The 57,671-nt window shown below is 44.2% G+C and carries 53 protein-coding genes (1 of these 53 running past the window's edge); 21 read left to right on the top strand and 32 right to left on the bottom strand.

Going from position 1 to position 57,671, the window contains the following annotated elements:
- The 3 genes from ACO1R6_RS18045 to ACO1R6_RS18055 all read left to right on the top strand — a co-directional run.
- The coding region (locus ACO1R6_RS18045; protein ID WP_486266436.1) for a metallopeptidase TldD-related protein at nt 1-1,102 on the top strand (1,102 nt) is incomplete at its 5' end.
- A gap of 53 nt (nt 1,103-1,155) precedes the next feature.
- A complete protein-coding gene (locus ACO1R6_RS18050; protein WP_486266437.1) occupies nt 1,156-1,377 on the top strand; it encodes a hypothetical protein in 222 nt (73 codons plus the stop codon).
- Between the two features lie 179 nt (nt 1,378-1,556).
- Entirely contained in the window at nt 1,557-2,204 is a 648-nt protein-coding gene (locus ACO1R6_RS18055; protein ID WP_486266438.1) for a hypothetical protein, read from the top strand.
- A gap of 358 nt (nt 2,205-2,562) precedes the next feature.
- Here the strand turns inward: ACO1R6_RS18055 and ACO1R6_RS18060 are convergent, their stop codons facing one another.
- Nucleotides 2,563-3,009, bottom strand: coding sequence for a lipocalin family protein (locus ACO1R6_RS18060; protein ID WP_486266439.1), 447 nt, complete (start codon nt 3,007-3,009; stop codon nt 2,563-2,565).
- A 768-nt stretch (nt 3,010-3,777) separates the two neighbouring features.
- On the opposite strand from ACO1R6_RS18060, the gene ACO1R6_RS18065 reads away from it, so the two are divergent.
- A complete protein-coding gene (locus ACO1R6_RS18065) occupies nt 3,778-4,326 on the top strand; it encodes a hypothetical protein (protein ID WP_486266440.1) in 549 nt (182 codons plus the stop codon).
- A 193-nt stretch (nt 4,327-4,519) separates the two neighbouring features.
- Nucleotides 4,520-4,846 (top strand): thioredoxin, encoded by a 327-nt coding sequence (gene trxA / locus ACO1R6_RS18070; protein WP_486266441.1) that lies wholly within the window; start codon nt 4,520-4,522, stop codon nt 4,844-4,846.
- Nucleotides 4,847-4,944: 98 nt separating this feature from the next.
- Here the strand turns inward: trxA (ACO1R6_RS18070) and ACO1R6_RS18075 are convergent, their stop codons facing one another.
- The 5 genes from ACO1R6_RS18075 to ACO1R6_RS18095 all read right to left on the bottom strand — a co-directional run bounded on the left by ACO1R6_RS18075 (nt 4,945) and on the right by ACO1R6_RS18095 (nt 11,598).
- A complete protein-coding gene (locus ACO1R6_RS18075) occupies nt 4,945-6,873 on the bottom strand; it encodes a hypothetical protein (RefSeq protein WP_486266442.1) in 1,929 nt (642 codons plus the stop codon).
- Between the two features lie 417 nt (nt 6,874-7,290).
- The gene (locus ACO1R6_RS18080; protein ID WP_486266443.1) at nt 7,291-7,659 is read right to left on the bottom strand and encodes a hypothetical protein; all 369 of its coding nucleotides are present in this window, start codon (nt 7,657-7,659) and stop codon (nt 7,291-7,293) included.
- The gene (locus tag ACO1R6_RS18085; protein ID WP_486266444.1) at nt 7,646-8,152 is read right to left on the bottom strand and encodes a Panacea domain-containing protein; all 507 of its coding nucleotides are present in this window, start codon (nt 8,150-8,152) and stop codon (nt 7,646-7,648) included. The genes ACO1R6_RS18080 and ACO1R6_RS18085 overlap by 14 nt, the downstream gene beginning before the upstream one ends.
- 103 nt (nt 8,153-8,255) lie before the next feature.
- Entirely contained in the window at nt 8,256-9,239 is a 984-nt protein-coding gene (locus ACO1R6_RS18090) for an isoaspartyl peptidase/L-asparaginase family protein (RefSeq protein WP_486266507.1), read from the bottom strand.
- A gap of 145 nt (nt 9,240-9,384) precedes the next feature.
- A complete protein-coding gene (locus ACO1R6_RS18095; protein WP_486266446.1) occupies nt 9,385-11,598 on the bottom strand; it encodes a protein-disulfide reductase DsbD family protein in 2,214 nt (737 codons plus the stop codon).
- A 284-nt stretch (nt 11,599-11,882) separates the two neighbouring features.
- On the opposite strand from ACO1R6_RS18095, the gene ACO1R6_RS18100 reads away from it, so the two are divergent.
- On the top strand, nt 11,883-13,193 hold the full coding sequence (locus tag ACO1R6_RS18100; protein ID WP_486266447.1) for a hemolysin family protein: 1,311 nt from the start codon (nt 11,883-11,885) through the stop codon (nt 13,191-13,193).
- Between the two features lie 122 nt (nt 13,194-13,315).
- Here ACO1R6_RS18100 and ACO1R6_RS18105 read toward each other — a convergent pair whose 3' ends face one another.
- Nucleotides 13,316-14,086 (bottom strand): SDR family NAD(P)-dependent oxidoreductase, encoded by a 771-nt coding sequence (locus tag ACO1R6_RS18105; protein WP_486266448.1) that lies wholly within the window; start codon nt 14,084-14,086, stop codon nt 13,316-13,318.
- Nucleotides 14,087-14,316: 230 nt separating this feature from the next.
- On the bottom strand, nt 14,317-15,459 hold the full coding sequence (gene tcmP / locus ACO1R6_RS18110) for a three-Cys-motif partner protein TcmP (protein WP_486266450.1): 1,143 nt from the start codon (nt 15,457-15,459) through the stop codon (nt 14,317-14,319).
- 326 nt (nt 15,460-15,785) lie between these two features.
- Between tcmP and ACO1R6_RS18115 the strand changes: the two genes are divergently transcribed.
- Nucleotides 15,786-16,169, top strand: a complete 384-nt coding sequence (locus ACO1R6_RS18115; protein ID WP_486266451.1) for a methionine-R-sulfoxide reductase — start codon at nt 15,786-15,788, stop codon at nt 16,167-16,169.
- Nucleotides 16,170-16,284: 115 nt separating this feature from the next.
- Here the strand turns inward: ACO1R6_RS18115 and ACO1R6_RS18120 are convergent, their stop codons facing one another.
- Nucleotides 16,285-16,509, bottom strand: a complete 225-nt coding sequence (locus ACO1R6_RS18120) for a hypothetical protein (RefSeq protein WP_486266453.1) — start codon at nt 16,507-16,509, stop codon at nt 16,285-16,287.
- Between the two features lie 367 nt (nt 16,510-16,876).
- Between ACO1R6_RS18120 and hemN the strand changes: the two genes are divergently transcribed.
- Nucleotides 16,877-18,247: an oxygen-independent coproporphyrinogen III oxidase gene (gene hemN / locus ACO1R6_RS18125; protein ID WP_486266454.1), complete on the top strand. Its 1,371-nt coding sequence runs from the start codon at nt 16,877-16,879 to the stop codon at nt 18,245-18,247.
- Nucleotides 18,248-18,760: 513 nt separating this feature from the next.
- On the opposite strand, the gene hemA is transcribed toward hemN, so the two are convergent.
- The gene (gene hemA / locus ACO1R6_RS18130; protein WP_486266455.1) at nt 18,761-20,023 is read right to left on the bottom strand and encodes a glutamyl-tRNA reductase; all 1,263 of its coding nucleotides are present in this window, start codon (nt 20,021-20,023) and stop codon (nt 18,761-18,763) included.
- Between the two features lie 159 nt (nt 20,024-20,182).
- On the opposite strand from hemA, the gene ACO1R6_RS18135 reads away from it, so the two are divergent.
- Nucleotides 20,183-20,713 carry a CopD family protein gene (locus ACO1R6_RS18135; RefSeq protein WP_486266456.1) on the top strand — a complete coding sequence of 177 codons (531 nt, stop codon included), beginning with the start codon at nt 20,183-20,185 and terminating at the stop codon, nt 20,711-20,713.
- 20 nt (nt 20,714-20,733) lie between these two features.
- On the opposite strand, the gene ACO1R6_RS18140 is transcribed toward ACO1R6_RS18135, so the two are convergent.
- The 4 genes from ACO1R6_RS18140 to ACO1R6_RS18155 all read right to left on the bottom strand — a co-directional run bounded on the left by ACO1R6_RS18140 (nt 20,734) and on the right by ACO1R6_RS18155 (nt 25,278).
- On the bottom strand, nt 20,734-21,795 hold the full coding sequence (locus ACO1R6_RS18140; RefSeq protein ID WP_486266457.1) for a response regulator: 1,062 nt from the start codon (nt 21,793-21,795) through the stop codon (nt 20,734-20,736).
- Between the two features lie 3 nt (nt 21,796-21,798).
- Complete coding sequence (locus tag ACO1R6_RS18145) at nt 21,799-23,025, bottom strand: sensor histidine kinase (protein WP_486266458.1); 1,227 nt, start codon at nt 23,023-23,025, stop codon at nt 21,799-21,801.
- A gap of 245 nt (nt 23,026-23,270) precedes the next feature.
- Nucleotides 23,271-23,720: a response regulator gene (locus tag ACO1R6_RS18150; protein WP_486266459.1), complete on the bottom strand. Its 450-nt coding sequence runs from the start codon at nt 23,718-23,720 to the stop codon at nt 23,271-23,273.
- A 4-nt stretch (nt 23,721-23,724) separates the two neighbouring features.
- Complete coding sequence (locus ACO1R6_RS18155) at nt 23,725-25,278, bottom strand: sensor histidine kinase (protein ID WP_486266461.1); 1,554 nt, start codon at nt 25,276-25,278, stop codon at nt 23,725-23,727.
- Nucleotides 25,279-25,523: 245 nt separating this feature from the next.
- Between ACO1R6_RS18155 and ACO1R6_RS18160 the strand changes: the two genes are divergently transcribed.
- On the top strand, nt 25,524-26,321 hold the full coding sequence (locus ACO1R6_RS18160; protein WP_486266462.1) for a universal stress protein: 798 nt from the start codon (nt 25,524-25,526) through the stop codon (nt 26,319-26,321).
- An 80-nt stretch (nt 26,322-26,401) separates the two neighbouring features.
- Here the strand turns inward: ACO1R6_RS18160 and ACO1R6_RS18165 are convergent, their stop codons facing one another.
- The 10 genes from ACO1R6_RS18165 to cysQ form a co-directional block, all read right to left on the bottom strand.
- Nucleotides 26,402-26,599 (bottom strand): hypothetical protein, encoded by a 198-nt coding sequence (locus tag ACO1R6_RS18165; protein ID WP_486266464.1) that lies wholly within the window; start codon nt 26,597-26,599, stop codon nt 26,402-26,404.
- A gap of 267 nt (nt 26,600-26,866) precedes the next feature.
- Nucleotides 26,867-27,805, bottom strand: a complete 939-nt coding sequence (locus ACO1R6_RS18170; protein WP_486266465.1) for an NAD-dependent epimerase/dehydratase family protein — start codon at nt 27,803-27,805, stop codon at nt 26,867-26,869.
- A 3-nt stretch (nt 27,806-27,808) separates the two neighbouring features.
- Nucleotides 27,809-28,486: a phosphoadenylyl-sulfate reductase gene (locus ACO1R6_RS18175; RefSeq protein ID WP_486266466.1), complete on the bottom strand. Its 678-nt coding sequence runs from the start codon at nt 28,484-28,486 to the stop codon at nt 27,809-27,811.
- Nucleotides 28,487-28,583: 97 nt separating this feature from the next.
- Nucleotides 28,584-28,901 carry a rhodanese-like domain-containing protein gene (locus tag ACO1R6_RS18180; protein ID WP_486266467.1) on the bottom strand — a complete coding sequence of 106 codons (318 nt, stop codon included), beginning with the start codon at nt 28,899-28,901 and terminating at the stop codon, nt 28,584-28,586.
- A gap of 366 nt (nt 28,902-29,267) precedes the next feature.
- A complete protein-coding gene (locus tag ACO1R6_RS18185) occupies nt 29,268-29,822 on the bottom strand; it encodes a pyridoxamine 5'-phosphate oxidase family protein (protein ID WP_486266468.1) in 555 nt (184 codons plus the stop codon).
- Between the two features lie 117 nt (nt 29,823-29,939).
- The gene (locus ACO1R6_RS18190) at nt 29,940-30,770 is read right to left on the bottom strand and encodes a hypothetical protein (RefSeq protein WP_486266469.1); all 831 of its coding nucleotides are present in this window, start codon (nt 30,768-30,770) and stop codon (nt 29,940-29,942) included.
- A complete protein-coding gene (locus ACO1R6_RS18195) occupies nt 30,770-30,949 on the bottom strand; it encodes a hypothetical protein (RefSeq protein WP_486266471.1) in 180 nt (59 codons plus the stop codon). The genes ACO1R6_RS18190 and ACO1R6_RS18195 overlap by 1 nt, the downstream gene beginning before the upstream one ends.
- Nucleotides 30,949-32,034, bottom strand: a complete 1,086-nt coding sequence (locus ACO1R6_RS18200; RefSeq protein WP_486266472.1) for a toxic anion resistance protein — start codon at nt 32,032-32,034, stop codon at nt 30,949-30,951. The genes ACO1R6_RS18195 and ACO1R6_RS18200 overlap by 1 nt, the downstream gene beginning before the upstream one ends.
- A 2-nt stretch (nt 32,035-32,036) precedes the next feature.
- Nucleotides 32,037-32,480, bottom strand: coding sequence for a hypothetical protein (locus tag ACO1R6_RS18205; RefSeq protein ID WP_486266473.1), 444 nt, complete (start codon nt 32,478-32,480; stop codon nt 32,037-32,039).
- A 269-nt stretch (nt 32,481-32,749) separates the two neighbouring features.
- Nucleotides 32,750-33,511, bottom strand: a complete 762-nt coding sequence (gene cysQ, locus ACO1R6_RS18210; RefSeq protein WP_486266474.1) for a 3'(2'),5'-bisphosphate nucleotidase CysQ — start codon at nt 33,509-33,511, stop codon at nt 32,750-32,752.
- Nucleotides 33,512-33,654: 143 nt separating this feature from the next.
- On the opposite strand from cysQ, the gene cysC reads away from it, so the two are divergent.
- The 6 genes from cysC (at nt 33,655) to ACO1R6_RS18240 (ending at nt 43,208) form a co-directional block, all read left to right on the top strand.
- Entirely contained in the window at nt 33,655-34,260 is a 606-nt protein-coding gene (gene cysC, locus ACO1R6_RS18215) for an adenylyl-sulfate kinase (RefSeq protein WP_486266475.1), read from the top strand.
- Nucleotides 34,261-34,367: 107 nt separating this feature from the next.
- Nucleotides 34,368-35,276 carry a sulfate adenylyltransferase subunit CysD gene (gene cysD / locus ACO1R6_RS18220; RefSeq protein ID WP_486266476.1) on the top strand — a complete coding sequence of 303 codons (909 nt, stop codon included), beginning with the start codon at nt 34,368-34,370 and terminating at the stop codon, nt 35,274-35,276.
- A 68-nt stretch (nt 35,277-35,344) separates the two neighbouring features.
- On the top strand, nt 35,345-36,631 hold the full coding sequence (gene cysN, locus ACO1R6_RS18225) for a sulfate adenylyltransferase subunit CysN (RefSeq protein WP_486266508.1): 1,287 nt from the start codon (nt 35,345-35,347) through the stop codon (nt 36,629-36,631).
- Nucleotides 36,632-37,294: 663 nt separating this feature from the next.
- Nucleotides 37,295-37,717: a response regulator gene (locus tag ACO1R6_RS18230; protein WP_486266477.1), complete on the top strand. Its 423-nt coding sequence runs from the start codon at nt 37,295-37,297 to the stop codon at nt 37,715-37,717.
- A 374-nt stretch (nt 37,718-38,091) separates the two neighbouring features.
- Nucleotides 38,092-39,306, top strand: coding sequence for an exonuclease SbcCD subunit D C-terminal domain-containing protein (locus ACO1R6_RS18235; RefSeq protein ID WP_486266478.1), 1,215 nt, complete (start codon nt 38,092-38,094; stop codon nt 39,304-39,306).
- Between the two features lie 233 nt (nt 39,307-39,539).
- Nucleotides 39,540-43,208: an AAA family ATPase gene (locus tag ACO1R6_RS18240; RefSeq protein WP_486266479.1), complete on the top strand. Its 3,669-nt coding sequence runs from the start codon at nt 39,540-39,542 to the stop codon at nt 43,206-43,208.
- A 117-nt stretch (nt 43,209-43,325) separates the two neighbouring features.
- Here the strand turns inward: ACO1R6_RS18240 and ACO1R6_RS18245 are convergent, their stop codons facing one another.
- From ACO1R6_RS18245 to ACO1R6_RS18260, 4 genes are all read right to left on the bottom strand, one after another.
- Entirely contained in the window at nt 43,326-44,150 is an 825-nt protein-coding gene (locus ACO1R6_RS18245) for a LexA family transcriptional regulator (RefSeq protein ID WP_486266480.1), read from the bottom strand.
- Between the two features lie 352 nt (nt 44,151-44,502).
- Nucleotides 44,503-45,342 (bottom strand): universal stress protein, encoded by an 840-nt coding sequence (locus ACO1R6_RS18250; RefSeq protein WP_486266481.1) that lies wholly within the window; start codon nt 45,340-45,342, stop codon nt 44,503-44,505.
- 84 nt (nt 45,343-45,426) lie between these two features.
- Nucleotides 45,427-46,506 (bottom strand): DUF6687 family protein, encoded by a 1,080-nt coding sequence (locus tag ACO1R6_RS18255; protein ID WP_486266482.1) that lies wholly within the window; start codon nt 46,504-46,506, stop codon nt 45,427-45,429.
- Between the two features lie 111 nt (nt 46,507-46,617).
- On the bottom strand, nt 46,618-46,908 hold the full coding sequence (locus ACO1R6_RS18260) for an HNH endonuclease (RefSeq protein ID WP_486266484.1): 291 nt from the start codon (nt 46,906-46,908) through the stop codon (nt 46,618-46,620).
- 157 nt (nt 46,909-47,065) lie between these two features.
- On the opposite strand from ACO1R6_RS18260, the gene ACO1R6_RS18265 reads away from it, so the two are divergent.
- Both ACO1R6_RS18265 and ACO1R6_RS18270 read left to right on the top strand, forming a co-directional pair.
- Nucleotides 47,066-48,316: an MFS transporter gene (locus ACO1R6_RS18265; protein WP_486266485.1), complete on the top strand. Its 1,251-nt coding sequence runs from the start codon at nt 47,066-47,068 to the stop codon at nt 48,314-48,316.
- A gap of 269 nt (nt 48,317-48,585) precedes the next feature.
- Nucleotides 48,586-49,833 carry a glycosyltransferase family 87 protein gene (locus tag ACO1R6_RS18270; protein ID WP_486266487.1) on the top strand — a complete coding sequence of 416 codons (1,248 nt, stop codon included), beginning with the start codon at nt 48,586-48,588 and terminating at the stop codon, nt 49,831-49,833.
- 78 nt (nt 49,834-49,911) lie between these two features.
- Here the strand turns inward: ACO1R6_RS18270 and ACO1R6_RS18275 are convergent, their stop codons facing one another.
- Both ACO1R6_RS18275 and ACO1R6_RS18280 read right to left on the bottom strand, forming a co-directional pair.
- Complete coding sequence (locus ACO1R6_RS18275; RefSeq protein ID WP_486266488.1) at nt 49,912-51,132, bottom strand: alpha/beta hydrolase family protein; 1,221 nt, start codon at nt 51,130-51,132, stop codon at nt 49,912-49,914.
- 323 nt (nt 51,133-51,455) lie between these two features.
- Complete coding sequence (locus ACO1R6_RS18280) at nt 51,456-52,019, bottom strand: histidine phosphatase family protein (RefSeq protein ID WP_486266490.1); 564 nt, start codon at nt 52,017-52,019, stop codon at nt 51,456-51,458.
- A gap of 270 nt (nt 52,020-52,289) precedes the next feature.
- Between ACO1R6_RS18280 and trxA (ACO1R6_RS18285) the strand changes: the two genes are divergently transcribed.
- Complete coding sequence (trxA, locus tag ACO1R6_RS18285; RefSeq protein ID WP_486266491.1) at nt 52,290-52,616, top strand: thioredoxin; 327 nt, start codon at nt 52,290-52,292, stop codon at nt 52,614-52,616.
- Here the strand turns inward: trxA (ACO1R6_RS18285) and ACO1R6_RS18290 are convergent.
- On the bottom strand, nt 52,613-53,974 hold the full coding sequence (locus ACO1R6_RS18290) for a sensor histidine kinase (RefSeq protein ID WP_486266493.1): 1,362 nt from the start codon (nt 53,972-53,974) through the stop codon (nt 52,613-52,615). The genes trxA (ACO1R6_RS18285) and ACO1R6_RS18290 overlap by 4 nt on opposite strands.
- Nucleotides 53,964-55,343 (bottom strand): sigma-54-dependent transcriptional regulator, encoded by a 1,380-nt coding sequence (locus ACO1R6_RS18295; RefSeq protein ID WP_486266494.1) that lies wholly within the window; start codon nt 55,341-55,343, stop codon nt 53,964-53,966. The genes ACO1R6_RS18290 and ACO1R6_RS18295 overlap by 11 nt, the downstream gene beginning before the upstream one ends.
- 437 nt (nt 55,344-55,780) lie before the next feature.
- Here ACO1R6_RS18295 and ACO1R6_RS18300 point away from each other — a divergent pair, with 437 nt between their 5' ends.
- Both ACO1R6_RS18300 and ACO1R6_RS18305 read left to right on the top strand, forming a co-directional pair.
- Complete coding sequence (locus ACO1R6_RS18300) at nt 55,781-56,482, top strand: ABC transporter ATP-binding protein (protein ID WP_486266495.1); 702 nt, start codon at nt 55,781-55,783, stop codon at nt 56,480-56,482.
- On the top strand, nt 56,463-57,671 hold the 5' portion of the coding sequence (locus tag ACO1R6_RS18305; protein WP_486266496.1) for an ABC transporter permease. It continues 1,197 nt past the right edge of the window; only the first 1,209 of its 2,406 coding nucleotides appear in the window; its start codon is at nt 56,463-56,465; the stop codon falls past the right edge of the window. Before ACO1R6_RS18300 ends, ACO1R6_RS18305 begins: the two co-directional genes overlap by 20 nt.

The following is a 57,671-nucleotide window of genomic DNA, read 5'->3' on the forward strand; positions in this document are numbered from 1 at the left end:
GGTGTCGTGCACCGAGGAATCGGGCCTCAGCGTCAACGTGCGCATGGGCGAGGTCGAAACGGTGGAGTCCACCCGCGACCGCGGCATCGCCGTGACCGTGTATTTCGGCCAGCGCAAGGGCAGCGCCAGCACCGCCGACCTGCGCGAGGACAGCCTGGCCGCCACCGTCGAGCAGGCCTGCGCCATCGCCCGCTACACCGAGGACGATGCGGCGGCCGGGCTGGCCGAGGCGGCGCTGATGGCGACCGACCTGCGCGAGTTCGACACCTGGCACCCGTGGGTCATCGACGCCGATCGCGCCATCGACCTGGCGCTGGCCTGCGAACAGGCCGGGCGCGAGCTGGACAAGCGCATCGAGAATTCCGACGGCGCCTCGGTCGGCACCGGCGAAAGCCTGGGCGTGTACGCCAATTCGCACGGTTTCGTCGGTCGCGAGCGCGGCACCCAGCACAGCCTGGGCTGCGCGCTGATCGCCGGTCGTGGCGACGCGATGCAGCGCGATGGCTGGTACAGCATCGGCCTGTCGGCCGACGACCTGGAATCGGCCGCCACCATCGGCCGCAAGGCGGCGCAGCGCGCCGTCTCGCGCCTGGAACCGCGCCAGATCGCCACCGGCGAGTATCCGGTGCTGTTCGCCTCGGAGATGGCGCGCTCGCTGGTCGGCCACCTGCTGGGCGCCGTGTCCGGCGGCGCGCTGTACCGCCGCGCCAGCTTCCTGGTCGACGCCGCCGGCACGCAGCTGTTCCCGGACTGGTTCGCCGTCGACGAACTGCCGTTCCTGCAGCGCGGCTTCCGCTCCAGTTCGTTCGACTCCGAAGGCGTGGCCACGCGCGAGGCGCCGCTGGTCAAGGGCGGCGTGTTGCAGCGTTACATCCTGGGCAGCTACTCGGCGCGCAAGCTGGGCCTGGCGACCACCGCCAACGCCGGCGGCGTGCACAACCTGCAGGTCGAGGCCAACGCCGGCGACTTCGAATCGATGCTCCAGGGCATGGGACGCGGCCTGCTGGTGACCGAACTGATGGGGCAGGGCGTCAATACCGTCACCGGCGATTATTCGCGTGGCGCGGCGGGGTTCTGGATCGAGAACGGGCATGGGAGTTAAAACCTGTTAACATACAGCCGCTAAATACGCTGGCCGATAAACTGGCCCAGGGCGTGCGCCTGGACATCGATATCCGGACCCTGAACGACCTGCTCATCGACCGCATAGAAGAAGCCGCTTTAGCCGCCCCCGGCCAGAAAAAGTTAGAACTCATGCTAACCGACGCCACCGAGCGCCTCTACATCGAAATGTTCTCCCGCAAATACCGCATCGACCCGAAAACCTTTATTGCTAAGGTAAAGGAGAATAATATTGGGGCTTGTAAATTGTTGTAAGAATTTGTTGCTGCCAATAAGTGTCAGGTGTTTTTCACCTGACACGGCGGAAAATTTAAGGCCTTAGCCAAAAAGCGGGGAATAAGCTTTACCGGTTTAATGTGCTCTTTAGGAATTGCGGAATTGGCAAAAGAGAAAATTAAAAAGCAATAATGCGCTAAGTTAAAGTTGATTTACTGATGGAAAAATTAGTTTCTAAATTATTTAAGATTGGTGACCACCAATTTATGGAGCTATTTTTTTACACTGGAGAGATGTTTTTCAATACCGTTGAAGCATTCAAGAAAAAAGATGAAAATCAGGAGAGATTCGACCATTTAGAAGGTGCCATCGATATTTTACAAGTTGATTGGTTTAAATTAAAAGATGTGAATGGCAAAATATTTGAATTCTCTAAATTTAACAAAGAACACATTCATCTTTCTTCCGCCTATCGGATAACTTATAACAATACTGAAAGTGGAAGTATATTTTCCTGCACTGCAGTTACACCTGATACAGTAAAAAATTTTTATAAGTTGGATCCTAGATTTCAAAATTTTGGAGATTCTATAATTCTTATAGAAGATCCCACAACTTTTATTGACAGAGTAACAGAGGAATTAAAAAGACAAAATTATGATTTTGAATATGGCTTAGTGAATTACTTTAACCCTAATACTCAAAATGGAGCATTGGGTGTATTTGATAAAAAGATTCTTCATTCATATCAAAGCGAATTTAGAATTTGGATTAAAAATTCTGGAGGAAAACCTGTTAAAATAAGGATTGGCTCAATTGAAGATATTGCAATAGCCCGAAATTTAAAATCCTTATATAATAATTAACCTGAACTCCCACATGCCGCAAGTTTGAGCGCAGCGGTAATTTGTGGCTTTTTTAACAGCCAGTTTGTAACTAGTGCAAGTTGAAAACTTACCAATATTTCTACTCATATATACCGCTCCACCTCCGCCGCAGTCTGTGCCCTCACAAACCGAAAGACAAGCCTTAACTAAACCGTATCCAGAGCGTTAGTTTAGTAATTAAAGAATCATTTCATGAATGTGATAAACAAACAAAGTAACAGCATTTTTGGTCCGTCGGGGGACAGACCGAGGTGAAAGAAATGCAAAGCGCCCCACGAATTTTCTCATCCCTTTTCACTTAGCGCAAAAGACTATTCTCAAAAGCAAATGGGTTTACTTATCTTTTAATGTAAGTCATTCTAGCCTCGGTGTTGTTTATATCACCAACCGCATGGGAAAGAATCATATTTTGGTCATCCAGGACATCTATGGTTCTGGTATATTCGCCACTAGTATGAGCGTAAGTAAAAATAATTTTTGTATCGCCCTCAACAAAACGATAGGTACCGCTTGTTCCGCTTAAAGTTTGCCCAGAGCATAATTGCGTACCCGGTTTAAAAATCCATTTACCATCGGCGGTAAATTCTTCGGTATCATCCAAATGGCAGGTACCGTTATCCTCGCGCCAGATTCCGTTATTCGCAAATTCAATACTTGTCCGTTGCCAGGTGCCAACAATTAGCTGCTTGGGGTCTTGCTCGGGCTCAGGGTCCTTTTCACATGAAGCGGAACTTAAAATTCCCAACAGGAGGCACAAAGAAAGAATACTGGTAATTTTTTGCATAAAAGCTTATATTTAAATGATTATTAACCATTTAAAAGTAGGTGGTTCTTTTAAAGGCTGCAATACTCATTTTTAGGTATAGTCCTGAAAATGGTGTTCATCACACCTATAATCCAGCAAATGATTTAGCTTTGAAAAACCATAGCTAGTGCTTCTAGGTCCGTAATATATAACCAACCCAAAAGGTCTTAATTTACCTAGCAAAAGAAAGCCTAAAATCACCCGTTTTGGTAACACAACCCGGTGACAGTTTTTTTGATAACAAAAAAACAGAAAAAAAGCTAAATATTATTCAGGTAAACTCCGGGTAAGAATATTGGCAACCGGCCTCCCCGCCGTTATATTACTGCTAGTCTTTAGCAAGCTATTGCTTAACCAGCCACTACCAATTTAATAAGTGAACACACTACCTGGGTAGATTATAGCATTACTTCTTGCCCGCACCCCTAATAAAAATATAGCATAAATTGTAGCTTAGGTTTAACCAGCAGTGCCCTTATCTAATTAATATAGGAATATTCCTACATTTAGTTAAACGAAGCATTGTTTGGCCAGGATTTTGTTAAATTTGCCTTGCTTGCCCGGGCAATTATTTAACTTGGCCGAGAAAGTGCGGAAATTAGTTCTTTTCTACGGTATTGGATTTAGTTTCTGTACCAGGCCAATGAATAAATTGCGGAGAAAAGAATAATAATAACTGCTCCGGCAAGTTATTATAACCGGCTACCGGGCTTCAAATTATTAAACGCTTAAAAAGTAAAGAACACAATGGCAAATTATTTTAAATTACCACGTAAGCATGCATTTTTAACTTTGGTATTAGGAGTTCTTTCTGCCTCGCTGGTACTGGCCCAAACCTTAAAACGGCAGTACCTGGCTTTTTCAGTTGTAGATAAAGAAGGCAAACAACTAACCGATGCCGCCATTGCGACCGGTAAACTAAAAATTTATTCTTTACGCGAAGCCAAAGTGGCTACTGACCCGCATTTAAGTTTCGACCGCACCAAAAAACTGTTTACGTTTTCGGAGTCGGCTATGTCGCCGGGCATTAGCCTGGCTTTTGTAAGCCCTACCGATACCATGTACATTACCATTTATGGCCGTGCCGGTGCCGACCGGGTACTGCAGGGTATAAACCTGCAAAGAGGCAGCTATGTACTTACTTCTAACGAGTTTGCGGGCAACAAACAACTTAAAGTAGATAACTGGAATAATTACTTAGAAGACGAAGAACCCGCCGATAAGCAAAACTTATCGGGTATGGTAGAAATTTTAAGAACCAAACAGCCCATTACCTTGGTGCAGCACAACCACTAAGGTTGTAATATTCTTCAGAATTTATTTTATTTGGTATCAACTAGTGTAGGCTGGTGGCTAAAGCAAATAGCACCTGGTTTTCCGGCCATATTGGCAGAGCGTAAAGTTTGGCTACCTTTTTGAGACCTGTTTCGTATTATACTACGTATAATATTTTTAAATTTTTACTTTATACTAACTATATTTAATTGTCATGGGACACAAAGCAATTGAAATAACCGATTCTAATTTCGAAGAAATCATAAATTCTGATAAACCCGTACTCGTAGACTTTTGGGCCGAGTGGTGCGGACCTTGCCGCATGGTAGGTCCGGTAGTTGAAGAACTGGCCGGCGATTACGAAGGCCGCGTAGTGGTTGGAAAAGTAGACGTAGACGCCAATCCGCAAACTTCGGCTAAATTTGGTATCCGCAGCATTCCAACTTTACTGGTATTTAAAAACGGCCAGGTAGTTGATAAGCAAGTAGGTGCCGTGCCTAAAAATGCTTTAGCGCAAAAACTGGAAGCCCAGTTGGCTTAATTATTTATACAAAGAAAAGCCCCGCCAGAAAATTCTGGCGGGGCTTTTCTTTTATACAGGGACTTAGTCTTTTCTGCTCTTATAAAAGTCAGATTTAGTTAATTACCCTGGCAACCGCAAAGCGCTTTCTCGGCAGTACAGATTTCGGTATAACCCGCTTCCGTTTGTTTTATCAGCATTTCCAAACGGTTGTTATAATCAACAATGGTCTGGAGTTTATCGGTTTTAGGCGTGACCTTCAATAAATTGCCCAGTTCATCGGCTTGTTTGCCCAACTCTGTATTTTTTTCGCTGTACCGGACTATATAAGCAGGAATCTGGTCTTTCTGGGGGTAAGTGCTGGCAATATTGTTTTCAATGCAGTATTTCTTCTTCAGAAAATCCATAACTTTCTGGTCGGCTACCAGGCGCAATTCTTCGGTCTTTTTGGCGGCTTCTTCGGCTTTGGCGGCTTCGTAACGTTTGTTAAAAGCCAGTACGGCTACTTTTACCTGGTCGCGGCAACTTACACATTTGGTAGCGCTGGCTCTTTCTAATAAACTGTTCCGGAAAGCCAGGTTCTCGTCGGTGGCGGGTAACAGAGCTAATTTGTTTACATCTTTTTCAAAAAGCTCTTTGTACTGTAAATCTTCGAGCAGTTTAATATACCGGGTAATGGCTTCGCCTTCAATAGTAGCGGCCAGAAAGTCTTTTCCGGGCAATTCTACCGCATTTAATTTGGCCAGGTAAGCTTCGCGCTTCGCCGCATTGGGATTATTTTTGATTTCAGTATCCAGTTCCAGTAAGGTCAGCACCAATTCTTTGCTGTTTTTCAGGTTGTGGTCGCCTTCCAGGTACAAATCGGCGCTGGCAGCAATGGCTTGGTACTCGGGCTTAAATACCGTCTGGAAAGTACTGTTTTTGGCAAATTCTTTTTCGCGCTGCCGTTGGGTGTTTTTAAGCGTGCGGTAACTTTGTATTATCGAAAATAACGTTTTAGAGTTAGCCTCCGACACATTGTTTTTGTAGTTGAGGTTGTAATTATTCAGGTTTTGCTTTAGCTCGGCAAAGCTTCGCAGGTACTCAATGTAATACATTTCCTGCTTGTACGTTTCGTCTTTTACCAGGCCGGCATCGTGGGCGTTGTTTATTTTGAGTTTGCGTTTTTCAATCGATTCGGTGGTAATTTCGTTTCCGCTTAAAACATCGGTTTTGTACAACGATTTGTAATTGGCGATTACCAGAAAAGGATATTCTTTGTAATTAACCAACTCTTCAATTTTTTTGCGATCCAGGCCAGATACGCCGCTGCCCAAATATTCGGCAAAGCGGGCCATACGCAAGGTAGGCGCCTTGGCATCGGGCGGTACCAGCATATAAATACGCGCCGAGTGCAAACGGGTATCAAAATTTTGCCCTTCGTACAGCCGGATGGTGGAGCTAAAGCGGTATTCTTTCTTTTTAGAAGTGCTGCCCAGCAAATTGCCAAACTCACCCACCAACGACATTAATGCCCCGGTCGGATTGGTCAGCTTGGAAATATTTAACAACTGCGACGATACAATATTAAACATTTCGCCGCTCTCGTCGGTGGTAATAGCCTTAGCCGAAATGGTAGCATCAATATTTTTGCTTTCGTCGGAAACCGGCAATTTGTCAATAATCCGGATTACCTCAATATTATCGCTAATTTGGGTGGTGTACTCTTTTTTATCGGTATTAACGGTAAAGTTATAAAGCGGGTAAATAACGTTATCGTTGCCAAATACTTTAATATTTTTGAGTTGCGCCGATATAAACAAATATTCTAAGTTGTTGCGGTAGTTCTTTTTATCGCGGCCGGCCCCGGTTTCTAACTCATTTACCACGCGGGTAAATTTGCTACCGTTAAACAAATAAATATCCGTCGACAAATATTGCCATTCATCCGAAAATTCAAATTTATCCTGATAAGTATAGGCTAAGCGGGTTTGGATACCCGTTTGGGCCCGGCTTACCCAACTAAACAGCATAAACAACAACAGCAGCGTAGTAAATTTGTAGCGCATATTCAGAATTGCAGAAACTTAGATTAAGATTTGTCTTTTTTGTAGAAACTTTGCCCAAAAATAGCAGTTTATCGGTAATCGCCTAAATATTTAAGCATTTTTATTTTTGGTACTCTTTACCGATCCAATCCGCTAATCTGTTCGTTTTTAACACTTATAAATATTCATTTTACCAGAAAGGTTCAAAAAACCAAATTATAATATTTTAAAGTACTAATATTTAAAACAAATATTCTTACCTAAACATCTGGCCACCACCAGAAAATACCAACCTGACCGGTTCGATGGATATTTAAACCAGGTTAAAGTTTTATGCGCAGGATTTTGCTGGCGCTATTAAAATAGAGAATATTACAATTGCGGCAACCAGTGCCGGGTACCTCAGGCTTAGGTACCCGTAGATAGGTTAGTTAAAAATTATTCTTCGGCGTTTTTATTCAGGTAACGGGTTATTAAACCACCCAAGGCCCCGGTAATGGCCAGCTTGCCTAGATCATCAATCACATCAATTTGCTTGGCGGTAAGCCAAATCCATCTTTCGGGTAAAACCAGGTGCAGGGCCCGCACCAGTAAAGCTCCGGCCAAACAAAAACCGATTAAAAATATAATGCTCAGAATTAAATAATGAATAACACTTTTGGCGCGCTGCTCCCGAAAATGGGCTTGTTTCCGTTTATCCTGCGCAAACCAATCGTCCTCCTTTTCTCCTTGCCGCAGGGCAGCGGGGTCAGAAGGAAGCGGCTGGGGTTGTATGGCAGCGAGGTTCGGGAAACTAGGCGGCTGCATGCGCCTTTAAATTATTTTCGGCCAGTTGCTTGTAGTGGCTTTCGATACGTTCGTTGGGTATTATTACGCCGCGGTTTTCTTTGCCGCCGTGCTGGTGCCAGGTTTCGTACCACGGCGAGTTATCCTGGTGGGTTAAAGCCGAAAGTTCTACGGCGCTGTACCGTTTATAAACATCCCAGATACGGTCTAAAAACTCGGTTAATTTAGGGTCGGATAACGGGAAATAAGAAATTTGCCCGGTAGGTGTAACCGTGTGCGCCAGTTGAGTAATGGGGTTGCCCTGGTAGTTTTTAAAACTATCGTACACCGATGGCACTACCGGCCCGTATTTCCAGGCTTCGGTTCCTTCGCTAATCAGGGGTTGGTTCGTTAAACCTAAATGCCAGCCATGTGCCAGGTACACCAGTTTAACCAGCTTCATGTTTGTTAAAAGCTGGCCAGTATCCAAAGATTTGGTGATAAAATAATTGGCAACGGCTAATGGGCTTTCCATTCGGTTTTTATCTGGTTTAAAGTTTATTCGGGCTCTTATGGCAATTTACGTACAAATTTGATTATTGTAAACAAATCGTTCGATAAATCTGGTTGTAACTGCCTTATTTGTAGATGAGCACTTCACTTTTGCCATCGGCTTTTATATAGCCCCGGTACATACCCGCTGAGTTAAATGGCATGGCAAAATTACCGTTCCGGTCTAGGGCAATAACGCCGCCTTCGCCACCGCGTTGCACCAGTTTTTTCATAACAACTTCTTCGGCGGCATTTTTAACCGATAAGCCTTTGTATTCCATTAAAGCAGCAATATCGTGGGCCACCACCGACCGAATAAAATATTCGCCGTGGCCGGTGGCCGAAACGGCACAAGTATTATTATCGGCGTAAGTACCGGCCCCAATAATGGGCGCATCGCCTACGCGCCCGTAGCGTTTATTCGTCATACCGCCCGTAGAGGTAGCCGCCGCCAAATTGCCAAACTGGTCTAATGCCACCGCACCCACAGTACCAAACTTTTTTCCTTCGGTGTAAATTAAATCGGCTAAAGCCTCGTCAGGAGTGTTTGATTTAACATTTAAAGCGCCTTTGCCGCCTTCGTGGTCCAGCTTGTTTTTTTCGGTATTACGTATTTTCTCGAGTTGCTGAAAGCGGGGTTCGGTATAAAAGTAACTGGGGTCAACCAGCGGCAGGCCTTTTTCTTTCGCAAATTTTTCGGCTCCCGGCCCAATCAGCAGCACGTGTTCCGATTTTTCCATTACAGCCCGCGCCGCCGTAACGGGGTTGCGAATGGTAGTAACACTGGCCACCGCGCCGGCTTTTAAAGTTGCCCCATCCATAATGGCTGCATCCATTTCGTTTTTGCCTTCGCTGGTAAACACGGCACCTTTCCCGGCATTAAACAACGGCGAATCTTCCATAACCTGGATGGTAGCCACCACGGCATCGAGGCTGGTACCGCCTTTTTTAAGCACAGCATAACCCACTTGCAATGCCTCGTTCAGCACCGCTTTATACGCTTTTTCCTTTTCAGGAGTCATGCTTTGGCGCGTAATGGTACCGGCCCCACCGTGAATCACCAGCGTCATTTTATTTTTATTATCGGTACGGGATTTGGCTGGTACGGTATTCTTCACCTGCGCTACAGCCACCAAACCGATTAAAAAGCTATAAAAGAAAAAGACGTATTTCATAGGTTTGTTCTTTACAGGTGCATCACAAGCAAATTAATTTTTATTGCGGTGCTTGTTCTTTCTTAAACTGCGCTTTACCGGCATCTAAAAATTTTATAAAAGCCGTTACATCCAGGTTATAAGCCGTAGGTGCCATCAATGGTTTTTCGGTAGCCGGGTCCATTAATACGTAAAAAGGTTGGGCATTATTCTGGAAACGGGTAATCTGGTAGTCGGCGTTTTTCTTACCTAAGGTACGCTTTTCTTTTTTGTCGTAAGCAGATACGTACCACTCTTCTTTCGGTAATTCGGCTTTATCATCCACGTACAAAGCCACTATTACATAATCGTTTTGCAAGCGCCGCAGCACTTCCGGGTCCGACCACACATTGGCTTCCATTTCGCGGCAGTTAACGCAGGCATGACCGGTAAAATCAATAAATATTGGTTTGTTCTGGGCTACAGCACAACGCTTGGCCTGCTCTAAATCGAAGTAACCGGTAAGACCGTGGGGCAGCTTCAGGTAATTGGCGTACTTGGGTTCTTCACAAAGGTCATTGGCAGGCGCAATGGCCGCTCCCCCGCGGCTGTTTTGCTGCATAAGAGCACCCAAATCAAAATCATGCGACGATTGCGGCGGCAAATATCCCGCTAAACTTTTTAAAGGAGCGCCAAACAAACCAGGCACCATATAAACCACGAAAGAAAATACCAGTATGGCCAGTATAATGCGGGGCACACTAATAAATTTCAGGTCGGAGTCGTGGGAGAATTTAAGTTTACCCAGTAAATAAAACCCCAGCAAGGTAAATATTACAATCCAGAGGGCGATAAACACGTCCCGGTCCAGAATGCCCCAGTGGTACGCCTGGTCGGCCATACTCAGGAATTTTAATGCCAGCGCTAACTCAATAAAACCAAGGCAAACCTTAATGCTGTTGAGCCACCCACCCGAACGGGGTAAACTTTTAAGCCACGACGGAAAGGCTGCAAACAACGTAAACGGCAAAGCAAAAGCAGTAGAATAGGCCAGCATACCCGCAATGGGTTTTAAGGTTTCGCCGCCAGCCGAGGATACCAGAATACTGCCTACCAATGGTCCAGTGCACGAAAACGATACCAGCACCAAGGTAAAAGCCATAAAAAATACGCCGTACCAGCCGCCTTTGTCGGCCTGGGCATCGGCTTTATTTACCAAAGAACTGGGCAGCGTAATCTCAAACATACCCAAGAACGACATGCCGAATAAAAGAAAAATCAGAAAGAATAAAATATTGGGCAGCCAGTGTGTAGATATAAAATTGGCAGCTTCGGGTCCGGCCAGTTTAGAGAACAGCGTACCAATAAGCGTATAAATAACCACAATAGATACGCCGTAAACAAAGGCCTTTAAAATGGATTGCGCCCGGTTAGAACTGTTGCCGGTAAAAAAAGTTACCGTCATGGGCACCATCGGGAATACGCAGGGCGTAAGCAAAGCCAGTAAGCCGGTAATAAATGCCAGCAAAACAAAGCTACGCAAACTGGTATCAGTAGCTCCCATATTACCGGCCGGCGATAAAGAAGTGGTATTTACAGCTAGCGGCGCACTGGTATCGGGTAAGGTTGTAGCCAACGATTGTGCCAGCCGGGAAGAGTCGGCGCGGGCGGAATCTACCTCGGCAATTAAATTCTGATATTGCGGGTCGTCGGTTAATAAGCCCGTATTTTTATCGGAGTCATAAGTTGCCGGTTTAGACGCGAGCGCATCGGCAGCAGTGGGTGCTTTTTCGGGCGTAGCCGGAGCTGCCGTAGTGCCGCTTACTTTAATCTGGTTAAAGGTAAAATCGTCTTCAAACGGAATGCATTTGCCATCAACATCGGTACAGACCTGATATTCGTAAGAACCCTGCACAAGTAAATCCGGGCTCAGTACTTTTATTTTCTGCCGGAACTGCGCATTCTTTACAAAATAGGTGTACTCCCCTTTAAAAATATCAGAATATTTCTTTTTAGGATTAACCGGTTTTATTTTGCCCACCAAAGCGTAAGAAGGATGCGGCCGGAAAGTAAAAGTAGTTACGGTTGGCCCCAAATCCGGATCAAAATCCGACGAATATAAATACCAGTCGTTCTGAATGGTTACATTAAAGATAAGGTCTACCTCCTCGCCTACTTTAGCCTGGGCACTACTTACATCGTAAGTCCAGCGGGCTGGTTGCAGTACCTGCGCCACACCAGGGCGGTAGCAAAAGGCTAAACTTATAATCAGGCCGAATATTTTTAATAATCTCATTTTATATTTTTCCCGTACGGGTATTAATGCTTATTTATCGGGTACAAAATTACTATTTTTAGTTTCAAGAAATCTTAAAATTTGGTTTACAGGTTAGGCAGACAAATAATTTGTGCCTTTATTACAGAACGAAACATCTTTTTATAACTTATTTTTAATTTTTCCATATACTATACCCAAAGGCAAAACCCATAAAACTTACCTGCTTTTGTTTTTTTATATTGCCTTACTTTTATCTTTGGGGATAATTACACGATGCTTACCTGCGATTGTAAGCGCTAACTATGATCTTAAACATACTATTAACCATTCTTCTGGTACTTCTGAATGGTTTATTTGTGGCCGCTGAATTTGCGATTGTAAAAGTGCGGGCCTCTCAGATTGAACTCCGCGCCCAGGCCGGCAGCCCGCTGGCCAAGGTGGCTCTAACCATGATTAACAACCTGGATGCTTATTTGTCGGCTACGCAATTGGGCATAACGCTGGCCAGTTTAGGTTTAGGCTGGATTGGCGAAAGCGTAGTGTCGGAAATAATTATAAATATTATGCATGCCTCGGGTTTTGCCGGCGACGAGGCCCTGGCGCATAAAATTGCTTTACCTATTTCTTTTGCCGTCATAACTATTCTGCATATAGTATTCGGCGAATTAGCGCCTAAATCTTTGGCCATACAGCGGCCCGAGGCAACCAGCCTGGCGTTGTCTTTACCGCTCCGTTTTTTTTACTTTATTTCCTGGCCGGCCATCTGGCTTTTAAACGGCTTTTCTAATTTAATTTTAAGGGCCATTGGTATTACGCCTATGCACGGGGCCGAAGTACACAGTTCCGAAGAATTGCGCCTTATTTTTGAGCAAAGTAAAGAAAGCGGCGCCATGCAAGACTCGCAGCACGAACTTATTGAGAACGTGTTTGAATTTAATGACCGCATGGTAAAGCAAATTATGGTGCCCCGTACCAAGCTAGCCGCCCTGGACATAGAAGCCTCGGAAGATAAAATCCTAGACATGGTGTTTAATGAGGGCTATTCCCGCATACCTATTTACAAAGAAACCATCGATAATATTGTGGGTATTCTGTATGTAAAGGATTTGCTTATTGTAATTCGTCGGGGCGAGCCCATTGTTTTGGAACAACTTATCCGGCCGGCCTATTTTGTACCCGAAACCAAAAAGATTAACCGCTTATTACAACATTTCCAGCGCAGTCACATTCACATGGCCATTGTGTCGGATGAGTTTGGCGGCGTGTCGGGTATTGTTACCATGGAAGATATCATGGAAGAGTTAGTAGGCGAAATTCAGGATGAGTACGATGAAGAAGTGCCGGTAGTAGAAAAAATCAGCGACTTTGAGTATAAAGTGAATACCTCGGCTTCTATTCTGGATGTTAATGATTTTCTGCCGTACCCTTTACCCGAAGGCGAAGACTACGAAACGGTGGGCGGTTTAATTAACGTTATTTACGGCACCATTCCGGAGATTGGCGAAACGGCGGTTTTCAACGAATATGACTTTAAAGTTCTGGAAAAATCGCAGCGCAATATTGAAGTGGTGCTGCTAACCGTTACCGAAGACAAAAGAGACGATATTTTATAAAGTTCTTAGCCCCAATTTTATTATTTCGGGTGGCGAATTATCAGGCAAATCCGGCAGTTTAGCACTGCCGGATTTTCTTTTTATACAAGTAGGGTAGCCGCTATCGATCCCCAATAATTTTATTAAAATGGCGAAGGGCTAATAGCCGACCAGCCGCCATCGATTACCAAGGTCTGGCCGGTAATGTGCCGGGCCTTATCCGAAACCAGAAACAAAGCAGCCTGCGCAATATCCTGCGGGTAAGCCGGCCGGCCCATGGGCGTTAAGCCAGCCCAGGTTTCGGCATAATGCGTATCCAGGGCCGTACGTTCGGTTAATGTGGCCCCTGGCGCAACGGCATTTACCGTAATCTGGTACGGCGATAATTCAATAACCAGGTTTTTAGCCAGCATTTCAAGGGCCGCTTTGGTCATGGCGTATGCGGCCAATTGTTTGTGGGCCTGGTGCCCCGTAACCGACGACATAAACAAAATACTGCCCCCGCTGTTTTGGGTAATTATTTGCCGGGCAGCTGCCTGGGCCAGAAAAAAACTGCCCCCCATATTCAGATCCAATACCTGGCGCAAAGCTTCCGGCGAGTACGTTAAAAAATCGTTAAATAAAGTTATACCGGCATTGGCAATGGCCAGGGTAAGTTTACCAAAGCGGTCAACAGCCGTTGCTACCAGTTGCTGCACAAAATTTACGTCGGCGGCATTGCCGGCCAAGCCAAAACATTGGCCGGGTGCCTCCTGGTTAATTTTAGCAGCGGCCTGGGCCGTTAAATCAACATCCAGATCGTTCAGGACTACGGCGGCGCCTTGTTTGGCCAGTTGCCGGCAAATTTCAAAACCAATACCCTGACCGGCTCCCGTTACTATTGCTACGTGCTGCGCAAACTCTTTTTCTGCCATTAAAAATATATTTAATTGATATTTTAGTTAAAGCAATCACGAACACTTACTACTTTATTTGGCCGGTAATTTATACCACTAACCTGGCAAAGCCCAGACAAGCCGTAAGTATTAATATTAAAAGAACTTTCTGGTGCAATGAGAAATTGCCTGCCTTATTTGAATAAACAGTTTGGCATCGGCTTTAAAACTCAATTTAAGCCCTACTCCCAAGAAAATATTGGGCCGGTTTACTTCTGGCCGTGTAATTTATAAAAAACTACCGTTGTATCGGTAATCGTTTTTACCTGTTTGTTATTTTGGTCTACCAAATTCAGGATGCCTGCTTCTTTTAACTGGGTTAAAGCTTTTAGATAGTTAATTTTAATGTAGGGCGTACCCACACTGTGTTCTTCGTAAATAGCCTGCACCGTTTTATAATGAAACAAACTTTTCTGCTGCGCTAATTCGTTCGTTAAATTTTCCTGGCCATATTCGCTTATCAGCCGAAAGAAGCCGGGTAGCAAGGGTGGTTGTTCTTTCTGGTCCGAGATATATAAAGGCACCCCATCTTCCTGCAATACGCTGTACGGGTACATTATTTCCTTCAGGGCTAAATAACCAGCCTTATTGGGGGTAGCCAAGAATAAATAATGGCTGGTTTGGTCTTTACCCGGCAGATTAATTTTAAACCTAAAAGTAAAGTAGCCATGCTTTTTAAAAGCCGCTGCCCAGGCCAGCACCAGTTGCTGCTCCCGTTTTTTAGTGCTTTTTTCCCGTTGGTCGTTCTCCCGGATTTGCGGTAGGGTATCTTTAAAAAGTAATTCCAGCCCGCTATCTGGTTTTGCGGCTAATAATGCCTGCCGCATTTTGTTGTAACTAATCACCATAAAAAAATCGGCGTTAGCGCCAGGCAAGGTTGAAGTCAACACTTGGGTAGCAAAGCTCCCGGTAAGAGAATCAAGAGCAATAAGCGTCGGATATGCTTTTACCTCTGGCAGCAAGATTTCAGCTGTTTCGGGCTCTGAACTTATACTAGGCGACTTAACTAAATTTGGGTAAAAAGGCAAGGCCAGCACATTTTCCTGAAGCTTATTTACATTTGCTTCGTTGCCATCGTAGAAATACGTTTGCACCAAATGATAGGGGTTATCTTCTGTAGAAATATCTTCGGCGATTTGCTGCAAAAGTAAAACCGGGGCGGCTGGTTGTTCTTCGGGGCTATAACCCGTGCCAGCTTGTAAATCGAGGTAAATTACTTTTTCCGGAACCGCTGCGGGAAGATTAGCTGCGTTGGCAACCCACCACTTAAAATATTGAGGTAAAATCTCGGCTTTAATTTCGGAAGCACTGCGTTTTTGCTTAAAAAAATTACCCGGTTCTGCTACGGCCATTAACTTTTCTGGAGACTTTTGGAATTGCAGCCCAACGGTGGCTAGTTTATGTTGGCCGAACCTGATTTTTGCGCTGCTAGCTTTAACGCAAATTTACAAAACTAAGCGGCCAAAATACTGCCTCTTTTTAATTTGCTCTAAATATTTCGATTTGTAACCACTATAAAGTAGTAACTACATGTGCATTTTGGTTTTTTAAGCCTTGGGCTAAATCCGAACTGTTGTTGTTAGAATTTCGTTTTATAATTAAATTTGTTACTTATACGTACCAAAACAACCGCAGCCCGGCATATTTTATTTAACGGTTTGCGCTAACCCAATATATTATGATTAGTTCTGAAGAAACGAAATATAACCAGTTAACCCCCGAAGAGGAAAGGGTTATTTTACGCAAAGGCACGGAGTTTCCGTATACCGGCAAATTTTACAACCACAAGCAGCCCGGTACTTACGTTTGCCGGCAGTGCAATGCGCCACTTTACCACTCGGCCGATAAGTTTGATTCGCACTGCGGCTGGCCCAGCTTCGACGATGAAATTGAGGGCGCGGTAAAACGGGTACCAGATGCCGACGGACAACGCATAGAAATTATTTGCGCCAATTGTGGTGGTCATTTGGGGCACGTGTTTGAAGGCGAACGCTTTACGCCTAAAAATACCCGCCATTGCGTAAACTCTGTTTCGCTGGATTTTATTCCGGATGCGCAATAAAGTTAATTTTAAGCCGAAACAAACTTTAACCTAAAGTACTTACAACCGCAAGGGCCGCAAAAGTAAATATACTTTTGCGGCCCTTGTTTTTTAACCGGATAAGAGAATTTAAATTTTATTCTTTGGTACGGTTTAAGGCCTCCGCCGCCGTTTGGCTTTTAACAGTATAGGCCAGCAGCAAGTGTTCTTCTAGTTTATCCAGGCAATTCTGGTAAACTGTTTTCTTCACCGAAGATTTTTCTTTATTGTAAAAATACCGCATTACCATAGCCGCTTCTTCGGCTTCTGACTGGCTGAATAAGGCAATATCTTTAAGTACTATGTTATCGCCTAAATTCATTAGAAGGATAATAAAAGGATCAGTTGCTTGCCCAAAGGCAAACTTTAATGAAGGTAATATTAAATAACCTGTAAATCAATTAATTAAACGATAAAAATCAAAATTACGCATTTAACCCTAAGCATTTAACCCGATTGGCTTACCTAGTTACTGGTGTAAATATTAATAATTGCTTATCCTGAAGCAATCTTCGGCAATATTTTTATTCTTGTTTTGATTTTTATCATCTCTGCTCCTAACGTTTATCATACCTTTAAAATAAGCTGAGTGGTAATTTTGAAAAGAAAATAAAACCTTGGCTGCTGTTTATCTTTTTTCTTTTTTCTGCTAAAAAGGCAAATGTAAGTTGCGGTCCTGCTTAAGAAAAATGAATTTAGCCAACGATCTCCTGATTCAGAAATACAACGTGCCGGCGCCACGGTATACCAGTTACCCCACCGTTCCTTACTGGGATACCGACCGCCCGGCTGCAGACCAATGGTTTAATGTGGTAAAACGTACGTTCGCCGAATCGAACCAGGAAAAAGGCATTAGTTTGTATATTCACCTGCCCTTCTGCGAGGTGCTGTGTACCTACTGTGGTTGCAATACCCGCATTACCAAAAACCACGGTGTAGAGGCTGGTTACATTAAATCTTTATTAGCGGAGTGGACACAATATTTAAATCATTTTCCGGAGAAACCCATTATCCGGGAACTGCACCTGGGTGGTGGCACGCCTACTTTTTTCAGCCCCGAAAACTTACAATTATTATTGGAAGGTATATTTGCCAACGCCGAAATTCACCCGGAGCGGGAATTTAGTTTTGAAGGTCACCCCAACAACACCACCCGTGCCCACCTGCAAACTTTATATAATTTGGGTTTCCGGCGGGTAAGCTACGGCATTCAGGATTTCGATGAGAAAGTACAACGCACCATAAACCGTTTGCAGCCTTACGCCAACGTAGAAAGAGCCACCCGCGAGGCCCGCGAAATTGGTTACGACTCGGTTAATTACGATTTAATTTACGGTTTGCCTTACCAAACTTTACAAAGCGTAGGCGATACCATTAATAAAGTAGCTTTGCTGCGGCCCGACCGCATTGCCTTTTATTCTTACGCCCACGTGCCCTGGCTTAAACCCGGGCAGCGCAGCTACACCGAAAAAGATTTGCCCGACCACCACCTGAAAAGAGCTTTGTACGAATTGGGTCTGGAAAAACTAAAAGCCTTGGGTTACACTGATATTGGCATGGACCATTTTGCCCTGCCCAACGACGCCTTGTACGAGGCCATGCAAAACAAAACCCTGCACCGCAACTTTATGGGCTACACCACCTGCCACACCGATTTACTCATTGGCCTGGGCACCTCATCTATCAGCGATGCCAAATACGCTTATCTGCAAAATCAGAAAAAAGTAGAAGACTATAACCTGAACATCCAAACCGGCGAACTGGCTATTTTAAAAGGCCACTTCTTAACCGAGGATGATTTACTTATAAAGGAAACCATTCTGGACATTGCCTGCAAAGGCGAAACCTCTTTTACCGATGCGCTTCGGGCTACTTTAACCCCAGATGCCTGGGTAACCCTGCACACCATGGAAACCGAAGGCTTATTGCACCTGCACCCGGATGGTTTAACGGTAACAACTTTGGGTAAAGCCTTTGTACGTAATATTTGTATGGTCTTCGACCGCCGTCATCAAACGCAAGCCACCGTTGGTCAGCAGGTGTTTAGTAAAGCTATTTAAGCAAGTGGAAAGTATTAAGTAATAAGTTGTAAGTAATTACAAATTGGTTTTAAAGCTCCATCAAAATTGAGATATAACCAATTCAGTCTTTTTGCGAAGCTGTTAGTTATGCGTAGAGTTAGCACAACGCAATATATTCCCCAGTTATGCGTAGAGTTAGCGAAGCGCTCTATGCATTTATAGGAATGCCAATCTCTGATTGGCGTGATAATAAATAAAGCCACAAACTATTCACTTCAATCATATTCTATAGCCTTTGCAATAAAGGTTAAGGCTGTAGTTTTAAAATCAAATATTCTTGAATCTTACCAGATTTATAGCAGCGGCTAATGGAGTTGGTAAGTACTTTTAATTATTTAATTACACCAATCTAAGATTGGCATTCCTCAAGGTGCGTAGAGCGCTTCGCTAACTCTACGCACAACGCAATACATACCTGCAAATACATAAAAACCAAAGCCCCACTCCTAACCATAGAAGTGGGGCTTTTTATCAGAACTAAACTTTAACGTATTACGCAGTTTGCTTTTCGAGGTTGAATAAAGCATTTAAACCCGCTAATAATTCTTCGGATTCGCCGCGCTGGCAGGCTGCTTTTAACTCCAAAACGGGCAGTTTTACAATTTTTTGCAGAATATTCTTTGTTACTTCTTCCAGAATTCCTCTTTCGGCTTCGCCTAAATTTTTTAAGTAACGGGCCATTTCTTTTTGCCGGATTTCTTCTAGAGTATTTTTAAACTGCTGCACCGCCGGTGAGATGGCCATTTCTTTTGTCCAGGCGCTAAACTCCGCCATGGCTTCAGCTATAATTTGTTCTACCTGGGGCACAGCGGCTAAACGCTTGGTTAAGGCCTCGGTGGCGCGATTCCGGATGCCATCGATGTTGTGAACGGTAGCGCCGGGTAAATTTTGAATGTTGTTATCAATGCTGCGGGGCATCGATAAATCAATAAAATGCTTTGGTGCGTTACCACCAAATTTGGCTACTGTAGCTCCATCAATATAAAAGCAATCGCCGGGTACCGACGAGATAACCACATCGGCTATTTTTATTTCGTCCCAGACCTGCTCATAAGGCACAGCGGTTTGGTTACATTCTTGCGCCAGGGCCTGGGCTTTGGTATAAGTACGGTTGGTAATTACAATATTTTTTAAGGCTGATTTTACAAAGTTGCGGGCTACGGTAGCGCCAATATCGCCTAAGCCAATCATGAGTACCCGCGGGTTCGTTACATTCCGGGAAAGCTCTTCTACTAATTCTACGGTGGCATAAGCTACCGAAGCAGCCCCGTCGCGGAAAGCTGTTTCGTTGGCTACGCGCTTATTGGCGAAGAAAATGGTATGCAGCAAGCGGTGTAAAAACGGACCAGCCATACCAGCATCAGTAGCCATTTGGTAAGCGTTTTTTACCTGGTTCATGATTTGCATATCGCCGGCTACCTGCGACTCCAGGCCCAGGGTTACCCTAAATAAATGCTGCACCGCCAAGTTGCCATCGGTTATGTGCCGGAAGTACGGCTGAATATTCTTAATCGCTATAAAGCCTTTTTCGATAGCTAATAATTTAATTAACTCCTGCTCCAAAGAAGCTTCGGCGGTATAATAAATTTCGGTACGGTTGCAGGTAGAGAGCACCAAGGCTTCGCGCACCGGGGTATATTCTTTTATTTTTTCTAATAAACTCCGACCGGCACTTTCGTTTAAAGAAACAGATTCCCGCACGGCAATAGGGGCTTGCTTGTAAGATAAGGTCAGGACTTTAAACTGGTTTTGCATAGTTGTTAATATTCCTTACAAATTTCGGGAGATTGCCGCTGCCGAAAGATGATTTACATCACTATTTGCGGGGATGTTTATCAATTTAAAACCAGAAATGCTGCGCAAAAAGAACCAGATTGCCTTTAGATGAGTAATATTGCAGGAAGACTTTAACGTATGTCATACTTATACCTAAAAGCCCTGCACATTATTTTTGTGGTTACCTGGTTTGCCGGCTTGTTTTACATGCCCCGGCTGTTCATTTATTTTACCGAAGCCCAGGACAAACCCGAGCCCGAAAAATCGATTCTACAGAACCAATTTAAATTAATGCAGCGGCGGCTGTGGTACGGTATTACCTGGCCCTCGGCGGTACTTACCTTTATCTTTGGCCCCACTATGTGGTACCTGTACGGCGCTACGCCCACCTGGCTGCACTTAAAATTAGCCTTTGTAATTGGCTTGTACGGCTACCATTTCTACTGCCACCGCTTATTTAAGCAACAGCAAAAAAACGTAATTACCTGGTCGTCTACGCAACTGCGGGTCTGGAACGAAGTAGCCACTATTTTCTTGTTTGCGATTGTATTTTTAGTAATCTTAAAAAACGCCTTAGGCATGGTTTACGGTTTGCTGGGCTTGGCGGCTTTGATTGTGTTGTTGTTGATGGCCATTAGGGTTTACAAGCAGATGCGTGAGAAGGCTTGAAATATTTTAGCACCAATATTTTAATTCCGTAACCGCGCCAACTTTTCCGAGTTCAGAATAATAATTTTACCACCGTTAATATCAATCAATTTTTCGTCTTTAAAATCGGCGAGGGTGCGGATAACGGTTTCTTTGGAAGCGCCCACAATATTGGCTAAATCTTCGCGCGAAATAGTAACCTGAAAATTCTGGCCTTTGTCCTGCTGGTACTGCTTTTCCACCAACAACAGCGATTCGGCTACGCGTTTGCGCACCGAATTATAGGCCAGCTTTAATAACCGTTCTTCTTTTTCAGCGAGGTTATCCGATAATATTCTAATAAATTTATTTGCAACGTCGCGGTTGTTGTAGAGCAGTGCAAAAAAATCTTCTTTCGGAATCAGGCAAACTTCGGAGTCTTCCAAGGCCATCGCCGATTCGCGGTAAGGCTTGTCTTCTAACAAATCGAGGTAGCCAATAAAATCGCCGGCTTTGTACAAACTGGTAATGTATTCGCGGCCTTCGGCGTTGGTTTTGTAAGTTTTAACTTTACCGGAGTTAAGAAAAAACAACGAGTTGGGGTAATTGCCTTCCGAAAAAAGCGGTTGTTTCTTGCGGATTAACGTTACTTTGCGTTCGTCGGCGAGTAGTTTATTCAAGTCTTCCAGGCCGCGGGCTTCCTGGATAAAATCGTTCAGTCCGGTTACATTCTTCTGAAAATCAGCTTTTAAGATTTCGCTTTTCTTCAGGCGCATTTCAATGGCATCCAGCAACTCCAGATCATCGAATGGCTTAATCAAATAATCGTCGGCACCCAGGTTCATGCCTTTCCGAAAATCTTCTTTCTCAGATTTAGCTGTTAAGAAAATAAATGGTATGCCCGATGTGGCCGGGTTTTTACTTAACATGTGCAGCACCCCATAGCCATCCAGCTGCGGCATCATGATATCGCAAATAATTAAATCCGGGATTTCGTTTTTAGCTAATTCTACGCCTACTTTGCCATTTTCGGCTTCGAGTACGTTGTAATTGGCCAGCATTAAAATCTCGGCAATATTTTCGCGAATTTCCTGGTTATCTTCTATCAGCAGTATCTTTTTCATAGGTTAAGCAGCTTGCGGAATGGTGATGGTAAAGGTAGTGCCCTGGTTTAGTTCACTATTATACGTGAGGGTACCCTGCATTATATCAACGTATCTTTTTACAATATTCAGACCTAAACCGGTTCCCTGAATATTGGTAACGTTTTGCGCCCGGAAAAAAGGCGTAAACAAATGGGTTTTATCGGCATCCGGAATACCAATGCCCTGGTCTTGCACCGTAAGGATTAGCGCTTCGGGCGTTAAACGGGTATTAAAATAAATGTCTTTGCCTTCGGCGGAATATTTGCTCGCGTTCGACAATAAATTTAATAAAATATTCTTTAATAATTTTTTATCGAGGTTTACCGTAGCCAGTTCGCCGGTGTGCTGATAATAAATTTGCTGGCCGGGCTTTACCACGCTCTGCATTTCTTCGGTTATTTCGCCGGCAAAGGCCACCAAATCAAACTCTGAGGGCACATTGTATATTTTACCTTCTTCGATGCGGCTAAGCGAGAGGAAATCGTTTAAAATAGAAGTAAGGTTACTTACCGCTGATTTAATGCGCTCTACGTGCTTCTGCCGTTTGTCGTCGTCGTCGGTGGTTTTGTATTTAGAAATAAGCGAGGCCGAGGAAAGCACGGTGCTTAAAGGTGTCCGGAATTCGTGCGAGGCAATGGTTACAAACCTTGATTTGAGCTCGTGCAGCTCTTTTTCTTTCTGCAAAGCTTTCCGGATTTCGACTTGGGCCTGGTAAAGCGTTTTGTTCGTGTGTTCGAGTTTCTGCACCGCTTCGCCCAGTTCGCGGGTACGGGCGGCCACCCTTTCTTCCAGCTCCGCGTTCAGTTTCCGGATTTCGGCCAGGTTTTTACCGTGTTCTATGCTGTACCGGATAGAGCGCTCCAGGTCGTACTGGTCGAAAGTACCTTTAACGAGGTAATCAGAGGCGCCGACCCGCATAGCCTTTTCGTCGGTTTCGCGGTCGCTTTGGCCGGTAAGTAAAATAAAGGGCGCTTCAGCACCGCTCTCAATCGATTGGGTAATCAGTTCCAGTCCATCTTCGGCCCCCAAGCGGTAATCGACCAAATATACATCGTGCTTTTTTTCTTTTATCAGGCTCAAAGCTTCGTTAAAAGAACGGGACCATTCCAAAGAATAATGCCGGCCCGGAATATCCTGTATAATATCCTGGGTAATGATAAAATCATCTTCATCGTCGTCTACCAATAATACATGAATTTTATCGGCCATCGTGGTTTCGGTGTTTTTTTGATTATAGGGTTGATAAAGAATAATTGCGTGGGTAAGTTAGAACAAGGCTGTATTAAAAATCCTCACCCTAAATCTCTCTCCTAAAGGCGAGGAACTTAAGTTACTTTATCTGATAAATTATCCTTTCTAAATAGTTTACCTTAGCTCTAAGGGTTTTAATAAAATAACCACCAAACCGGCTCCCCTTCGCCTGGAGGAGAAGAGGCCGGAGATGAGGTACATTCTTACATCTTTGGAAGTTCTACAATCTCAAACCAATATTTGCTGAGGGTGCGCATGGCATCTACCAGGCCCGAGAAAGTTACCGGTTTGGTAATAAAAGAACTAACGCCCAAGTCGTAGGTTTTGAGAATATCTTCTTCGGCCTTGGAAGTGGTAAGTACCACAATGGGAATAACCTTCAAATGCGAATCAGATTTTATTTCTTTTAAGGCTTCGCGACCATCTTTTTTAGGCATGTTCAGGTCCAGCAAAATTAAACCTGGCGGCGGAAAAGCATCTTTGTCGGTGAACCGACCGCGGTTTTTTAAATAATCCAGCAGTTCTTCGCCGTTCTCGACAAACGCGATCCGGTTTTTAAGCCGACTCTCTTCTAGGGCTTCTTTCAACAACATCCGGTCTTCCGGGTCGTCTTCGGCAATTAAAATAACAATAGCATTTTTAGCGTTACTCATAAGCTTAAATAGTTACTTCGTGGGGTTGTCTTAAGGCCAGGGTTATAATAAAACGGGTACCTACCCCAGGCTGACTTTTAGCGGTTATGTCGCCGCCGTGCCTAATGGCAATTTTACGGCAAATGGCTAATCCAATACCAGAGCCTTCGTACTTTTGCCCTTCTAACCGCTGAAATATATTAAATATCCGGTCTAAATACTTTTCGTCGAACCCAATACCGTTGTCTTCAATGTAAATCTCGGTTATTTCATCGCCGGGCGTTGCGGTTAAGTGGGCCTTTTTCTGAATATGTTTCGCGTAAATATTGATAATGGGCTTTTCGTTATCTTTCCGGAACTTAATGGCATTGCTAATCAGGTTCTGGAATAATTGCCGCATTTGCGTAGGTTCGGCCTCAATAGTGGGCAGCGGTGAGCGAATAATTTCGGCTTGGGTACGCTCCACGGTAATTTCCAGATCCGAGAGTACTTCGGTAAGCACCTGGTCCAGATCAACGGGTACAAAGGGTTTGGCTTTAGAGGTAACCCGCGAGAAAGAAAGCAAATCGTTGATCAGGTTTTGCATGCGCGATGCCGCATTTAGCATCCGCTCCAGGTAATCCTGACCTTGTTCACTTAAGTTGGCGTAATCTTTGGTTTTGAGCCGGTCGCCAAAGGCCTGAATCTTTCTTAAAGGCTCTTGCAAATCGTGCGACGAGACGTAGGCAAAATCCTGCAGTTCGAGGTTACTACGCTCCAGCTCCGCAGCATAGCGCCGCAGCCGTTCTTCACTTAATTTCTGTTGGGTAATGTCGTGCACAAAACCGGTGTAAACGGTCCGGTCGGCCAGTTTTACTTCGCTTATGCTTAGGAAAAACGGAAAGATGGAGCCGTCTTTGCGTTTGCCGGTTACCTCGCGCCCAATACCAATAATGTGGCGTTTGCCGGTTTGGTGGTAACGGTGCATATACCCATTATGGCTGCTTTGGTCGGGTTCCGGCATTAATATATTTATGCTTTGGCCCAATAGTTCGGCGGCATCGTAGCCAAACAGGCGGGCTGCCGAGGGGTTTACCATTTCTATAACACCCCGCCGATCGATGGTGATAATGCCATCTACCGCCGCATCTATAATGGCGTTTATCTTATTTTCGCTTTCGCGTAAAGCCGCTTCAGCTTTTTTTAGCCCGGTAATATCATGAATAATGCCGGTATATATTTTTTTGCCTTTTAGCTGCACCTCGCTAATGCTGAGTAAAAACGGAAAAACAGTACCGTCCTTTTTCAGGCCTAATACTTCGCGGCCTTTGCCAATTATTTGCCCAATGCCCGTACGGTTATAATTTTCTATGTAAGTATCATGCTGACTCTTATCAGGCTCGGGCATTAATATTTTAATGTTCTGACCAATTATTTCACTAGGATCATAGCCAAACAAACGTGCTGCCGCCGGATTCACCGTTTCTATCAATCCCCGGTTATCAATGGTGATAATGCCATCAATAGCGGTATCGATAATAGCCTTTAGCCGCACATGGTTCTCAAAATTAAATTCCTGTTTTTCTAAAAAATCTGTCACGCCAATCCTTTTGGGTAAAAATAGGCACTTCTGTATAAGCGGGCAAGGTATCTTTAAATAATACTTTACCTACATGACAAACATCATATCGGGTCCTGCCGCGGATCATCCTTTGCCCCAGCTTGGTTGGCTAATTTTGTTTTGTCAGTTAAAGCTGCCTAAGATACTTAGAACTAACAAACCTTTATTTTATTTCTGCCTGGTGCTATGTGCTGTCGAAAATAAATGGTTTAGATTTATTTATAATGAAAAATATTTTAGTTCCTACCGACTTTTCCAAAAACGCGCATCATGCAGCTCATTTTGCGGCGGCTTTAGCCCATTTTACCGGCGCCCGGGTTTTATTGTTTCATGCCTACCACCTGAGCATGGTCCTAAACCATAAAGATTTAGGAGCAATTGACCTGGATCTGGAAAATTTTGAGAACTTAAACCAAACACAAATAGATAGCCTGGCTTATGATTTACACAAAACCTACGGCATTTCGGTTACCCGAATAATGCGGCCGGGCTTTGCTGTAGATGAAATTCCGGTTATTGCCCGGCGCCTTAAAGCCGATTTAATTGTACTGGGCGCAAAAGGTGCGAGAGAAGCCGATAATTGGGAATTAGGTTCTACCACTAAGGCATTATTAGCTGTAGCCCCGGCACCCATTTTATGTATTCCGGCCAGTTTAACTTTTACGCAATTTGCGCAAATAAACGCTACTACAGATTATTTAGGTACTACTCCCCCACCTGCCGTTGAACTTCTAAATAATCTTGTTTTGGGCTTAACCACCCCGATTGTGGCAATGGAAGATACTGGTGCGCAATATTTTACAATATCCCGGTCTACCCCGGCTCCGGCAAAAGCAGAAACGGAAATAATTGCTGGTGAGTTAACCCAACCCAATATAATAGGTGTTGATGAAATGCCCCAGCTCGTGGTTATATCGGCCGGCGAAGCCACAGCAACCAATATTTTAAACTATGAACAAATTTGCCGCACCGCTGCAGAACCATTGATACCGCTGTTGGCTATACCGGCTAAAGATTTTTAAGCAATAATTTACTAATTGAAAGACAATAAAAAAGCCTGGTAGTAATTACCAGGCTTTTTTATTTATTAAAAATATTTAAACTAAAAAGAAGTTACCAGTTTATGATCGTCTTTCTTTTTCGTACGGGTAGTAACATCTTTGAAGTAAAGAAACTTATTATCCTGAGAATACCCTTCGTTCCAACCTTCACTGGCAGGAATAGTATAGGCTTCTGCATCAGCAAATAATAAAGTTTTCTTTTTGTTACTTCCGTTGTTGTTAATACTGGCTACGTACATTTTCTTAAACTTATTTAATTTGTGTGTCTTAAGCTTTATACGAAAAGAAGGCGAATCAGGATATAATTTCTTATGATTTTATCTTCTGTTCAAATTTACAAAGAATATTTTGCATTATTAAACATTCTTCATCAAAAACCCATAAATATTTAAATAAGTTCAGACAAAATTGACTTTTGTTAAAAATACGGAATAAACCTTAACTTTACACTAATTATATAAATAATTTAAAACCAATAAGTTATAAATAATCAAAGTTACAAATACCTATTTATAATAACCCGATGGGCTAAACGTAAATTGTTTGCTAAAATCGTTCAATTCATCGAGTAAACTAACTGATTTATAATCCGAAACGGCATTTAAGCGGCTATTGGGGTTAATTAACAAACTCCGGGATTTGCGGTCCTGCAAAATGAACAGCGTTTCCAGGGTGGGGTAAACATCTTTTAGGGTATCTACCACATCCATAACGCTTAAATTTTTATCAACCAGGTTATAGGTGCCGGGCTCTAAGCTTTTGCCGGGCAAAGTTGCTAAATCGCGCCCTACTTTATCTATGTGCACAAAAGCTCTTTGCTGATAGCCGCTACCCTGAATGGTAATCCGGTTGGTAAACTGGGCATCAAACATAAATTTATTGATCACGGCATCGAAACGCAAACTGCGGTTATAGCCGTACACATTGCCACACCGGATTATGTAAGGTTGCAACCGATCGGCCAGCCGGGTAATCATTTTTTCGCCGTTAAATTTAGAAGTTCCGTAGTAAGTCCGAGGCTGCGGCTCGGTGGTTTCTTCTATCTGCTCTTCAGAAGCGCCGTAAACCGAACTGGAACTGAGGTAAATTACCTTTTGCACTTTGCTGTTTTCCAAAGCATAACTTAACTCAGCGGTACCCCAGTGGTTTACCTGCTCAAATAAATGCGGATCGTCGTTGGAGAAAGTAGTAAGTACTTTGGCTGCCAAGTGATACACAATATCGGCCTCGGCGATAACTTTGCGCAGTTTATAAGAATCCAGGATATCGCCCAGTACAAACCGGATGCGCTGGTCGGGTAATTTATTATGGCCTAAAAAGAGGTTGAAATTTTTCCGACTGAGGTTGTCGTAAATAATTATTTCGGTAACTGCCGGGTTTTGCAGCAGTTGGTGGGTAAGTTCGGTGCCGATATAGCCGGCACCGCCCGTTATCAGTATTTTCATGTTTTATTTGGTGATCAATTGGGTATGCAGGCCACATTCGGTTTTGTTCATACCGGCCCAGCGGCCACTGCGGTCGTCCAGCAGGGCGTTTACATCTATTTTGCGGGTGCAAGGCTCGCAACCAATACTCATGTAGCCTTCGCCTTCCAGCGGGTGTTTGGGTAATTTATATTCCCGGATGTAGTCGTACACCATTTTGCTCGTCCAGCCCAGCATTGGGTGAAACCGGATTACGCCATTAGGCGCTTTTTCTTCACGTTTCATTTGGGCCCGCACCTTGCTCTGATCGCCGCGTACACCGCTAATCCAAACGTCGTGGCTAATTAAGATAGGCTCCAGTGGCTGAATTTTATTTATGTAGCAGCAGTAATCCGGGTCGGAGGTAAACAATAGCCGGCCGGCGGCATCGCGCTGTTGGTTGCGGGGCACTGCCGAGTACAAATCAGTAATATTTAAGCCCAATAAGTCTTGTACCTGCTTCCGGAAGCTCAGCGTTTCGGGAAAATGATAGCCTGTATTTAAAAAATAAACCGGAACATCGGGGGCCACCTGGCTCAGGATGTGCAGCAGGGGCATGCTGTTGGTTTGTAAAGAAGAGGAGGCAAATATTTTCAAGCCCCGCTCTTTATAAGCATCCAGGTCGTATTTTATTTCATCGACCAGTGTTTTAAAATTACTCATCTTTTTAATTATTAGCCGCCTTGCCGCCTAGGCAAAACGATTTATTTAATTGGGGTGACGCTCCTTACAAAAAGCAGCACGTAACCCAGTTTTTACATCAGTATTTGGGCACCGACGGGTCTATTTGGTCGGACCAGGCCAGAATGCCACCTTTTAAATTATATAAATTGTCGTAGCCGTATTTAGATTCGAGGAGCGCCACCGCGTTGCCGCTGCGGGCCCCGCTTCTACAGTGAATAATTACCTGCTTATCGTCGGCAATTTTATCGCGCTGCGCCTCTATCTGGCCCAGCGGAATCAGTTCGCCTTGCAGGTTGGCAATTTGGTATTCGTGCGGCTCCCGCACATCTATTAATTGAAAATCAGCGCCTTCGTCGATTAATTTTTTTAAATCCTGAACGGTTACTTCTTTCATATTTCCTGTTTTTAGTTTAAATCCGGTTTAGCTTAAATTCTTTTAATGCAAAATATTGGGCAACAAAAAAGCCTCTTCGGGTACGAAAAGGCTTGCCATTATATCAGTTATATAAATATCAAATTTACCTGATCATAAGCCCATCCGTACACGGCATAGCCATACAACAGCAACATGCAGTTGAAAATAAAGGCTTAACGGTATTTAGATGCGTTATTTGCATGGGCTTAAAATCGGCACAAATCTAAAAAACTAAACGTAAATTAAAAAAATTAGTACTTAATTATTTCTTAAACACCCCTTGTAGGTATTTGGTTTAGTGTAAGCTGATTTAAATTTAATTTTTCTGCATCAACTATAACCTGGTTAACTTTTCAGGGCCAAATTGGTGGGTAAACCATCCAGGCTTTTCAGGTTCTTTTCCTGCATATATTCTTCCAGACCACTTGCGCCTTTTTTCTCGGCCCAATCAAAATGAATATCCCGGTCGCCTACGTAATTATACAGAGGTACGCCATAGCCGCAGGAAGTTTGCACCAAATGAATATCGGCTACTATAATTTGCCGGGTGCTGGGGTATATTTTAAAATGTGGGGCATACTGTTCCCATGCGGCAGTACCAGGCAAAACGGTAAAACCCTGGCCATACAGCCTTAAAATATTGGGGGCACCGGCAAACGAACAAAACATAAACGTTATGCGGCCATTCTCGTGGGTATGGGCCGACGTTTCGTTGCCACTGCTAATTAAATCCATATAAGCCACCTGTCCGGTAGATAATACCCGAAAACAATCTAAGCCTTTCGGCGATAGATTGATGTGGCCATCGGGACTTAGCGGTGCCGTAGCCACAAAAAACATATGCTGTTGCTGAATAAATTTCTGGTGTGCCGGAGAAATAGAATCGTAAAATTTGCCCATAGAAATACAATAATTTAAACAGTTGCTAAAAACGCTTTGTTGTACGGAGAGCGCTGTGCTAACTCTAAGCCCAACAGAATAGATTTTTGAAAACTAAATATTCTAAATAATTTTTGCTTAATTTTTCTTGCGCTGCATCCGGACCGGGAAAAGCCGGTAATCGTGCAGGTTGAGGGCGTACATGGCCCCTTGCCAATGAATAATAGGCACCAGAGCCGTAGGATTGAAGCCATTGTTATTAGGAATATTTACCATGGCGTTGCCCACATAAGTAATATTACGGATACCCAGTCGGGCGGTAACGTTGCGTAGAAAAGCTTCTTTTTCGGACCCCGACGAAGTATAACTGATTTCGTTGGCGACCAAACCGTCGCCGGTATCGTCTTTTAAGTAAATAATTTTGCCGTAAGTGCTAATCGAAACCACCGGCACACCCAAACGGGGCAAGTCGGCAACTTCTTCTTCGGGATAAGCAAAGGGCTTTGGGTTAGCTTGTCGCTTGCCGCTGGTTGACTCGTGCGAATAGCCCCGGAGATTGTTTTTTTCGGCCGAGACCAGTTGCCTTACCGGATTTAATTTATTTTCTGTAAGTACCTGATTTTTATCATAAGCCAATGTTAGTTCTTCGTTGCGCTGGTGCACCTCTATTATTAACCCGAAAGTACTGATAAAATGATCGGTATGCTGCACATGAAAAAGTTCTAACTCGTGGTAGCGCTGTTTAGAAGCCAGGTAAGTATGTACGTTTTTGGTTTTTTCGTAAACGGCGGTAATTTTAGGCGCGTGGGGGGTATCTTTATACTTTACACATAAATGCTGGAGGGCGTTTAACCGGGCATTGGAGTCTTGAATAAAGCCGACTTCTCTTGCATCGAGGCCAGGTTTATCTCCCAGAACGGTCCGGTCGGCCGTTGGTTCCAGGCCAAAAAAAGAACGCCAAAACGCCATTATTTCGTTAATATTTTTTTAAGATGAAGCGTTTCGATCTCTACTTGTATCTTTTCGGCTTCTTTTACCCTTTCAAAAAAATTATCCAGATTTTTTATATACAAATCTAAAACGGCATCCTGTTCGGGGGTCAGGATACAGTTTTGCTTTTTATCATCTCTGGTATTGCTCTGGACCATTACTCTATTTCTATTTGTTTAGATTTACCAAACGTACCAATAATTTTACTGTTTAGTTCTTCCTGCACCTGGGCCAGTTCTTTTACGGCGGCGGCGCGTTTCTTGCTGCCTTCTTCCGATATTTTTATTACCGCATCCAAGGTTTCGACCATGTCGCGGTTTACTTTTTTAAGCGTTTCCACATCTACAATGCCGCGCTCGTTTTCCTGGGCCGCTACCACTACGTTGGTTTTAAGCAACTGGGAGTTTTTCAGGAGCATTTCGTTCGTGGTATCGGTTACTTTTTTTTGGATTTCGAGGGCTTTGCGCTGTTTTTCGAGGCCCAAAGCAATGGCTACCTGCTGGCGCCAAACCGGAATAACCGTAACAATAGAGTTCTGAATCTTTTGCGCCAGCACGTCGTTGGTGGTCTGGATCATCCGGATTTGTGGCATGCTTTGCGTGGCTATGGTGTGCGAAAGCGTAAAATCGTGCACTTTCTTTTCCAGCCGTTCTTTAAAAGCAATCATGTCGCTAAGCCGCTGCACCGCCAGTTCGTCCTGGCCGCTCTCCTCTACTTCTGTCTGCAGTTTCGGAATTAATTCGCTTTCAATTTCCTCTATTTTCATTTTGCCGGCTGCAATTACCGACCGCACCTCATGAATATATTCAATGGCTTGCTTAAACATTACCTCCAGGCTGGTGGTGTCTTTCATTACGCTCTGGCGGGTTTTCTCCAGCTTTACCACTACGTCGTCAACGTTTTCCGAAATAGAATTATACTGGCTGGCAATTTTTTTCGATTTATCTACAAACTTCCGCATAAAAGGAATTTTAGATAACAAACCAGGCTTTTCGGCTTCATCAATCTTAACCATATTAATCTGGTTCAGAAGTTCGTTTATCGCGGTTCCGGCATCGCCGGAATCTTTGGCTTTTACCTTGGTAAGCAACTCGTTGGAGTAGTAGCCCAGTTTGCGTTGCGTTTCTACGCCAAAATTACTCAGCGATTCGGGTTTATCCGGGTCGATGGTTTTGGAGAGCGCCAGGGCTTTCTGCTGAATTAATTCTTTATTTTCGGTCAGCGTTATATCGGTGTTTTCCATGATTATTTTTCTCCCAATTGATATTTTGGTGCGTTCTCTAAAGTACTTAAGTAATTTTTAATTTTCTCGTGCCGTTCGGTGGTTTCGTACCATTCAATTTCGTGCAAAGGCAAATATTCGCCCAATAAGCCTTGTACCTCTTTCAGGAGAGCATCGCCTTTCCGGGTTCTAAATTCCGGGTTTTTATAAAAGGCACTCAGGTACTGTACTTTTACCTGCCCGTTTTGAGTTACTGCCAGTTCTTTAACTTCTACCACCAGCTCCGATGATTTATTTTTATCGGTAACAATGGTGCGGTAAACGCCTTTATTACCTTCTTCCAGTACCGCAACGGCTTTGGCCCGAAACTCCCGCAAAGCTTTAGTTAACCGTTGGTTAGGCCTTACATAATACCCAAAAGCATACCCAATAATTATACCCGCTACCAATGTCCAAATTATTCCCATTTTTTCTGAATATTTCTAAATATAACAACTTAACATTACATACGGGAACAAATTGGGTTCAGGGGTTAAGCAATTAGCGCAATTTTTACCAAAATAGGTTGTCCATACCTATTTACAACCCTTTACATAGGTTTTAAAGCCTACTTGCTGCCTTTTGGCCTACTAAATTCCCGTACGTACTCTTCTTTATTTAACGAAATATTTCTTTCACCATTGTTCCAGTTAACTTAACCAGATTTTTCAACTTTTAACAATTACCACTCCGGCTTTTACTGCACCTTACAAATAAACCCGCCGTTTAGCAACGAGGGCTTGTTGTACCGGAACGGTTCACCGTTGGGCATCGTCATAATTCCGCCGCTGCCTTCTACAATCGCTTGCCCGGCGGCCGTATCCCATTCCATGGTAGGGTTATGCCGGTAATATATATGGGCCTTGCCTTCGGCTACGTAACAAAACTTTAACGAACTACCCGCCGCTATGGCTTTCACTACCGGGTATTTAGCCAGCACCGCCTGCTCTTCCGGCGAAGCATGGGATCGACTCCCAATAGCAATCCAATCCGTAGTATCGGCCTGTACCCGCAATGGTTTGGTTTCTCCCGTTAAATTTTTCTTAAAACTACCCATTTCGGGGCCACCGTAATATAAATCGCCGGTAACCGGCACATAAATAACGCCGAATACCGGAATATCCCGGTTTATTAGCGCTATGTTCACGGTAAATTCGCCGTTACGGGAGATAAATTCTTTTGTACCGTCCAAAGGGTCTACACACCAATAATAGTCCCACTCCCGCCGCACCTCGTATGGTATAGCCGCTCCTTCTTCTGATAAAACAGGCACATCGGGCGTTAACTGCTGTAAACGCTGCTCAATTAGGGTATGCGCAGCTTCATCGGCTAAAGTCAGCGGCGACTCATCGGTTTTTTGCCGGATAAGCTGGTCTTCCTGCGGATGGTTGTAAACGGTAAGGATGGCTTCGCCGGCCGCAACGGCTATTTGTAAAAGCTGTGGAATATCGGGTTGCATAAAAAGTGGTTTTGTTTGTAAAGTCGTTAATAAAAATCATTTAACAACCTGAAGAATTTAGACAAAGATGAAACTTATTTAAAAATTATTTACATCTTTTGCCAGAACCTCTTAATTTTGGCCTCCAAAATAGAACTGCCCCTATGGCTGACCATATTTACCCCATTTTTGACCAAACCCTGACGCGCCAGGATAAAGAAGCCTTGCTGCAACAACAGGCCGTGGTGGTTTGGATGGCGGGCTTGTCGGGTTCGGGCAAGAGCACCCTGGCCAAAGGGCTGGAACGCGAACTGCACCAGCAGGGTTATTTAACCCAGTTGCTGGATGGTGATAACCTGCGGAGCGGCATCAACAACAACCTGGGCTTTTCCGAAGCCCTCCGTCTGGAAAATATCCGGCGCTCCGCCGAAACCGCTAAACTCTTCCTGGACGCTGGTTTAATTACCATTTGCTCGCTCATTAGCCCAACCGCCGAAGTACGTAGCCTGGCCCGCAATATTATTGGCGACGCTGATTTTATGGAGGTTTACGTAAATGCGCCTTTTGAAGAATGCGCCAAACGCGATGTAAAAGGCTTGTACAAAAAAGCCCTGAACGGCGAAATCAAAAACTTTACCGGCCTGGATGCGCCCTTTGAAGCGCCCGAAAATCCGGCGCTTGAAATCCGTACCGACCAGGAAGATTACTCGGCTAGCCTGCAAAAGCTCTTAGACACAATTTTGCCCCGCATAAAACCACATTGTTGTTAAACACGGTTTTACTGCGTTACTTGCGCCCTTCAATTATTTTTTCCAAAATATTACTAACAAAAGTATTTTTCTGCGGAGAACTATCCCGGATTAAGAAATAACCAAATATGTCTCATTCTTATAAATTAAGCTATATTAAGCAACTGGAAGCCGAATCCATTTATATTATGCGGGAAGCGGTGGCCCAGTTCGAAAATCCAGTGCTGTTGTTCTCGGGCGGCAAAGATTCTATTGTGCTTACCCATTTAGCCCGCAAGGCATTTTGGCCGGCTAAATTTCCGTTCCCGATGCTCCACATCGATACCGGTCATAATTTTACAGAAACCCTCCAGTTCCGCGATTACCTGGTGCAAAAAATTGGTGCCCGGCTAATTGTGCGTACTGTGCAAGACTCTATCGACCAGGGTTTGGCCCAGGAAGAAAAAGGCCCTAACCCCAGCCGCAACGGTTTACAAACGGTTACCTTGCTCAGTGCCATCGAAGAATTCAAGTTTGATGCGGCTTTTGGCGGTGCCCGCCGCGACGAAGAAAAAGCCCGCGCCAAAGAGCGCTTTTTCTCACACCGCGATGAGTTTAGCCAGTGGGATCCCAAAAACCAACGCCCGGAATTGTGGCACTTGTACAACGGCCGCAAAAACCCCGGCGAGCACTTCCGGGTGTTCCCACTCAGTAACTGGACAGAATTAGATATTTGGCAATATATTCAGGCCGAAAACCTGGAGTTGCCTTCAATTTATTTCTCGCATCAACGCGAAATCGTGAACCGCAAAGGTGTTTTGTTAGCCAAATCTGAGTTTATTACTTTACTTAAAGACGAAGCTTACGAAGAACAAACCGTGCGTTTCCGAACGGTAGGCGATATGAGTTGTACCGGCGCAGTTTTATCGCCGGCCAGCACCCTGGAAGATATTATTGCCGAAGTTGCCGCTGCCCGCGTAACCGAACGCGCCGCCCGCGCCGACGACCAACGCTCCGAAGCCGCCATGGAAGACCGGAAAAAACAAGGATATTTTTAATTGTTAAATTGTTAATTGTTGAATTGTTTGCGGATTGATTGTCATATTATAACAATCAACAACCAGCCATCAGCAACCAAAATATAATGGAAATAAAAGAACAAAAAAGAGAGGCCGATTTATTGCGTTTTATCACCTGCGGCAGCGTAGACGATGGCAAAAGCACCTTAATTGGCCGGTTGCTTTACGATACCAAAACTATCTTCGAAGACCAACTGCAGAATATTGAAAGAACCAGTCAGCAACGGGGCGAAGAATACGTAAACCTGGCTTTATTAACCGATGGTTTACGAGCTGAGCGCGAACAAGGCATTACCATTGATGTGGCTTACCGCTATTTTGCCACGCCTAACCGCAAATTTATTATGGCCGATACGCCGGGCCACATCCAATACACCCGCAACATGGTTACCGGTGCCTCTACCGCTAACCTGGCCATTGTTTTGGTTGATGCCCGTAAAGGGGTAATTGAGCAAACCTGTCGTCATACTTTTATTACTTCGCTCCTGAAAATAGACCATATTATTTTGTGCGTTAACAAAATGGATTTGGTGGATTACAGCGAAGAAGTATTTAATAAAATCAAAAGAGATTTCGAAACTTTTATTTCGCGGCTTGATATTGCCGATGTAAGCTACATACCGGTAAGTGCTTTGCAGGGCGATAATATTGTAAACCGCTCTGAAAGCATGCCCTGGTACGAAGGCCCTACCCTGCTGTATACGCTGGAAAATGTACACTTGGGCAGCGATTTAAATTTTGTGGATGCCCGTTTCCCGGTGCAGTACGTACTGCGGCCGCAAAGCTCCGAATACCACGACTTCCGTGGCTATAGTGGCCGCGTAGAAGGCGGCGTATTTAAGCCCGGCGACGAAATAATGGTACTTCCCTCGGGCTTTACCAGCCAGATTAGCACCATCGAAACTTTCGACGGCCCGGTAGAAGAAGCTTTCCCGCCTATGTCGGTAACTATTACGCTAAAAGACGAGATTGACATTAGCCGCGGCGACATGTTGGTAAAGCCCAACAACCAGCCCCAGGCCGCTCAGGATGTGGAACTGATGATTTGTTGGATGCACGAAAAACCGCTGGTAAAAGGCAGAAAATATATTGTAAAACATACTACCCGCGAGGCCAAGTGTATGGTAAAAGATATTCGTTACAAAATGAATATTAATACCCTGCACAAAATTGAACACGACCTGAATATTGGCCTGAACGACATTGCCCGTATCAACATCCGGACAACGGTACCTTTGTTTTACGACGACTACCGCCGCAACAATGCTACCGGTAGCCTGATACTGGTAGATGAGTTCACCAACGAAACGTTAGCGGCCGGCATTATTCTTTAAAACCAAAGCCAAAATAACCCAGACCTAACTGGTGCCAGCCCGGCCCATTAAAGTCTGGGTTATTTTTTGATTAAACTTCATATTTACACTTTGCGCAATCGCTAATCAATAACAAAGATCATGGTTCATGTTTAAGGCCAGTTAACCCGGCTTTTTAGCTATTAAAGGCATGCTTCACCCCGCCAAAAATTTCCGACTTTAACTTTTATAAAACATTTAGCTTAGTAGCTACCACCAACCCGCTTAGGTTCAATCTAATTATTCTGGGACTTATTTGCCACTGGGTTTAAATTAACCAATTCCTTTTTACACCAGTTGTAGCCAGAAAACAAATTAAAAGCAACCAGTTCTGGTTAAGGTTGCCCGAAATAAGCGTTTTTATAGCATTATTTTCTAAACCTCTGCTCAATTAAAGATTAAATAAATGTTACTTTTATAAACATTATAATAAATATTTTTATTAATTAAGCTGCTTTAATTAGCAAATAAAATAGTTTTATTAGCTTTACCTTATAAAAAAACCATGTTACTTTAGTAATAACATTATCCTTTTTATAATAAATATTACTAAATACATTTAACTAATATATAGTAGTACATTTTATATAAGCTACCCATTAAAGCTTAATATAGATTTTGAACCCTGGAAAAAACGGAACCCGCATGCACAAGATGGACAAAGTTTTAATTATTGATGACGACCAGATTAGCAACTTTCTTACAGCTAACGTAATCAGAAGAACAACCCATGTCCAGAATATTACCGTTTGTTTAGATGGCAAAGAAGCGCACGATTATTTACAGGGCATTATTAATTCGTCTTGCGATTTACCAGATTTAATTTTACTGGATATTAACATGCCCAACATGAATGGCTTTGATTTTCTGGAGGCTTTCCGGCAATTTCAGCCTTGCGGCCAGTTACCGGTAATTATAATTCTTACCACGTCGGAGCACTTTCAGGATCTGGAACGCCTGAAACATTTTCCGGAAGTAGAAGTTTACCTGAACAAACCATTAAAAGAAGATACCCTCCAATACATTACCGACAAATATTTTAACATCGAAAATATATCTAAACCCTAACCAGCAAACGCTTTTATTTCTTAAATATATCGGCCTGGTGCCCACACCGGCATTGATGCAATATTCCAGAAATATTCCGTTTCAAAATATTATTTACTCTCCGGTTCAGATATATTTAATCTCAGCCTTTACTTTTCCTGCCCCACGCTGTTCATTCTTCAACAGTCTTCTTTAGCTTACCTTAGGCTTTCGCAAATACCTGAACCATCGTTTTTAAAAATATTTTTCCGGGTATAAATTGCCGGTTTAAATAAATGCCTGGTTTATTTTTAGCTGTTATTATTCCAGACTTTTTTAAGTTTCCGGTTATCTGGTAAAAATTATTTCGGCAGAATCTGTTATCTTCAAACGCAGAAAACAGGAGGAGGCAACGCATGCGCGTTTTACACACGTCGGATTGGCATTTAGGTAAGCGTTTAGAACAATGCGAACGCACCGAAGAACACCAGCATTTTCTGGACTGGCTGGTACAAACTATTCAGGAAAAAGCTGTAGAAATATTAATTATTGCGGGCGATATTTTTGATACGGGCTCACCGTCTAATACGGCCCTTAAACAATATTACGATTTTTTGTGGCAGCTCCGGGGCACTTGTTGCCGCGATGTGGTTATTATTGGCGGCAACCACGATTCGGTAGCTACTTTAAATGCGCCGCAAGCCTTGTTGCGTTATTTTCAGGTACACGTAGTAGGTGGGGCAACTGCTGATATCCGCGACGAAATAATCCCAATTACCGATGCAGCCGGCAATACCCAACTAATTATTTGCGCCGTGCCGTTCCTCCGCGACAAAGACCTGCGCTTATCGGTGCCCGGCGAAAGTTTTGCCGAACAGGAAGCCCGTTTAAAAGCCGGTATTTGTGCCCACTATACCCAACTTGCCGACCTGATCCAACCTTACAAAGAAAAACAAATTCCGGTTATTGCCACGGGCCATTTATTTGCGGCCGGTAGCTCGGCCTCCGATAGTGAGAAAGAAATTCATGTGGGCAATCTGGGGCAAATTGCCGGCGACCAATTTCCGGCCGCTTTTGATTATGTGGCGTTGGGGCACCTGCACCGGCCCCAAAAGGTAAACGGCTATCAGCACATCCGGTACGCCGGCTCTCCTATTCCGCTTAGTTTTAGCGAAGTAGAAGATAAAAAATTAATTATTCTGCTCGATTTTGCAGACGGAAAACTCACCCAGCTAGAAGAAGTACAGGTGCCGGTTTGCCGCAAGTTGGTCAGGTTTAAAGGCGATTTCGATAAAATAAAACGCCACCTGATTACCTTCGACAACAGCGAACACCTGTACCCCGCCTGGATAGAAATTCAGGTCGAAACCGAAAACTTTATTCATGACCTGGATAACCAACTCCAGGGCTTGCTAACCGATAAAACGCAATTGCAATTTTTCTCGCGGCAGGTACGGCTAACGCCTAATGTGGCGCTGGATGCCCAATTACCCGAAATGCAGCAGTTACACGAACTGCAACCCAAAGAGGTATTCCGGAAAAAATGCGAAACCGCCTTCCCCGAAGGTGATTTTACCGATTTACTCACCACTTTCGACGAACTGCTGGAATTAATGCACCAGGAAGGGTAAGTTTTTATTTGAAGATGCGGGAATTTGATAATTAGAGGATTTGAAGAGGCAAAGGTTGTTGGCCATGGCGCAAGTTTAGCGAAGCATAACTCGTGTCTATAGTTCAAAGGAAGTTTTCAATTTCCGGAAGCCGAATTTTTCCTCCTTTGCATAACGAAAACGAGCCAAAGAGAAACAATACCCAAATTTATAAATCATCACTTACAACTTATTTACTTACCACTTTTCCGTAAATGAAAATATTAGGCATCCGGTTTCAGAATTTAAATTCCCTCAAAGGCACCCATGAAATTCGTTTCGATGCCAGTCCTTTGGTAGAGTCGGGTTTATTTGCCATAACCGGGCCAACGGGTGCCGGCAAAACCACTATTCTGGATGCTATAACCGTTGCCCTGTACGGCCGGGTACACCGCCACGACCGCGATGCTTTTGAAATAATGACCCGCCATACCTCAGAGTGTTATTCCGAAGTAGAATTTGCGGTAAAAGGCACCGCCTACCGGGCCAAATGGTGGTTACGGCGCAGCCGGGGCAAAGCCGAAGGCAAGTTGCAGGATGTTAAAATGGAGCTGAGTGCAGTTGCCGACGGGGCAATTCTGGAATCTAAATTAACGGAAGTTAAAAGCCGGATAATAGAAATAACCGGGCTGGATTATAGCCAGTTTTTGCGGTCGGTGATGTTGTCGCAGGGCGATTTTACCCGTTTTTTAAAAGCCAGTGAAAGCGAGCGCAGCGAATTGCTCGAAAAAATAACCGATACCGGCATTTATTCTGATATATCGGTTTGGGCTTATAAAAAAGCGCAGCACGAGAAAAAAGAGTTGGAAATGCTGCGGCAGAAGTTAAACGATGTGGTGCTGTTAAATCCCGCAGAAGAAACGGCTTACCGTGATCAACTTCAGGATTTGCATCAGCAGGAAACCAACTTGCGCCGCCTGAAACAAGAAATTGATAACCAGGTAAAATGGCGGCAAAATTTACAGGCGCTGGAATTGCAGAAGCAACAGGTAGCCAGTCAACTCGCCGAACAAAAAGCGTTACGTGCCAGCCAGCAAACCCAATTCGACCGGTTACACCAACACCAGCAAGCGTTGGTATACAAACCGGCTTTGGCCCAGCTAGAAACGACTCGTAATTATTATAAAAATATTACCCAGAACTTAGCGAGTTTACAGGCCGAGCTGCCCGCTTTACAAACCGAAGCCCAGGAAGCCAACGCTAAATTAAAACAAGCCGAAGAAAACGCCCTGGCGGCTACCGAAGCTGTACAGCAAGCCCAACCAATTCTGGAAGAAGTAATCCGCCTGGATGCAAATATTCTAAACCAGAAAAACTACCACGAGCAGGCACTTACCGTTCGGGAAAATATGGCGCTGGAAGTTAAAGCCACCACCGAACAAAATAGCTTAAAGCAAGCGGAACTGGATAGCAGAAACAACCAGATTCTCACTTTACAAAATTGGCTAAGCGAACATACCGGCGATGCTTGCCTGGAGAAGGATTTACATTTTTTTAACCAGTTTATAAAAGATTTAGACCGGGTTTACCAGGATATTAGCAAAAAAGAAAAAGAAAAAGCCGACCTGGAAAAACAATACCAGGCCGAAGCTAAAAACCTGGCGGTCATCCGGGCAAATATTAACCAACACCAACAAACCATAACTGCATCCGAAGGTAATCGCCGGCAACTGCAAACCCAGTTAACCCAAAAGTTAGCCGATAAAACGCTCGACGAACTGGAAGCAACCGCCAATCATTTACCCGGTCTGATAACGCTTTGTGAAAAACAAGTTCAGTTGGCAACCCAATGGGCCCAACAGCAAGCCCGCACCGTCGAAATAAACCAGCAGGTAGCGCAAAATACCCGGCTGCTGGAAAATGCCCGCACCGAACTGCAACACTTTCAGAAACAACTAACCGAAGCCGAGAACCATTTAAAAGATTTGCAGGCTTTGGTAGAATTAGAAATCCGGATTCAGAAGTACGAAAAAGACCGCGAGTTACTTCTGGCCGGTCAGGCTTGCCCTTTGTGCGGCTCAGAGCACCACCCTTTTGTGCAGCACCAACACCAAACCCGGGTAACCGAAGCCGAAGAAAAGCGCAATGCGTACGGACAATACGTAACCACCTTTACAACCCAGGTAAATACCCAAAACAACCGCATTGCCACCCTCGAGACCCGGATAACTGCCGATACCGAACAAATGAATGGCATACTGGGTGAGATGGAAAATATTCAGCAAAAATTTGCGCAAAACAACCAATTGTTGCCCAAGCCGCTGGACATCCAGAAAGTAAATATTATCCAGGCGGTGTGCCAACGCAAGCAACAAGAGCTTGATACGCACCGGAGCCTGATTGGAGAGATCAGGGGGTTGGAAAACGAATTAAAGAACCTGGACCAGAAAACGACCAAAAGCCGCGAAGAAGTTTTCCGGGCCGAAAACGAGGCCGGCCAGATAGACGAACGGTTAAAGGGCACGCAAACGCTCATTTACCGCATTGCCGAAGAACTAACCGACTTACGCGAACAGGAAACGCATTTTTCCGAAGATGTCCGGTCTTTTTTATTACCATTTAACTTAACTTTTAATTATCAGCAACGCGATGTACTGGTAAAAGAATTAGCTTCCCGCGCCGAAACTTTTACCCAAAACAATAATCTGCTCCGCGATCGGCAATTAACTCAGAAACAAACCGCAACCGAACTAAAGAATATACAGGAAACGCTGGCCGAGAAAAAAGCAATTTTGGCTACCCATACTACGCAACTGGAAAACCAGCTAACTGTTTTACAAAACCTCCGGAACGAACGCCAGGCAATATTTGGCGATAAACAACCCACCGCCGAACGCGAACGCCTGCAACAGGAACTAACACAAAATACCTCGCTGGTGAATACTTTGCGCCTGGCTTTAAACCAGAAAACAGAAAAGCTAAACGCCAACCAGGAGTGGCAAGCCGAACGCCAGCGCGAACAAGAACGCCTGCAAACCGAGTTTACCCAGCTTACGCAACAGCTAACAAACCAAATTAAAGCCATGGGCATAGATTCGGTAGAAGCTTTGGTAGCCTTATTTTTATCGGAAGAAGAAGCGCAGCAAATTGCCACCCGCCAACAGCAGCTCGAAAACAGCTTGGTATCGGCGGCGCAATTATTACAACACACCGAAAACACCTTGCAAAAAGAGGCAATCCGCGCCTTAACCACCGAAAGCGAAGAGACTTTGTTGGCCCAAATCGGGGAAAAAGAAGCCGCCATTAGTGCGTTAAACCGCGAAATAGGTCGGCTGGAAGAGTTGCTTAAAAAAGACGCCGAACTTAAAGCCCGGCACCAGGCTTTGGCCAACCAACTTGCCGTACAACAAACCACCTATTTACGTTGGGATAAACTGGCCACCCTTATTGGCTCTGCCGACGGTAAAAAGTTTAGTAAGTTTGCGCAAGGTCTTACTTTAGCCCGCCTGGTTATGCTGGCGAATAAATATTTGCTAAAAGTAAACCAACGTTACCGCATTCTTAAAAATCCGGCCCAGGATCTGGATCTTCAGATTGTAGACACTTATCAGGCCGATGCTATCCGGCCCATGGCCACTTTATCGGGCGGCGAAAGCTTTTTGGTGAGTTTAGCTTTGGCCTTGGGTTTATCTGATTTGGCGGGCCGCCAGGCCCAGATTGGCTCTTTATTTATTGACGAAGGTTTTGGCACCTTAGATGCCGAGACCCTGGATACTGCTATTTCGGCTTTGGAAAACCTGCAAGCCACCGGCAAAATGATTGGCATTATTTCGCACGTAGAAGCCCTTAAAGAGCGCATTAGTACCCAGATACAAGTAATAAAAATGACCGGCGGTACCAGCAAACTCCAAATTGTGGGTCACGCCACAGATGCTTACGGGTAAAATATTATTCATCTTTTTACCAAAGCCTCGGATAATATATTCATCCTTTTACCCGTAAAGTAAAACATGAACACCCAGGGCCAAACGGCTCTTATTGTTTTAGAAAATTTAGTAGAATCAGGGCTTTTTATTCTGCAAGTCACTAATTTGCTTAAGTAAGGTTTCGGTTAAGGCGCGTAAATCTTCTACGTTCTCTTCAATGTAATCTACTTTGTTATACAGATCTTCGTTGCGGTTAGGCATGTAGTTAGAGAGGTACCATTTTACCCGCCAGATTTCCAGAATATCGTCGTATAAGATAGAGTAAGGCTTATGGGCACGGTTATCGGAGCGGCACCGGACAAAACCTTTTTTAATACGGTTTTTAATACGTTTTACCTGCACGCCGCGGTCTTTGCTAACAATTACACACACGTCGTAATCTTTCAGGGTAATCCAGTTTTTAGGATGAATTTGTTCGCACAACAACCAATCGCCATCAAAAAAAGTAGTTTCCATGCTATCGCCTTTTACCTGCAGCCAAAAGTGCATGCCGCCTTTAGCCATATAACCCGGTAAAGTAGTTTGGGCTAGTTTATCGTAAAAGTTCTGGGAAGTATAACCCGATAAATAATTTGCCGCCGCTTTCTGATCGATCATGGGCACCACAATACCCTCTTCAGTATCGGGCGTAATATGGATTACCTGGTCCGGATTGTTGCCTTTAGCTACTGGTGCCAGAGCGGCTTTATCTGGTTTAAACATGTCGCCTTCGCCAGTTAGCAACCACTCAATATTTATCCTATCATTTGCACGAATAATTTTTTCAAGGTAATCGGCTCCGGGCTTACTGCCCCGGGTGGTATACATACGAGTAGTGCCATCGCTTACACCAATATATTTGCTAAAACTCAGGACATTGAACCCCAAAGCTTCTATTAATTTCAATAATCTCTCTTTCAATTGCCTAAAAACTAAAGGTAAAAAATGATATTTTCATCCTGCTTAATTACAAAAATAAGATAATTACACGAAAATACCACATGCATTTACACAATTAAAAGAAAAATATAAGAGTAAAATTATTTAATCCTTGCAAAATATTTACAAAGCTTTAAACAGAGGCTTACCTAAAATTAGTTAAAGTGATGTTAAAAGCAATTTTATTTAGAGTAGGCTTTTATAAGATAAATATTAGCCAGCGTAACTGCCTACCATTGAGGTAAGCCTGTAATATTTTGTACCTGCGGCTGTGCTTAACGCCATTGCGTTTGCGCCTACTGATAAATATAATACTTCCGCCAGGTAAGTTGCCCTACGGCTCGTGCACAATTAATAAAGGCAATTTGCTCTGGTACGTTAAACGCTCCGAAAAACTTTGGCTAAATAAATGATGGAAGAAGCCTCGCCGCTTTTTTAAAATAACTAATAAATCCGCATTTTTTTCAGTAAGGTAAGCTTTCATGCCTTCTACCTCGTCGGGATGATGCACTTCCTGAAAATCGAGAGAAAAGCCCGGTATAGCTTGGGTAAGTTCCTGTCGGTGCTGGTTTAAGCGGGCCGCATTGTTTTGGCTGTCTTCGTGGGTTACGTGTACAATATCTACCTGGGCATTAAACAATTGCGCAAACTGTAATACCTGCGGCAAGGCCACGGCATCTTCTTTCTCGTAATTAGAGGCATAAACAATACGCTGAAAAGGAGTTGGATGCGCCTTGAGCGGCACCGTTAGAACCGGGCACCGCACCTGATCAATAACAGAGGCCGTATTGCTGCCCACCAATATTTCTTCTAACGTATTGCCACCACCTGTAGAACCCATTACTACCAGGTCATACGCCTGGGTATCAGTTAGTTTTTTAATTTCGTCGCCGAGCAGCGACTCTTGCACCAGGTAATTAATCTGAAGGTTAGCTCCTGGATATTTTTGGCTAAGGTAATGGCTTAACCCATGCAACTTATCTTTGGCCTGTCGCCGCTGTTCGCCTAAAACTTCGCTGGCAATCATGGCCGTTTCGGTGGTATCGAGCATGGGCAGGTGCACCACGTGCAAAAGCGTAATAGAAGCCCCGATCTTTTGGGCTATAATGGCCGCAAATTCTACTGCATTGGTGGCAGCTTTCGAAAAATCGGTAGGGCAAATTATCTTTTTCATGGGGCAGAGTTTAGGTATAGGTGCTTAAATTAGTTTTTTATTCTAAGTTATATATACGTATAGATATTAAATTATTGTTAACTCTTATCCTATATCTGCTTTCGCAACCCGGTTGTTATTCCAATCTTTTACTTCGGCCCAGGTCCAGTATTTACGGGGCGTAACGAGCTGGTAAGCGTTTTTTAAATAATTTACTACGGCTCCTTCCAGTTGGCCAGGCGCCAGTCCTGATGCGTAAATTGGGCGGCTGGTGGGGTTGGCGTAACGTTCTTGCTTTGTTAAAGTAGTGCCGGCCAGCCGCAGAATGGGGCCGGTATCTGTAACGGGTTCGGCGGTCCAGCGGTAAGGTGCCGTTTCGTGTTTATTTAGCTGGGCTGCTAAAGGCGCCAGGGCTACCCGCGGCAAAGTAGACCGGGACTCAATATCTACCCAGGTGGTATATTTACACTCCAGTTCGTAGCGGTTTTGGCTATACTGGGCCAAAACAATATCGTAACCAGCCGTTCTGCTAAACAAGGCGTAATAATGAACGGGAGCCGGGGTTTGCACCACTACCAAACCAAGCGCCGGATACGTTTTAACCTGGGTATTATCTCTCCAGATAACCGCGTAATCTTCTAAAACCTGCTGGTACTCGGGTGCCCAGATTGCCTTTTCACTTTCTGGCTGCAGCAACACCCGGGTAAACTCGCGCAAAAAATAATTAAATTTAGGTACAGAAGCCACTACTTCGCTCTCCGGGGTTTCGTCGGCGCCAAAGGGCGGATAGAAAAGCTCTGTTTCACGGGCATTGATCCAGCACACTAATTTCAAGGCCAGGTCGGCCGCTGGCTGATTTAAATCTAATTCCCGGAAATCGCCGATCAAGGCCATTTGGCGCAACACTGCCTCGTACGCCAAGGCTAGTTCGGGTTCCAGCAAGGCCCACACGCCCACAAAGCCATCAATATCAAAATGATTAGCCGTTGCAAATTCAAAATCTAAATTAATATCCGGCGTTTTTAAAGCATTCAGCACCATATCGGCACTGGTATCGCCCCGTACAGCCGCTGGCGTGGGCGCTCCGCGCCAATGCGATAGAACAAATCCGTTGGGGTGCAAGCTATCTACAATAATGGCGGGCTGGTTTTTAACCTGAGTAAACGGAATAAATTTACGCTTCATGCAAAATCAGAAACATGTTTTTAAATCTAACAAAGTAGCAAAATAGGTTAATTATTGGCTAAACCAATAATTTAAATCAGACCAGTTCTAGGTTTGTTAAACCAAAATATTTTACCGCTTGCCGCGTCGGTTTTTCAGCACATCAATATTTTTACTTTTAATCCAGCGCAAATATTTCTGGAGCGGTTCGGCTTGTTGCAAGGCACCAATACTCCGGAAATTATTGGCTAACTCCTGGTTGGTAAAGTTAAGATGAATGGTAGAATGGCAGGGCTGACATAAATCTACGGTTTCGGAATATTTGCCGCCTTCCTCTTTGGGCAACAGGTGGTGGCGGGTAACAAAACTTACGGTGCGGTTACATAATGCACAAGTTGCTTCGGTATTGGCCTTCTTTCCCATGGCAATTAATTTAAACCCTAAAGCATTGAGCCTGTTTTAGCTTTAACTTATTCTGGGCAGCGGAAAATTTAATCGGTATACAAGTTTTATACGTAGCTTTACCAGAAACTTTCTCCAGCAGAGAAAATATTGCCTTCTTTACTTTAAAGTGCCTGTTATGTCTTTAACGAATAATTCTTTGCCGTTGCCCACCGGTGGTAAAGATTCTATTGTACCTAAAAAAGAAATCCGGGAAGGATGGTTGTTGTTTATTCTGGCATCGGTGCAATTTACCCACATCATGGACTTTGTAATTATGATGCCCTTGGGGCCGCAGTTAATGCGGGTATTTAGCATTTCGCCAAAAGAGTTTGGTTTTATCGTGTCGGCTTATACGTTTAGCGCGGCCATTTCGGGCTTTATCAGCACCTTGTTTATCGATAAATTCGACCGTAAAAATGCTTTACTTATGCTATACGGTGGCTTTATTGTAGGTACGTTTTGCTGCGCCATTGCCCCCAATTATGGTTTGCTGCTATTGGCCCGGATTGTAGCGGGTGCTTTTGGCGGCGTAATCGGGGCTTTGGTTTTTGCCATTATCGGCGATGCCATTCCGGAAAAAAGACGCGGCGCGGCTACCGGTAAGGTTATGGCCGCTTTTTCGGTGGCTTCTATTGCGGGTATACCGGTTGGTTTGTACCTGGCCAGCCATTTAAACTGGCACGCGCCTTTCTTTTTACTAACCGGTTTAAGTGTATTGGTTTTAATTATTGCCTTTCTGGTTTTACCGCCCATGCGGGGCCATCTTACCAATGCTATTAGAAATAACCCTGTGGCCGTAATTGGCGAAATTTTAAGAAATAAAAATTTACTTTGGGCGCTGGCCTTAATGGTTATGCTTACTTTGGCCGGCTTTACGGTGGTGCCGTTTATTAGCCCTTATTTGGTGGCTAACGTAGGTTTTGCCGAAAGCGATTTGGCGTATATGTATATGTTTGGCGGCATGGCGTCGGTCGTAACTTCGCAGCTGGCCGGCCGCTTAGCCGATAAATATGGCAAACAGCGCGTTTTTACCTACACGGCCATTTTCTCTATTATCCCGATTTTAATTTTAACTAATTTACAGCCTACTTCCCAATTTTTGGTGCTGCTGGTAACCACTACGTTCTTTATTGGGTTTGGTGCCCGCTTTGTTCCGGCGGTGGCGCTTACCACTTCCAGCGTAGCGCCTCGGCTACGGGGAAGTTTTATGAGTTTTAACTCTTCGGTGCAACAACTTTCGTCGGGCACTTCGGCCTTTTTATCGGGTTTAATTATTCAAAAATCGGCGGCTGGGCCCTTGCTGCACTTTAATACCATTGGTATAATTGCCTCGGTAGCCACGGTGCTTTGTATTTTTATTATCCGGCAGTTAAAGGTGGTAAGCTGATAAAATCATAACCTATAAACTGCCAAACCGACCTACTTTACAATAAATTTCTACGTATTGGTTTGGTCGAAGCGCAATTGCAGCCATAAGCTTTAGCCAAACTAATATTTTACGATTGCACTCCTCCGTTCTACCAAAAAATTTGCGGCAACCGCTAAATAGATGATTGGTAATTTTATAACTAATACAAGCCCTTGGTTAAAAATTAACCGGTATTAGAAAATAGCTCCTGGCGTATTAACATTTTTTTAAATTTATTCTTTTACTGCATGTTCCGGCGCATACGCAATCTTAAAATCGATTATAAATTTATTTTAATCCTTTTTATTGCTTTAACCATTTTTGCTACGCTCCAGGCTTATCTAAAACCCTTATCGGTTAACCACAACAACGGCAAATATTATACGCACTATAACAATTACATTATTTTTAAGCAGTCTTTTTACCATTTGCTGGCAGGCAAAGATTTGTACCAACTTTACTTGGATGAGCAATGGGATCTTTATAAATACAGTCCGGGTTTTGCCCTGTTTTTTGGCTTGTTTGCGCTTTTGCCCGATTTTGCGGGTTTACTTTTCTGGAACCTGGTAAATGTGTTAGCGTTATTTTGGGGCTTCCGGTACTTGCCCGGAATAAGCGATAAAATAAAAGCCCTCATGCTTTTGGCGGTGGCAGTAGAATTATTAACGTCACTGCAAAACGAACAAAGCAATGCCTTAACCTGCGGATTAATAATTCTGGGCTTTGGCTTGCTGGAGCGCAAACATTATTGGTGGGCTGCAGGCTGCCTGGTTTTCTGTACTTTTATAAAAATATTTGGTTTGGTAGCCATGGCTTTGTACTTGTTTTATCCGCAAAAAGGCAAGCTGGCTTTGTATACCGCTATGTGGGGTTTATTCTGGTTTTTGTTACCGTTGCTGGTGGTAGATACGAATAATTTCTCGTACCTGTACCAAAGCTGGTACAACCTGCTGGCCAATGATCATTCTATTTCGGATGGCTTTTCGGTGATGGGCTGGCTAAAAACCTGGTTTGGCATTAAATTAAACAAAATATATGTATTACTCGCCGGAGTCGTGTTATTTTGTATGCCTTTACTGCACCTGAAAAAATACCGCGATTACGGTTTCCGGTTGCAGGTATTGGCTTCTATCCTGATTTGGGTAATAATTTTTAACCACCGGGCCGAATCGGCTACTTTTATAATTGCGTTAAGCGGCGTAGTTATCTGGTATTTTTCGCAAGAACCCAAACCCCTTAACCTGGTGCTATTTGTTCTGGTTATTGTATTTTCGGAGTTGGCACCTACTGATATTTACCCGCGGTTTATCCGGAAAAATTATTTTGAGCCTTACGTTGTTAAAGCAGTACCTTGTATATTAGTCTGGGCAAAGCTACTCTACGATTTGATTTTGCTTAAATCTCTGGCTCATCGGGGAATACCTACTTTTGTACCGGGTTATGTACCTCAGCCGGTGCAACAGCCAATTAACCAGAATAATAACTTCCGGCAATAAAATTCTTAATGCCTTTAAACCAAAGGGCGGGTACTGTTGCCAGTACCCGCCCTTTGGTTTAATTAATATGGTAATATTTTATTTAACTGCATCTTGCTTTAATCCCTGAAACCACGGGATAACCGATAATAACATGGGTTCAATACTACTGCTGTGCGTACCGCCCTGAATAGGAATAAATTCTAAATCTTTGGCTCCTGCCGAAATAAATTTATCGTAAGCGCCTTTCGAATTCTGATAAAAAACCACCGGATCGGCCGTGCCCTGGTAAATTTTGGTTGGACTGGTGGGTACCCAATCGGTCGTCAGGCTATTGGCTACCAAGGCTTTTTTCAGGGCTAATTCACCTTCAGGCTTTTTCAATTCGGCAAAAAAAGTAGCGTTAAATAACTTGGCCGGGTCGGTAGGTAAAGCGCGGTTGATGGTACCCGCACTGCTCACGCCATTAAATAAAGTAGGCATTTGGCTGGCGTACGGTTCTTTAAACAACTCGGTCAACGGACGGTTCCAGGCATTGCTCTGGTTAAAAGCTTGTAAAATAAAAGCCAGGTAAGATGGGTTCGGATACGTTTTACCCGAAGTTACCTCGCCCAGCATACCCGTAAGATCGTATCCACCGGCACCGGATGCCGCAGCCGTAACTTTTAGTTTATGACTCGGGTTCTTTTCAATTTCTTTCTGGGCAGCCAACGTTACGTAGCCGCCTTCGGAATAACCCACTAAAAATAGTTTATCGTTTAAGGCCAGGTTGTTTTTACCTGCATAAGATTTAGCGGCTTTTATTAAGTCTATTACCGCCAAAGCCGAATGCTGCTGGTCGTAATACGGATGAAAAATATGCTTGGAAATACCGTAGCCAATATAATCCGGAATTACGGTGAGATAGCCGGCCGAAGCGAACAACTCGAAACCCGACAAAGTAGCCGGAAAATTAGTAGGCGCATCTTGCTGTTCAAAAGTAGTACCGTGTTGCCCCGATAAAATGGGCAAAGTGCCGGTAGCATTTTTAGGTACGCACATCAGACCAGATGCCTGAATTTCCTTGCCCTGGTAAGTAGTAAGGTAAGTTACATTAAATACCTGGATATCGTTTTTAATATCGCCTTTAATGCCCGGGTAACCCCGCGAATCGGCCATGGCCTGCAAAATAGCCTGCGGCAGTTCGGCTACCAACTTAGCTGTAACTAAATGGTCTTTTTCGGGCACCGGCACGGTCGCTTTGGCTTCTTCCTGCTGGCAGCCGGTACTGGCCAAAAGGCCCCAGATAAATAACCACGTAAGATTTATATATTTTTTCACAATTAAAGTTAAGGTTAAAAAAAGCTTAATTCTCTTATTGTAAACCGAATAAGCTGCTATAAGTTCCCTTAAAATAAACCCCTGATTAATAATTTTCCGGGCACAACCAAACCTTTGAGCAAGACCATTTTTAGGGTATTTGCTCCTTCAGAATGCAGCAAAAATGCAGCAGTTAAATATTAAAATGGTGGCTAAATAGGCCTATCCTGATTAGATAAGCATGAATTATACTGGCCCAGATTAGACCATTGGACAAGCAGATAAACCCCGGCGTGGTTTTAAAAAATGGGTTCAAAGAAGACGTTTTCTACTTGCTGGGCAACTTATAAACGAGTGGCCTGGGTACTTATTACCCCAAACTTTTTGGCTTGCAGTGTAGCCTTGCCTTTACCCGATATTCTGAGTCGGAAAATATTATCGTAATCATTATCGCCGATTTGGGCAAAAGGCTTTTGCGCCCCAAACGCTTCTATAATTGGCAACAGCGTGTTAGAATGCGCTACAACCAAAACCGTTTTTCCTTTAAAATCCTGGAGTATGCGGTCGCGCAGGTTGGTAAAATCGTGGGCTTCGTACAACTGAATCGGTCGGCTCTGGGCCAGGGGAGCAATGGTGCGCTGGTTACGCTTATACTTAGTCGAGAAAAAAGCATCAATGGGTACGTCCTGTAAGTAAGCTTTCAGGTCTGCTGCCCGTTTTAAACCAATGGCGTTTAAATCCGGGTCTTCATCTTTTGGGTTTAGGGTTTCCTTTTCGGCATGCCGCACCAGATAAACGGTAGTAGTCTTATCTTGGCCAAGCGCCATAACCCGCGTACTATTTTCATCCGCATCAATGTGGCAGAAACCAGCCAAAACCAGAATAAACAAAAGCAAGAAACGTCCCATAATTGCGTTGCTTTGGTTAAGAAGCATAATTTAATCATTTTGGTTTATAAACCATAACTTTTTTCTGGAAAAATTCAGCAATACACTTCTGCGTTATCGAGTACAATGCTTTAAAACAGGATAGATTTGCTTTTATTCTGGGTTTAAGATAATTGAAAGACAGGGAGAAAGGGAAGTAAAATTTATATTTTTTATGGACTTTTTGACCCTTAGTTAACGGATAGCGTAAAAATATACCAAAAATTAGAATAACTTTTTAAGCCGAAGAAGATGCCAAAAAAATCGTTTTCTGAACTTATTAACAGCCCGGGTATGCCGGTGCTGGTAGATTTTTACGCGGACTGGTGCGGCCCTTGTAAAACCATGAGCCCGATTATTCAGCAGGTAGCCGGCGAAAATGCCGGTAAAGTAAAAGTAATTAAAATTGATGTGGATAAAAACCAAGCGGTGGCCCAGCAATTCCGGGTGCAGGGTATTCCTACGCTTATCTTGTTCCAGGGAGGTAAAGTACTCTGGCGGCAATCAGGGGTAGTACCGGCCCACCAGCTAAACCAAATTATCCGGCAATTTACCGGGGCAAGTCAGGCGCAGGCTTAAAATACCAGGGTAAAAACGGTTTGACCGGGAGCCGTATGGCTTACCCGCAGGCTACCTTTGTGCAGGCGCATAATTTGCCGGGATAAACTTAAGCCAATGCCGGAACCCTGGCGCTTAGTCGTATAAAAAGGTACAAATATCTGGTCCAGGATCTCGGGGGGTATACCTTGGCCGTTGTCTTTAATTTCTACTTTAACCCGGTTATTTTCCTGCGTATCCAAGTAAGCTGTAATTTCTACGTGCGGTTCCGGACATTCCTGGCAAGCTTCCTGGGCATTTTTTAGCAGGTTTAAGAGTACCTGTTCCAGCATAACACCATCGGCCAGCACCGGGAGCGGCGTAGCCGGGAGCCGTAATGTTAATTGGACCCGTTTTTCCCGAAATTCCCGCGAAACCAATTGCCTGGTGCTTGCTAATAGTTCATTTAACACTATAGGCTTTAGCTGCGGCTTGGGTATGCGGGTAAGCTGGCGGTATTTATCCACAAATTGTAACAAGCCAGCATTGCGTTTTTCAATGGTTTGGAGGCCGGTCCGGATGTCCTGAATTATTTCCTCATCTAAATCGGTCTGGGAATTGCGGTTAATTAATTCGGTTTCTACCAAAGTGCCAATGCTGTTAGTAAGCGAAATAACCGGCGTTATGGAGTTCATAATTTCGTGCGACAACACCCGGATTAATTTCTGCCAGGCATCTAACTCCTTTTCCTCCATTTCGGAACGAATATTCTGCAGCGAAATAATTTTGAGCAACTGCCCCTGCAACCAAAAAGTACTTGCTTTTACGGTAAGCAACAGTTGTTCTTCTTTCTGCGAAATAACAATCAGCTTACTTTCTTCGTTTTCCAGGGCTTCCATGGCGCTTACCAAATCCGGGCTAACGCGGTTTAAGGCTGTAATAGTGGTAAGGTGCGGCACCTGGAGCAAATCTTTGGCCGCCTGGTTTATCAGGTTTACTTCACCGTTTTTGTTAAAGGTAATAATACCTATGCGGAGGTGGGCAACCAGGCTTTGCAGATACAGGTGGTTGGCTTCTTTATCGGCTTTTATACGTTGGAAGGTACTAATTATTTGGTTCAGCTCGTGGTATAAGCCCCCAAAAGCGTCGTTTGGTTTACCGGAATTAAATTGCTGGGTAAAGTCGCCGTACCGGATAGCCGAAAAAAAGCGTACCAATTCGCGATTCGTTTTTTCGATATAATTAAATAAATCGTACAGCAAAGCCACCATCAACAGCCCAAGACAAAAGGCCGTAATGTACCAATGCTGGTAAACCAGCACAAACAAAAAAGCGGCGGTAACCGCCATGAGCAGGAAAAACCGGAGCAACACCCGGAACCGAAAGCTATTATAAACCATATTTTTCGATACGACGGTACAAGGCCGTACGAGTTAAGCCCAGTTCGCGGGCAGCGTGGGTAATATTACCGGCGTGCTTGCTTAAGGTTTTTTGCACCATCAGGCGTTCCAGCATTTCTAAAGTGTACTCTTCGGTTACTGAAACCGGAGGTACAGCCGCTGGTTGCATAAATTCAAAATCGAGCGGACGTAAAGTAACCTGATCGCTTAAAATTACCGCCCGCTCAATGGCGTGGTCTAGTTCCCGAATGTTGCCCGGCCAGTGGTAATCAATTAGTTTTTTAAGGGTAGCTTTCTCGAAACTTAGATTGGCCTTGTGGTATTTGCGCCCGTATTGTACCAGAAAATGCTCGGCCAACAACGGTATATCTTCTTTCCGCTCCCGCAGGGGCGGCAAATGCAATTCTACGGTATTAATGCGGTAAAGCAAATCTTGCCGGAATCGTCCCTGCCCTACCATCTCGTACAAAGGCATATTGGTGGCGCATACCAGCCTAATATCAATAGTGCGGGGTTTATTGGTGCCCAAACGGGTTATTTGGCGGCTCTGCAAAGCAGTTAGTAATTTGGCCTGTAACCCTAAACTTAAATTCCCGATTTCGTCGAGGAACAAGGTTCCACCCGAGGCTACTTCAAAACGGCCCGCCCGGTCGTCTTTGGCATCGGTAAATGCACCTTTGGCGTGGCCAAATAATTCGCTTTCGAATAAAGTTTCGCTTACTGCTCCTAAATCTACGCTAATAAAAGCTTCCTGCTCCCGTTTCGATTTCCGATGCAAAGCACGGGCCGCCAGCTCTTTGCCCGTTCCATTTTCGCCGAGTATTAAAACATTGGCATCGGTACCCGCCACTTTCTCAATGGTTTGGTAAACCTTTTGCATAGGTGCCGAAATGCCAATAAAATCGGCGTAATGGGCATTGTGTACCTGATTCAGGTTGCGTTGTTTATCTACCAAGGTTTTTACTTCTAAGGTAGATTTGCGTAACCGACAGGCGGCAGTTAGAGTAGCTAATAATTTCTCGTTTTGCCAGGGCTTCAGCACAAAATCGGTGGCCCCTTCTTTCAGGGCCCGTACGGCCAGTTCTACATCGCCGTAAGCGGTAATCATAATTACTACTGCTGCCGGGTCAATTTCCAGTATCCGGGCCAGCCAATCGAAACCTTCTTTAGAGTTAGTAGCCCCGGCCGTGTAATTCATATCCAGCAGAATTACATCAAAAATATCGTTCTCCAGGTGGTACGGTATCTTGGTAGGATTGGGCTCGGTGCGTACGTAACTAAAATGCTGTTTCAGAAAAATACGGCCGGCCGTCAGAATATCTTCTTCGTCGTCTACAATTAAAATGCGGCAATCAATTTTACTACTCATGTAAAGCAAGGTGGTGGTAAGTAAGTAATCAGTTTTGAGCTCTTAAAATATTGATCTATCACTATTCAAAATAATCAATAAGGTGTGAAAACTTTGTCTGTTACTGATAAACAAATGGGGTAAGGTAATTTTTAGCTTGTCACTTATAAAAATATAAATCTAACGGAGCAGCTACAAGCCTTGTGCCAATACACATTTACTCCCCTAAGGCAAATCCAAGGGCAATATTCTCTGTTTGCATCTCCCCTATCAACTTGGGTGGTGTCCGGTATCAGGCAATAACTGTACGTTACCGTACAGTAAAATTAAATATTTGCTTTAAAATGCAGGTAATTTTAGGCTATTAACACATCCTGAAAAATGGCACCTTTCTTGAAAATCCGGCAGAAGGGCAATCTATCTAAAAGGAGCAGCTTTGTTACAGGCGGCCAAAATGTATGCTAAAGCTGATAAATTTACAAAAGAAATATGTTAATGGGGCCGTAGAAACCCTGGCCTTAGCTAATATTTCATTGGAAATTAACCGGGGCGAGTTTGTGGCCATTATGGGTCCTTCGGGTTGCGGCAAATCTACTTTACTCCATTTACTGGGTTTACTCGATAACCCTACGGCGGGGGCATTATATTTTCTGGGCAAAGACGTTTCGCGGTATACCGAAAAGCAGCAGGCCGAACTCCGGAAAGCAAATATTGGATTTATTTTTCAGAACTTTAATTTACTCGACGAACTAACAGTATCCGAAAATATTGAGCTACCGCTTATTTACCAGCATTTACCGGCTACGGAAGTAAAGAAACGGGTAAACGCCGCCCTTTACCAAATGCAAATCGGGCACCGCCGAGAGCATTTTCCGGGGCAATTATCGGGCGGAGAGCAGCAACGGGTGGCTATTGCCCGCGCAATGGTTACCAAGCCGGCGCTTATTTTGGCCGATGAACCTACCGGCAACCTCGATTCGGCTACCGGCCAGGAAGTAATGGAATTACTCTCAACTTTAAACCAAAATGGTACCACAGTGGTAATGGTTACGCACTCACCAACTCACGCCGAGTATAGTCATCGCATTATCCGTTTATTCGACAGCGAAATTTTAACCCAACATTGTACGCCCAAAAACTATGTTAAAGAACTACTTTAAAATTGCCTGGCGCAACTTGCACCGCCATAAAATTTATTCGGCAATAAATATTCTGGGGCTGGCAACCGGCATTTCGGCTTGTATTTTAATCTTTTTATTTGTAGAAGATGAACTCACGTACGAGCGCCAGTTTAAACGGGCCGACCGGATTTACCGCGTAGTAACCGACCTGGTAATGCAAGGGCAGCACGATAAAAATGCAGTTACACCGTTTAGGCTGGCAACAACTTTAGATAAAAATTACCCCGAGATAGAAGCTGTAACCAAAGCTTTATCAATAGCCAAACAAACCCTATGGATTGGTGAAAAAGCTTTTAACCAAGAAGACCTGCTATTTGCCGATAGCAGTTTCTTTAAAGTTTTTGATTACCCGTTTATTTTGGGCAACCCGGCCACAGCGCTAAATGCCCCCAAAACCATAGTATTAACCGAAGAACTGGCCATTAAATATTTTGGCAGCCCGGCCGCCGCTATGGGGCAATTGGTAAAATTCAGCAAAAACACCCACCAGGTTACGGGGGTTATTAAAAACCCCGACCATTCGCATTTAAAAATTAGTGGCTTGCTTTCGGCTATTACATTGGGCCGCGGCGTACCCGATATTAATGTGCCCACCACGCTTACTAATTGGCTCATGCTAAACTGGTACACGTACGTGCTGTTGCCGGATAAAACGCAAGCGGCCGGTTTGCAAAAAAAGCTGGATCTACTGAGTAAAACTACCATTAACCCCTGGATAAAAGAAAACCAACTAACCGCCAGCCTAAACTTTTACCTGCAACCTATCCGGGAAATACACCTGAACCCCGAATGGAAAGAAGGGCCGGCGCCAACTGGTAACAAAGCCTACGTATATATTTTTAGTTTTGTAGCCGTTTTTATTTTACTAATTGCCTGTATCAATTACATGAACCTGGCAACGGCCCGCTCGGCCAAACGTGCCCGCGAAGTAGGTTTACGCAAAGTGGTAGGCGCTTACCGGTCGCAGCTTATCCGGCAATTTATTGGCGAGTCGGTCCTGATTACAGTGTTTGCCATGTTGCTGGCTTTGGCTTTGGTAGAAATCATGTTACCGTACTTTAACCAACTTACAAATAAAAACTTCCGGTACACTTACTTTACTGATACCTCTTTTGTGCTGGCATTACTGGGTATAATTTTATTTGTTGGGTTAGTGGCCGGCAGTTAT

It is taken from the genome of Adhaeribacter sp. (assembly GCF_057359045.1).

Bases quoted from the DNA above. Each gene is read 5' to 3' on its own strand.
- ACO1R6_RS18055 (WP_486266438.1), top strand. From the start codon at position 1,557: ATGGAAAAATTAGTTTCTAAATTATTTAAGATTGGTGACCACCAATTT.
- ACO1R6_RS18060 (WP_486266439.1), bottom strand. From the start codon at position 3,009: ATGCAAAAAATTACCAGTATTCTTTCTTTGTGCCTCCTGTTGGGAATT.
- ACO1R6_RS18065 (WP_486266440.1), top strand. From the start codon at position 3,778: ATGGCAAATTATTTTAAATTACCACGTAAGCATGCATTTTTAACTTTG.
- trxA (WP_486266441.1), top strand. From the start codon at position 4,520: ATGGGACACAAAGCAATTGAAATAACCGATTCTAATTTCGAAGAAATC.
- ACO1R6_RS18075 (WP_486266442.1), bottom strand. From the start codon at position 6,873: ATGCGCTACAAATTTACTACGCTGCTGTTGTTGTTTATGCTGTTTAGT.
- ACO1R6_RS18080 (WP_486266443.1), bottom strand. From the start codon at position 7,659: ATGCAGCCGCCTAGTTTCCCGAACCTCGCTGCCATACAACCCCAGCCG.
- ACO1R6_RS18085 (WP_486266444.1), bottom strand. From the start codon at position 8,152: ATGGAAAGCCCATTAGCCGTTGCCAATTATTTTATCACCAAATCTTTG.
- ACO1R6_RS18090 (WP_486266507.1), bottom strand. From the start codon at position 9,239: ATGACGCTGGTGATTCACGGTGGGGCCGGTACCATTACGCGCCAAAGC.
- ACO1R6_RS18095 (WP_486266446.1), bottom strand. From the start codon at position 11,598: ATGAGATTATTAAAAATATTCGGCCTGATTATAAGTTTAGCCTTTTGC.
- ACO1R6_RS18100 (WP_486266447.1), top strand. From the start codon at position 11,883: ATGATCTTAAACATACTATTAACCATTCTTCTGGTACTTCTGAATGGT.
- ACO1R6_RS18105 (WP_486266448.1), bottom strand. From the start codon at position 14,086: ATGGCAGAAAAAGAGTTTGCGCAGCACGTAGCAATAGTAACGGGAGCC.
- tcmP (WP_486266450.1), bottom strand. From the start codon at position 15,459: ATGGCCGTAGCAGAACCGGGTAATTTTTTTAAGCAAAAACGCAGTGCT.
- ACO1R6_RS18115 (WP_486266451.1), top strand. From the start codon at position 15,786: ATGATTAGTTCTGAAGAAACGAAATATAACCAGTTAACCCCCGAAGAG.
- ACO1R6_RS18120 (WP_486266453.1), bottom strand. From the start codon at position 16,509: ATGAATTTAGGCGATAACATAGTACTTAAAGATATTGCCTTATTCAGC.
- hemN (WP_486266454.1), top strand. From the start codon at position 16,877: ATGAATTTAGCCAACGATCTCCTGATTCAGAAATACAACGTGCCGGCG.
- hemA (WP_486266455.1), bottom strand. From the start codon at position 20,023: ATGCAAAACCAGTTTAAAGTCCTGACCTTATCTTACAAGCAAGCCCCT.
- ACO1R6_RS18135 (WP_486266456.1), top strand. From the start codon at position 20,183: ATGTCATACTTATACCTAAAAGCCCTGCACATTATTTTTGTGGTTACC.
- ACO1R6_RS18140 (WP_486266457.1), bottom strand. From the start codon at position 21,795: ATGAAAAAGATACTGCTGATAGAAGATAACCAGGAAATTCGCGAAAAT.
- ACO1R6_RS18145 (WP_486266458.1), bottom strand. From the start codon at position 23,025: ATGGCCGATAAAATTCATGTATTATTGGTAGACGACGATGAAGATGAT.
- ACO1R6_RS18150 (WP_486266459.1), bottom strand. From the start codon at position 23,720: ATGAGTAACGCTAAAAATGCTATTGTTATTTTAATTGCCGAAGACGAC.
- ACO1R6_RS18160 (WP_486266462.1), top strand. From the start codon at position 25,524: ATGAAAAATATTTTAGTTCCTACCGACTTTTCCAAAAACGCGCATCAT.
- ACO1R6_RS18165 (WP_486266464.1), bottom strand. From the start codon at position 26,599: ATGTACGTAGCCAGTATTAACAACAACGGAAGTAACAAAAAGAAAACT.
- ACO1R6_RS18170 (WP_486266465.1), bottom strand. From the start codon at position 27,805: ATGAAAATACTGATAACGGGCGGTGCCGGCTATATCGGCACCGAACTT.
- ACO1R6_RS18175 (WP_486266466.1), bottom strand. From the start codon at position 28,486: ATGAGTAATTTTAAAACACTGGTCGATGAAATAAAATACGACCTGGAT.
- ACO1R6_RS18180 (WP_486266467.1), bottom strand. From the start codon at position 28,901: ATGAAAGAAGTAACCGTTCAGGATTTAAAAAAATTAATCGACGAAGGC.
- ACO1R6_RS18185 (WP_486266468.1), bottom strand. From the start codon at position 29,822: ATGGGCAAATTTTACGATTCTATTTCTCCGGCACACCAGAAATTTATT.
- ACO1R6_RS18190 (WP_486266469.1), bottom strand. From the start codon at position 30,770: ATGGCGTTTTGGCGTTCTTTTTTTGGCCTGGAACCAACGGCCGACCGG.
- ACO1R6_RS18195 (WP_486266471.1), bottom strand. From the start codon at position 30,949: ATGGTCCAGAGCAATACCAGAGATGATAAAAAGCAAAACTGTATCCTG.
- ACO1R6_RS18200 (WP_486266472.1), bottom strand. From the start codon at position 32,034: ATGGAAAACACCGATATAACGCTGACCGAAAATAAAGAATTAATTCAG.
- ACO1R6_RS18205 (WP_486266473.1), bottom strand. From the start codon at position 32,480: ATGGGAATAATTTGGACATTGGTAGCGGGTATAATTATTGGGTATGCT.
- cysQ (WP_486266474.1), bottom strand. From the start codon at position 33,511: ATGCAACCCGATATTCCACAGCTTTTACAAATAGCCGTTGCGGCCGGC.
- cysC (WP_486266475.1), top strand. From the start codon at position 33,655: ATGGCTGACCATATTTACCCCATTTTTGACCAAACCCTGACGCGCCAG.
- cysD (WP_486266476.1), top strand. From the start codon at position 34,368: ATGTCTCATTCTTATAAATTAAGCTATATTAAGCAACTGGAAGCCGAA.
- ACO1R6_RS18230 (WP_486266477.1), top strand. From the start codon at position 37,295: ATGCACAAGATGGACAAAGTTTTAATTATTGATGACGACCAGATTAGC.
- ACO1R6_RS18235 (WP_486266478.1), top strand. From the start codon at position 38,092: ATGCGCGTTTTACACACGTCGGATTGGCATTTAGGTAAGCGTTTAGAA.
- ACO1R6_RS18240 (WP_486266479.1), top strand. From the start codon at position 39,540: ATGAAAATATTAGGCATCCGGTTTCAGAATTTAAATTCCCTCAAAGGC.
- ACO1R6_RS18250 (WP_486266481.1), bottom strand. From the start codon at position 45,342: ATGAAAAAGATAATTTGCCCTACCGATTTTTCGAAAGCTGCCACCAAT.
- ACO1R6_RS18255 (WP_486266482.1), bottom strand. From the start codon at position 46,506: ATGAAGCGTAAATTTATTCCGTTTACTCAGGTTAAAAACCAGCCCGCC.
- ACO1R6_RS18260 (WP_486266484.1), bottom strand. From the start codon at position 46,908: ATGGGAAAGAAGGCCAATACCGAAGCAACTTGTGCATTATGTAACCGC.
- ACO1R6_RS18265 (WP_486266485.1), top strand. From the start codon at position 47,066: ATGTCTTTAACGAATAATTCTTTGCCGTTGCCCACCGGTGGTAAAGAT.
- ACO1R6_RS18270 (WP_486266487.1), top strand. From the start codon at position 48,586: ATGTTCCGGCGCATACGCAATCTTAAAATCGATTATAAATTTATTTTA.
- ACO1R6_RS18280 (WP_486266490.1), bottom strand. From the start codon at position 52,019: ATGGGACGTTTCTTGCTTTTGTTTATTCTGGTTTTGGCTGGTTTCTGC.
- trxA (WP_486266491.1), top strand. From the start codon at position 52,290: ATGCCAAAAAAATCGTTTTCTGAACTTATTAACAGCCCGGGTATGCCG.
- ACO1R6_RS18290 (WP_486266493.1), bottom strand. From the start codon at position 53,974: ATGGTTTATAATAGCTTTCGGTTCCGGGTGTTGCTCCGGTTTTTCCTG.
- ACO1R6_RS18295 (WP_486266494.1), bottom strand. From the start codon at position 55,343: ATGAGTAGTAAAATTGATTGCCGCATTTTAATTGTAGACGACGAAGAA.
- ACO1R6_RS18300 (WP_486266495.1), top strand. From the start codon at position 55,781: ATGCTAAAGCTGATAAATTTACAAAAGAAATATGTTAATGGGGCCGTA.